This window comes from Lutibacter litoralis, from assembly GCF_014646675.1.
Taxonomy (GTDB): domain Bacteria; phylum Bacteroidota; class Bacteroidia; order Flavobacteriales; family Flavobacteriaceae; genus Lutibacter; species Lutibacter litoralis.
In genome coordinates this window covers 242,212-299,882 of the sequence record NZ_BMNS01000001.1, presented here as the reverse complement: position 1 = coordinate 299,882, position 57,671 = coordinate 242,212, and the positions used below count along the sequence as shown (strand labels likewise).

At 30.1% G+C, this 57,671-nt stretch carries 50 protein-coding genes (1 of these 50 running past the window's edge); 30 read left to right on the top strand and 20 right to left on the bottom strand.

Annotation, left to right across the window (positions count from 1 at the left end):
* The 11 genes from IEW75_RS15990 to IEW75_RS15695 all read right to left on the bottom strand — a co-directional run.
* A protein-coding gene (locus IEW75_RS15990) for a DUF6943 family protein (protein WP_373286315.1) crosses the window boundary here: on the bottom strand, positions 1 to 28 show its 5' portion. The gene continues 152 nt to the left of window position 1, outside the view; the window shows 28 of its 180 coding nt (coding positions 1-28); its start codon is at positions 26 to 28; the stop codon falls past the left edge of the window.
* Positions 6 to 239 carry a DUF6943 family protein gene (locus IEW75_RS15985; RefSeq protein WP_373286314.1) on the bottom strand — a complete coding sequence of 78 codons (234 nt, stop codon included), beginning with the start codon at positions 237 to 239 and terminating at the stop codon, positions 6 to 8. The genes IEW75_RS15990 and IEW75_RS15985 overlap by 23 nt, the downstream gene beginning before the upstream one ends.
* A gap of 1,222 nt (positions 240 to 1,461) precedes the next feature.
* On the bottom strand, positions 1,462 to 2,484 hold the full coding sequence (locus tag IEW75_RS01270; RefSeq protein ID WP_134248226.1) for a hypothetical protein: 1,023 nt from the start codon (positions 2,482 to 2,484) through the stop codon (positions 1,462 to 1,464).
* Positions 2,484 to 4,205: a restriction system-associated AAA family ATPase gene (locus IEW75_RS01265; protein WP_134248225.1), complete on the bottom strand. Its 1,722-nt coding sequence runs from the start codon at positions 4,203 to 4,205 to the stop codon at positions 2,484 to 2,486. Before IEW75_RS01265 ends, IEW75_RS01270 begins: the two co-directional genes overlap by 1 nt.
* Complete coding sequence (locus IEW75_RS01260; protein ID WP_134248224.1) at positions 4,205 to 5,581, bottom strand: restriction endonuclease subunit S; 1,377 nt, start codon at positions 5,579 to 5,581, stop codon at positions 4,205 to 4,207. Before IEW75_RS01260 ends, IEW75_RS01265 begins: the two co-directional genes overlap by 1 nt.
* On the bottom strand, positions 5,578 to 7,002 hold the full coding sequence (locus IEW75_RS01255; RefSeq protein WP_229714367.1) for an HsdM family class I SAM-dependent methyltransferase: 1,425 nt from the start codon (positions 7,000 to 7,002) through the stop codon (positions 5,578 to 5,580). The genes IEW75_RS01260 and IEW75_RS01255 overlap by 4 nt, the downstream gene beginning before the upstream one ends.
* 373 nt (positions 7,003 to 7,375) lie before the next feature.
* The gene (locus tag IEW75_RS01250) at positions 7,376 to 7,969 is read right to left on the bottom strand and encodes a DUF1643 domain-containing protein (protein ID WP_134248223.1); all 594 of its coding nucleotides are present in this window, start codon (positions 7,967 to 7,969) and stop codon (positions 7,376 to 7,378) included.
* A gap of 266 nt (positions 7,970 to 8,235) precedes the next feature.
* Positions 8,236 to 9,672, bottom strand: a complete 1,437-nt coding sequence (locus tag IEW75_RS01245; RefSeq protein WP_134248222.1) for a DNA primase family protein — start codon at positions 9,670 to 9,672, stop codon at positions 8,236 to 8,238.
* A gap of 85 nt (positions 9,673 to 9,757) precedes the next feature.
* A complete protein-coding gene (locus IEW75_RS01240) occupies positions 9,758 to 9,955 on the bottom strand; it encodes a hypothetical protein (protein WP_134248221.1) in 198 nt (65 codons plus the stop codon).
* Between the two features lie 282 nt (positions 9,956 to 10,237).
* On the bottom strand, positions 10,238 to 11,110 hold the full coding sequence (locus IEW75_RS01235) for a hypothetical protein (protein WP_134248220.1): 873 nt from the start codon (positions 11,108 to 11,110) through the stop codon (positions 10,238 to 10,240).
* Positions 11,111 to 11,523: 413 nt separating this feature from the next.
* A complete protein-coding gene (locus tag IEW75_RS15695; RefSeq protein ID WP_158283789.1) occupies positions 11,524 to 11,694 on the bottom strand; it encodes a hypothetical protein in 171 nt (56 codons plus the stop codon).
* Between the two features lie 198 nt (positions 11,695 to 11,892).
* Here IEW75_RS15695 and IEW75_RS01230 point away from each other — a divergent pair, with 198 nt between their 5' ends.
* The 19 genes from IEW75_RS01230 to IEW75_RS01140 all read left to right on the top strand — a co-directional run bounded on the left by IEW75_RS01230 (position 11,893) and on the right by IEW75_RS01140 (position 33,514).
* Entirely contained in the window at positions 11,893 to 12,615 is a 723-nt protein-coding gene (locus IEW75_RS01230) for a LytR/AlgR family response regulator transcription factor (protein ID WP_134248219.1), read from the top strand.
* 243 nt (positions 12,616 to 12,858) lie between these two features.
* Complete coding sequence (locus IEW75_RS01225) at positions 12,859 to 13,011, top strand: hypothetical protein (RefSeq protein ID WP_158283788.1); 153 nt, start codon at positions 12,859 to 12,861, stop codon at positions 13,009 to 13,011.
* A gap of 133 nt (positions 13,012 to 13,144) precedes the next feature.
* Entirely contained in the window at positions 13,145 to 15,187 is a 2,043-nt protein-coding gene (locus IEW75_RS01220; protein WP_134248218.1) for a tetratricopeptide repeat-containing sensor histidine kinase, read from the top strand.
* On the top strand, positions 15,171 to 15,848 hold the full coding sequence (locus IEW75_RS01215) for a response regulator (RefSeq protein WP_134248217.1): 678 nt from the start codon (positions 15,171 to 15,173) through the stop codon (positions 15,846 to 15,848). Before IEW75_RS01220 ends, IEW75_RS01215 begins: the two co-directional genes overlap by 17 nt.
* A gap of 351 nt (positions 15,849 to 16,199) precedes the next feature.
* Entirely contained in the window at positions 16,200 to 18,164 is a 1,965-nt protein-coding gene (locus IEW75_RS01210) for a protein-disulfide reductase DsbD family protein (protein WP_134248216.1), read from the top strand.
* Between the two features lie 4 nt (positions 18,165 to 18,168).
* Positions 18,169 to 19,182 (top strand): TlpA family protein disulfide reductase, encoded by a 1,014-nt coding sequence (locus IEW75_RS01205; RefSeq protein ID WP_134248215.1) that lies wholly within the window; start codon positions 18,169 to 18,171, stop codon positions 19,180 to 19,182.
* Positions 19,183 to 19,280: 98 nt separating this feature from the next.
* Positions 19,281 to 20,819: an aminotransferase class V-fold PLP-dependent enzyme gene (locus IEW75_RS01200; protein WP_134248214.1), complete on the top strand. Its 1,539-nt coding sequence runs from the start codon at positions 19,281 to 19,283 to the stop codon at positions 20,817 to 20,819.
* Between the two features lie 47 nt (positions 20,820 to 20,866).
* Positions 20,867 to 21,451 carry a HupE/UreJ family protein gene (locus tag IEW75_RS01195; protein WP_134248213.1) on the top strand — a complete coding sequence of 195 codons (585 nt, stop codon included), beginning with the start codon at positions 20,867 to 20,869 and terminating at the stop codon, positions 21,449 to 21,451.
* A 53-nt stretch (positions 21,452 to 21,504) separates the two neighbouring features.
* Entirely contained in the window at positions 21,505 to 21,924 is a 420-nt protein-coding gene (locus tag IEW75_RS01190; RefSeq protein ID WP_134248212.1) for a deoxycytidylate deaminase, read from the top strand.
* On the top strand, positions 21,924 to 23,549 hold the full coding sequence (locus IEW75_RS01185) for a S41 family peptidase (RefSeq protein ID WP_134248211.1): 1,626 nt from the start codon (positions 21,924 to 21,926) through the stop codon (positions 23,547 to 23,549). Before IEW75_RS01190 ends, IEW75_RS01185 begins: the two co-directional genes overlap by 1 nt.
* Before the next feature lie 55 nt (positions 23,550 to 23,604).
* Entirely contained in the window at positions 23,605 to 24,351 is a 747-nt protein-coding gene (locus tag IEW75_RS01180; RefSeq protein WP_134248210.1) for a UDP-2,3-diacylglucosamine diphosphatase, read from the top strand.
* A gap of 115 nt (positions 24,352 to 24,466) precedes the next feature.
* Positions 24,467 to 25,474, top strand: coding sequence for an AAA family ATPase (locus IEW75_RS01175; RefSeq protein ID WP_188703951.1), 1,008 nt, complete (start codon positions 24,467 to 24,469; stop codon positions 25,472 to 25,474).
* Positions 25,475 to 25,527: 53 nt separating this feature from the next.
* Complete coding sequence (locus IEW75_RS01170; RefSeq protein WP_134248209.1) at positions 25,528 to 26,400, top strand: DUF58 domain-containing protein; 873 nt, start codon at positions 25,528 to 25,530, stop codon at positions 26,398 to 26,400.
* Between the two features lie 14 nt (positions 26,401 to 26,414).
* Positions 26,415 to 28,010, top strand: coding sequence for a hypothetical protein (locus tag IEW75_RS01165; protein ID WP_134248208.1), 1,596 nt, complete (start codon positions 26,415 to 26,417; stop codon positions 28,008 to 28,010).
* 2 nt (positions 28,011 to 28,012) lie between these two features.
* Entirely contained in the window at positions 28,013 to 29,017 is a 1,005-nt protein-coding gene (locus IEW75_RS01160; RefSeq protein ID WP_134248207.1) for a vWA domain-containing protein, read from the top strand.
* Between the two features lie 30 nt (positions 29,018 to 29,047).
* Positions 29,048 to 30,097, top strand: coding sequence for a VWA domain-containing protein (locus tag IEW75_RS01155; protein WP_134248206.1), 1,050 nt, complete (start codon positions 29,048 to 29,050; stop codon positions 30,095 to 30,097).
* Positions 30,087 to 30,893: a tetratricopeptide repeat protein gene (locus tag IEW75_RS01150; RefSeq protein WP_134248205.1), complete on the top strand. Its 807-nt coding sequence runs from the start codon at positions 30,087 to 30,089 to the stop codon at positions 30,891 to 30,893. The genes IEW75_RS01155 and IEW75_RS01150 overlap by 11 nt, the downstream gene beginning before the upstream one ends.
* Positions 30,894 to 30,990: 97 nt before the next feature.
* Complete coding sequence (locus tag IEW75_RS01145) at positions 30,991 to 32,760, top strand: BatD family protein (RefSeq protein WP_134248204.1); 1,770 nt, start codon at positions 30,991 to 30,993, stop codon at positions 32,758 to 32,760.
* 1 nt (position 32,761) lies between these two features.
* Positions 32,762 to 33,514, top strand: a complete 753-nt coding sequence (locus tag IEW75_RS01140; RefSeq protein ID WP_134248203.1) for a tetratricopeptide repeat protein — start codon at positions 32,762 to 32,764, stop codon at positions 33,512 to 33,514.
* Positions 33,515 to 33,523: 9 nt separating this feature from the next.
* Here the strand turns inward: IEW75_RS01140 and glmS are convergent, their stop codons facing one another.
* Genes glmS through IEW75_RS01125 form a run of 3 tightly spaced genes read right to left on the bottom strand, consistent with a single transcriptional unit; the run spans position 33,524 to position 37,754 of the window.
* Positions 33,524 to 35,377, bottom strand: a complete 1,854-nt coding sequence (gene glmS, locus IEW75_RS01135; protein ID WP_134248202.1) for a glutamine--fructose-6-phosphate transaminase (isomerizing) — start codon at positions 35,375 to 35,377, stop codon at positions 33,524 to 33,526.
* Between the two features lie 14 nt (positions 35,378 to 35,391).
* Positions 35,392 to 36,918 (bottom strand): DUF4270 domain-containing protein, encoded by a 1,527-nt coding sequence (locus IEW75_RS01130; RefSeq protein ID WP_134248201.1) that lies wholly within the window; start codon positions 36,916 to 36,918, stop codon positions 35,392 to 35,394.
* A 29-nt stretch (positions 36,919 to 36,947) separates the two neighbouring features.
* Positions 36,948 to 37,754 (bottom strand): glycogen/starch synthase, encoded by an 807-nt coding sequence (locus IEW75_RS01125; RefSeq protein ID WP_134248200.1) that lies wholly within the window; start codon positions 37,752 to 37,754, stop codon positions 36,948 to 36,950.
* 108 nt (positions 37,755 to 37,862) lie between these two features.
* Between IEW75_RS01125 and panC the strand changes: the two genes are divergently transcribed.
* From panC to radA, 4 genes are read left to right on the top strand one after another with little or no spacing between them, the layout of a single operon-like run.
* A complete protein-coding gene (gene panC, locus IEW75_RS01120) occupies positions 37,863 to 38,702 on the top strand; it encodes a pantoate--beta-alanine ligase (protein WP_134248199.1) in 840 nt (279 codons plus the stop codon).
* 38 nt (positions 38,703 to 38,740) lie between these two features.
* On the top strand, positions 38,741 to 39,091 hold the full coding sequence (gene panD, locus IEW75_RS01115; RefSeq protein ID WP_134248198.1) for an aspartate 1-decarboxylase: 351 nt from the start codon (positions 38,741 to 38,743) through the stop codon (positions 39,089 to 39,091).
* Positions 39,092 to 39,093: 2 nt separating this feature from the next.
* Positions 39,094 to 40,071 (top strand): lysylphosphatidylglycerol synthase transmembrane domain-containing protein, encoded by a 978-nt coding sequence (locus IEW75_RS01110; RefSeq protein WP_134248197.1) that lies wholly within the window; start codon positions 39,094 to 39,096, stop codon positions 40,069 to 40,071.
* Between the two features lie 39 nt (positions 40,072 to 40,110).
* Positions 40,111 to 41,469: a DNA repair protein RadA gene (gene radA, locus IEW75_RS01105; protein ID WP_134248196.1), complete on the top strand. Its 1,359-nt coding sequence runs from the start codon at positions 40,111 to 40,113 to the stop codon at positions 41,467 to 41,469.
* Between the two features lie 88 nt (positions 41,470 to 41,557).
* On the opposite strand, the gene IEW75_RS01100 is transcribed toward radA, so the two are convergent.
* The gene (locus IEW75_RS01100) at positions 41,558 to 42,304 is read right to left on the bottom strand and encodes a uroporphyrinogen-III synthase (RefSeq protein WP_134248195.1); all 747 of its coding nucleotides are present in this window, start codon (positions 42,302 to 42,304) and stop codon (positions 41,558 to 41,560) included.
* Between the two features lie 17 nt (positions 42,305 to 42,321).
* Positions 42,322 to 42,984, bottom strand: coding sequence for a DUF4271 domain-containing protein (locus tag IEW75_RS01095; RefSeq protein WP_134248194.1), 663 nt, complete (start codon positions 42,982 to 42,984; stop codon positions 42,322 to 42,324).
* A 70-nt stretch (positions 42,985 to 43,054) separates the two neighbouring features.
* Here IEW75_RS01095 and IEW75_RS01090 point away from each other — a divergent pair, with 70 nt between their 5' ends.
* The 3 genes from IEW75_RS01090 to IEW75_RS01080 are packed head-to-tail and all read left to right on the top strand — an operon-like array spanning position 43,055 to position 45,592.
* A complete protein-coding gene (locus tag IEW75_RS01090) occupies positions 43,055 to 43,774 on the top strand; it encodes a polyprenol monophosphomannose synthase (RefSeq protein WP_134248193.1) in 720 nt (239 codons plus the stop codon).
* A gap of 17 nt (positions 43,775 to 43,791) precedes the next feature.
* On the top strand, positions 43,792 to 45,141 hold the full coding sequence (locus IEW75_RS01085; protein WP_134248192.1) for a dihydroorotase: 1,350 nt from the start codon (positions 43,792 to 43,794) through the stop codon (positions 45,139 to 45,141).
* The gene (locus IEW75_RS01080; protein ID WP_134248191.1) at positions 45,134 to 45,592 is read left to right on the top strand and encodes a DUF4296 domain-containing protein; all 459 of its coding nucleotides are present in this window, start codon (positions 45,134 to 45,136) and stop codon (positions 45,590 to 45,592) included. Before IEW75_RS01085 ends, IEW75_RS01080 begins: the two co-directional genes overlap by 8 nt.
* 215 nt (positions 45,593 to 45,807) lie before the next feature.
* On the opposite strand, the gene IEW75_RS01075 is transcribed toward IEW75_RS01080, so the two are convergent.
* Entirely contained in the window at positions 45,808 to 47,715 is a 1,908-nt protein-coding gene (locus IEW75_RS01075; protein ID WP_229714366.1) for a S9 family peptidase, read from the bottom strand.
* A 40-nt stretch (positions 47,716 to 47,755) separates the two neighbouring features.
* The gene (locus IEW75_RS01070; RefSeq protein WP_134248190.1) at positions 47,756 to 48,820 is read right to left on the bottom strand and encodes an endonuclease/exonuclease/phosphatase family protein; all 1,065 of its coding nucleotides are present in this window, start codon (positions 48,818 to 48,820) and stop codon (positions 47,756 to 47,758) included.
* 302 nt (positions 48,821 to 49,122) lie between these two features.
* Between IEW75_RS01070 and IEW75_RS01065 the strand changes: the two genes are divergently transcribed.
* From IEW75_RS01065 to trxA, 4 genes are all read left to right on the top strand, one after another.
* Entirely contained in the window at positions 49,123 to 51,876 is a 2,754-nt protein-coding gene (locus IEW75_RS01065) for a TonB-dependent receptor (protein WP_134248189.1), read from the top strand.
* A gap of 10 nt (positions 51,877 to 51,886) precedes the next feature.
* Positions 51,887 to 53,953, top strand: a complete 2,067-nt coding sequence (locus IEW75_RS01060) for a DUF5689 domain-containing protein (protein WP_134248188.1) — start codon at positions 51,887 to 51,889, stop codon at positions 53,951 to 53,953.
* A gap of 192 nt (positions 53,954 to 54,145) precedes the next feature.
* On the top strand, positions 54,146 to 54,472 hold the full coding sequence (locus IEW75_RS01055; RefSeq protein WP_134248187.1) for a hypothetical protein: 327 nt from the start codon (positions 54,146 to 54,148) through the stop codon (positions 54,470 to 54,472).
* Between the two features lie 340 nt (positions 54,473 to 54,812).
* Positions 54,813 to 55,172, top strand: a complete 360-nt coding sequence (gene trxA, locus IEW75_RS01050) for a thioredoxin (protein WP_134248186.1) — start codon at positions 54,813 to 54,815, stop codon at positions 55,170 to 55,172.
* An 80-nt stretch (positions 55,173 to 55,252) separates the two neighbouring features.
* Here trxA and IEW75_RS01045 read toward each other — a convergent pair whose 3' ends face one another.
* Together IEW75_RS01045 and IEW75_RS01040 are read right to left on the bottom strand one after the other, a co-directional pair.
* Positions 55,253 to 56,236 (bottom strand): PorP/SprF family type IX secretion system membrane protein, encoded by a 984-nt coding sequence (locus IEW75_RS01045; RefSeq protein WP_134248185.1) that lies wholly within the window; start codon positions 56,234 to 56,236, stop codon positions 55,253 to 55,255.
* Positions 56,237 to 56,248: 12 nt separating this feature from the next.
* A partial coding sequence (locus tag IEW75_RS01040; protein WP_188703949.1) for a T9SS type B sorting domain-containing protein occupies positions 56,249 to 57,671 on the bottom strand: 1,423 nt, incomplete at its 5' end.

Here is a 57,671-nt window from a genome sequence, read left to right as displayed (position 1 = left end):
TTGTATCATCTATTGTTATGAACGGTATTACACTTCCTTATAATGAAAATGCTAAAATAGCGTCCTATTTGAAGGTGAAAACATAGGTAATATAGCGCCTCTCGTTGTTCTTCTGTTTCTGTTGTTACAACGAAACAATTAGGTATAGGATCATTCAAAGCCTTACCGCTATTCAAACCTTTATTTTGAATGTAGAAATGTGGTTGGTTGTAGGTTCTTCCGTTCTTGTGTGATTTCATAGTGTAATTAAGCATACTGTTTACTTTTAAATGTTAATGGTTCATTTTAATTTTGAACCGAAATAGAAAAAAGGCTATGCTTGTTATGGGGCTTTTGTGCAAGGTTTTTTGAGGAAATACTACCTGTGCTTGAAGGATGTTTTGGAAGCATTTTGTATTAAGGTGGAGATTTTCTCCAAAACCCGCAGGGCTTGACCTTTTACAAAATGAAGCGGCTGGAGATGGAAGTAACTTATTTTTGCCGATGTTATATTTCTGTCAACAATTAAATGTTAGAATGCTTATCTAGGAGGAATAGTCACGACATAGGGTAATTGCAATCAACTCATATCCTCAGAATCCTCAACTTCCTTAATATCCGCAGTAGTATAAATTACACTTGACATATGAATACCAATGCTCCTTATTTAAAAGAGGGTAATCGCGAAGCAGAGCCGAGCCAGCACGAGCTGACCGAAACTGTTAGAAAAGAATAATATGTTGAGCTCCGAATAAATATTTTTTCTAACTACGTGGTACACGCTGGTGGCGCTGTTTTTGAAGCCGCAGGAAAGGCAAGTGCTGTAATTGAAAGAAGCTATAGAAGGATGGAGTGTAGTTGTACATCTTACAGTTATCTTAGTTTAATGGGGTGAGGATTTTGAGGAAACTAAGGAAGTTGAGGATATAGAATAACTGTTGATGTTAAAACTACTTTAGAATTGGCTGAAATAGCTGAATGAATGCGCTGCTCTTGTGAGGGGTTGCAATATGTTTTAAATAGGAGTGATAAGGAGTATTTAAATTATATGCAATAAGGCTGTTATCAAAAACTGTGACACCAAATAGGTTGAGGGAAAAAGCGGGCTCGGTCAAAATGAAATAGCGGTTTTCTCTTAATAAAAGGCCTTGCGTAGCATATCCTTAGAAGATCTTAAGAGTAAAGTAAGCTATGTGTCTCCGAATAGAGTAGCGTATGCAGTATAGCAAATGAGAGAGCTACAATGAGCACCAGCTGGAGCACAAATTGTAGTGGAACGAATGGTAAGTACAAATTAGACGTAGGAGAATTTTTAATTATGCTTTACGAAATTAAGTGGATCGACTGAGGAACTCCATATTACCCGAGATGTTAGAAATTAATTGTATTTATTCTATTGAAAACGGATTAAAAGAAAGTGTATTTCAGGTGCTAGTAATAACATTTTTACAAACTCATACTTATGCAATAAGGTAGTCTATTCTATAAATCATTATATACAGCCATCCAATCTGGACTCCTTCTTATTTCCTGAAGAAATGGAATTTTTAAGAATTTACGATCTTCAAACTTTTCAAACCCATATTCTTCAATCCTATCTTCTAAAATTTCTTCATAAGTCAACCCCCCTTTTCTTTGACTATTCTTAAATAACCTGTTTTTGATTATTCTTAATTCTGTTTTCGAAAAATCTCTAATCTCTTTATTGTATCTAGTTTTTATTCCAAATAACCAATTCCAAGTATCTACTTTGTTTGCATTATTATCGAAATCAATAACGATATCCTTAACTGTTAAAGCTCTGTAATCTAAAGTTTCACTATTAACAATTGTAGTTTTTATTTCAACTCCTTGATGGTTTGTATCAAAAGGATAAAAAGAAACCCTACCATCTTCAAATGGATTTTTGGTGCTCTTGTATTTTTTATTGCATTTACCACATAAGGGAACCAAATTTTTAAAATTTACAGAAGCAAAAGGAAAATCTGCCTTAGGTAAGTAATGGTCATTATCTTCTCTATAATGCGTTTCTGCAGATTCGATTGGGGTTAAACCACAGCAAGGACAATTGTTGAACCTATTTCTTATAATAAGCTTATTATAGTAATCTAGTTTATTTCCTGCTACTGTTGCCAAATCTAATAGATAATCATAGAACTTTACTAATAAAGGTTTCATAGAGGTTTCCACCACTGAATGAAGTTGATCTAAATTAATTGGTACAAGATCACCATTGCATAATTCTTCAAGTCTGTTATTGATAATATACGCTTCTCTTATATCTGCTCTTTGATCATCAGTTAATTCTTTGCAGTTTTCATAAATATCATCGATTGCAGTTTTCAGCCAGCCATAAGCATTGTATATTATTTCAAAATCTTCTTGCAATAATTCTTGGCAAGTATTGTTGTCAGATGCGTTACACCAAACCTGACATACAAGGTGTTCAAGTTGAGGATGTAAAGTGAAAATTGGATGATTTATAGGGGTGTAAGATCTAAGCATTATTTTGGAAATTTAATTCGATTTAAACGTGCTAAAACCATATCTTTTTCAATAGATTCTCCTAGTATTCTTAGTTTTGATTTTATTTCGTCTACTTTGTCTTTTGAATCAATATTTTTAAAATCTACATTCTCTAATACATCATTTGATAAATCGCCTATGGATTGGTTGTAGTTGAATAATCGATCTAGTATCAATTCAGTAGAAGTACCATATGTATTCAAGCCTAATTCACTTGCTTTTCTAGCTTGAACTTTTTTAGTTTCCTTATTTCTATCAAAGAATAAAACATTATGAGGCATACAGTCAGATATTATAAAAGGAGAATGTGACGTCAATAGAATATCTTTTAGATAATGAACATTAAAATGACCATTACGATAATTTCTATTATTACCAGCAGTAATGCTTTCATTTAAAATTTTGATAAACTTTGCTCTCCAACTTGGGTTAAAGTGAGTTTCGGGCTCGTCTAAAAGTAACAAAACTCTTTTGCTTTTCAGTAGTAAACATATACCGATAGTATGAAGAAACTGATGCTCCCCATCAGAAAAATTTCTCAGTAATAAATCTTTAATTTCACCTGTATCTTTAATCTTCTTTGTTATATAAAAATCTAAAAAATGAAAAATATTTTGCTCAGGACTTCCTGCAGGCAATTTCCCATCAGTGTAATATCCATTAGATTGATAAACGTCTTCTTTAATGTTTTCATTGACAAAATGAGAATTCAATTCATATAATAATTGGAAAAGTTGAAATAGCTCGAAAGAGTTATCATTAAAATGGTGTTTAAATGCCTCCTTTGTTTCAGGTGTTACATAAAAATCTAACCATAGTGTCTTGCCATTAGTATGCCAAGAAGTTGCACACTTCTTCAACTTATCAATTTGATTATGCTCAAGGATTTTTAAAATGTTTTCTTTTTTGTCTTTCTGAAAATTAAAATGTAGTAGATTAATGTTCATTCTAAAACTTTTCAAATCAAGAATCCCTGTATTATCTATATCTTTTAAAGGTTTTAATGTATCTTCACTTTCAAATAGTAAGCAAGCTAGCAAGACAGCCTGGCTCATATAATTGTCGATAAAAATTAAACCGTTCTCAGGTTCAGTAAAATCTCTTTGACCAACTTTAGTGGCTTGCATAAATTCATCTAAATGAACTAATCTACTTTTAATAAATGGTAAACTTAGAATTTCATTTTCACCAGAAGAATAACCAATGATGTGATCAGGTAAATAAGCTTTGCCTGGTGCACTTTTCCCGCTTCCAGGCAGTGGGTTGAGTTCTATCTCAACTTTATTTTTAGAATCATCAAACGGAAATTCTTGAATTTCCATTTTAGGCTCTTCATTAAGCCGTTTTGTAATAGCAACTTTATGAAAATTTTGGATGGAGTAATAGCTTCCATCGTGCTGACCTATTAAATATTCTAAAGTAAAAGCATCTGGAGAACATTCATTTCTTTTAAAATTATCAGGATTTTTTATACTATCAGGCAAATATTGTGCTACACAAATCTCTAAATGATAAAATATACTAGCCAATGCTTCTAACACATTAGACTTTCCACTACCATTGAGACCTGCAAAACAAAAAGGTCTAAAATCTTCCATTCCTTCTGTATCCGATAATGAATGAAAATTAATTTTGAAGCCTGCGTGTAGGCTTCTAAAACTATTTGGAATATTCCCTAATTCAAAATTTAACAATTTCATTATACTGTAAGTTTTATCCTTTGAGTCTCTTTATCATACACTTGCTTTATTTTTTTCTCATTCAATAATTCAAAAACAAACATTTTGGCTTTATCATAAAGTTCTTGTTCATAGAATTTCTTTGAGTTTAGTTCGTCTTTATCAAGTCGCTTTATCAAAAGTGTTATAGATTCCTTATTGCTATTATTTTTAAAAAATTCATAATCGTTTTCCATTAAAACTTCTAAATCTACAGCTCTATTAAATTCTAATTCCCCTTTGAAAGCTAGTTGGGATAAACTAAAAAATAGACTTTGAAAATTAGATAATATAGATTGTTTCTTTTCTTTTATTAACTCAATTTTATTAACTCTTTTTTCGAACTCGTTTTGTAAATCAATAGGAGGACTAATAATCGGTAATTCTATTATAGATTTTTTTGTTATGGACTGTACAGCTGCACCTCTAACTTTTGATTTAACAATCATTTTTCCATATTCCGTAGATAGATAATGAAATAAAAATTTAATATTTATATTTTTAGGTCGGATAACTAACAGGTTTAAGCCGAGAGAAACTTTTTTATTCAAATTAGGCATAATCCAAAAATCTCCAGCGCCACTTCCAATTTTATTAATAATAAATTCGCCTCCAAATATTTTAGATTTTTTAAAAAAATCGTACCCTTTTTTTGAAATATACTTTACTTTATTTGAAAAATCATTTGATCGCAGATTTGTAGTTCTAACCATTATTGCATAATCCTTATCATCTTTCATCAAAAGGTTTTTAGAAATTAATGCGTTACTACCGTTAGATCCAATATCTCCAATATATTCTATATTTTGTAATAATTTTTTAATCTGCCAACCTTTAGTATTCTTATCTGGATCCCCAAACATATCAAAGAATATTGCCTGTGATAAATTGTTATAAACCTCAATGGATTCATCTATTTTTTCAATTAAATTCTGGACTTTGTCCAAAACAGCCACAATCTTATCTTGTATATCTAAATCAACAAAAGGAATGTCAATTTCCTCAATATATTTAGCTGATATATTCTTTAGCCCAGCACCTTTAAAACCTCTTTCTAAAATATGAATATTGGTTAATAAATAGTAATAAACATATTTAATATTTAAATTAACTCTTGTTTTTACTGCAATATAGCAATGCGAGGTTGCTGAAAAAGGAGCGTCGACATAATGAATATTGGCACTACCCCCATTGCCAATAACTAAAGATTTTTCAAAATAAATAGGTTTATCCGTTTTTCTTGAAACTACCTTACTTGAAGTGAAAAATGCATATTTGCCATCATCAACACTTTCACTGGCTTTTAAATTTGACTTTTTTGTAAACACAAACAATTCATTAAATTTGACTGTTTTCATTCAATCAAATTTTTAAGTTCTTCCATTTCAACACTTATTTCTTCTTCTAAAAGAAAAAGGGCTTTCAAAATATCTTTTGGTGGGTCATAATTTTTCTCAACATATTCAAAATCTCGATAATAGTCATAACTTAAATCTAGATCGCTTTTTTGAATTTCGTCTAATGAAACATAAAAGTGTTTTTTACGATCTTCTTTTATAATGGAATTTTTTGATTCAAAAATTTTAACAGCTTCTGGTAATGGATTTTCTTTTAATTTTTTACGGTTATCATCAAGGCTATACCCGTCACCTTCCAATTCATAAAACCAAACTTTTTTAGTATGCCATTTTACCTTACTATTATTAGATTTTTTTGTAAAAACCAGAATAGATGTTTTTACTCCAGCATAAGGTTTGAAAACACCATTAGGCAGAGAAATAATTGCTTCTAAATTACAGTCTTTAAGTAGTATTTCTCTTGTCTTCTTGTACGCATTATTCTTACCAAATAAAACTCCTTCAGGAACAATAACAGCAGCTTTTCCGTTAATTTTTAGTAATTGAACAATTCTTTCTAGAAACAATAATTCTGACTGTATATTTTGCTTTAATCGTTTTCCTTCGTTATTAAATTTCGGCTCGTAAACTCTATTTAATAGCAAACTTGTTTGTAAACTATCTATTTTTCCTGTAAATGGTGGGTTAGCAAGAATTTTAGAGTATTTAACATCCTTTTCTAAATCATCAAACTTCTGAGATATTGTATCTAGGCGTTTAATATGAGGTTCCTTGATATTATGCATAATCAAATTCATCATACCCAAACGAATCATAGTAGCATCAATATCGTAACCAAAAAATGTGTTTTTTGTTAGTTTTTCTTCTTCCTTAGAACCTATTTCTATTAAGTTTCCAGAAGTACGTTTTTCAAATCCATTTTCATCTATTTGTGGTTTTTCATCTGAATTATTTTTGATAATATATTGATAGGCTCCAACTAAAAATCCAGATGTACCAGCTGTAACATCGCAAATTGTATCTTCAAGAGTAGGTTTTAAAAGCTCGCACATAAATTGAATTATATGTCTAGGCGTTCTAAATTGACCATTTTTGCCTGCTTCTCCTGTTTGATTTAAGATTAATTCATAGAAATCTCCTAAAGTATCTTGAAAATGTTGTCCTTGTTCTCTTTCTTTATCCGCTTCCTTATATATATCATTGATTAAATCAATCGCAGCATCGAGAAGTGATTCTTTTGTGATTTCAAAATTGGCTCCTTCCATTGCTTTTAAGAAAGAGTCATTTCCATTTTTCTGAGTTTTTAAATGCTCAAAAACACCTTTCATATGTATTGGTCGATCAATGCCATCTAGTTTTGTGTAAAAACTCCATTTATAGAAATCCTCATCAATTAAACCAACATCTTCAGCTCTTCGCATAAAAAGCAAGTATTATATTTGTTCTAAAGCTGTAAGTGGATTCGCCATTCCTCCTGACCAAAACAAGTCCCAGAGTTTATTAATTTTTGATTTTATATCAGATGATAACATATTTATTTAACCTTTTTTTTAATTCAAACATTTATACGGATCTAAAAATGCTCTTATGTTAATCTTGTTCGTAATTGAGACGAAAACTATCGCTCCCTATTAATACAGGAATACTAGAATAATGCAATTTTAATAGATGAACCCAAATTTAATAAATTTAATGAGTTAGCTGCCGATTTATTTAGGGCATTTATTATTATTCAAAATATCTCATCAAGTTATTCTTTAACCGTTAATAAATAAATATGAATTATTGATCTAATTAATTAGAAAGTAGATGTTGAGTAATGACACTCACCCATTCCTGTTGCTTGCTATAAATTTGAGGCAACGGATGATAATAGGCCCAATTGGTATTAGCTTTTAAAATACCGTAGGGATTTGAAGCGTTACAAGATTTCATTGCTTTTAAAGCCAAAGGTTTTAAATGATCATTTACACCCCAGCCAAATATGACCGGCACATTATTTATCCAAAGTTGGTTAAAATCTTCTTGGCGATTTTCATCAAAAATAGAGTGTGAAATACCCTTATTCTCTAGATCTATTATTTTATTGTAGAATATGTTACTTTTAGCTTCGCGTAGGTCTGAGAGGTTTAAAATGCGCGCATATTGAAGGTTAGAGTTGAGCATTACTTTCATAATCTGATCTTGTGTACGATCAGGGATAGCGGAGGATTCTTTGGTATTGTTATCTATACCATCTACCGGTCTGGAAGAGCCAGGATTCATCATAATCACCATTAAGTCGGGTGTTCGAATGTCTGTATCAACTGTTTTAATATCTAAATATTTACGGAACTTAAATCCTAGCTCTTCATAATAGAAGCCTGTTACTTTGAATTGTTTTTTCATTGGTTTAATTTATGTCTTTAAAGTTAAATTCATTTTTCATATTTAGATTATACCTAAAAAAAGTGTTATTTGTGACATTTGTGCTGCTTCATTGAAAACTTTAATTAAAAGATGATTAAAAAAGATAATACATAAATAATAAGTTTATAAATCAGTGACACTTTTTACACTATTAACACTTTAAATTATAAAAGTTTACTGAAATTAAAAACACCCAACAATATTAGTGAAGGGTATTTGTTAATATTTACAAACTTAAATGCTTTTTATGGTGACACATTTACAGCTTGTCCATAGTTTTTTCTTATAAAATAAAATCCCATATTCTTAAGAGATTTACAGAACTCTTTATTGTTCAAAGGTTTATATCCATCATCTTTACAAAAATCTTTATATGTGTGATATAAATCTTTAACTCTGTATTTACAATCAGTTGATTTTTCATATTCGAATTCTTCCATAAATACCCTAACAGTATCAGATTCAGTTTCGTAATTTTTTACTTGTTCAACAATACTAATACTATGTGTAAATCCCTTTTGATTAATAACTCTTGCTAATCCTTTCATTACCCAATTAAAAACACCAGAAAGTTCGTGGTTGATTATTTTTGTATGTAACTCTTTATCCTGATCTTCTTCCTTAATTACAATATTAAAAGGAATTATAATAAACCTTCTAAAAAAAGCTTTGGTCGATTCTACATCTTTTGGTAAGCTATTTGTGTTGAAAGCAAGTTTAGCATAATTTTTAATTTGATGTGCTCTTCCGTATGGATGTCTTGCTTCTACTGGCTCATTTGAAGTTAATTGTTTGAATATTGCAATGTTCATCTTCCTATCAATTTCACTCGAAAAATTTAAAAGTTTATTTTCAATTTGAGCTCTTGAATAACCTGAACTATCCGTAAGGCTTCCTAAAGAGAAATTACAAATATTTTCAGGCCCCAATAATGCATTGATAATTTCAAAGAACACTGATTTACCATTACTTCCACCACCTGTTAGTATTAGCGCCTTCTCTAATTTTATTCCGCTCCCATTTTTTATAAAAATTGAGCCAATAAATTCAGCTAAAACTAACTGTAAAGATTTATCGGGCAATACTTCATCTAAATATTTTTGAAACTTACTAGCTTCTGCATTTGGATCAAAAACAAAGGATAATTGATATGTTAGAAAATGGTCTTGATTAAAATTTAACATATTAATTTTCTGCCCTTCAACCTCAATAGTCCCATTTAATACATTTATTCTTATCGGTTTTTCGTCTGAAAAATTAGGTGTGACAATTGTAGTCTTTAACTGCCTAAAAAGCTCGTCTCTAAAAGAATAATGTTTTGCTTTAAACTTTGGAACTTTGAATTTTGTTGAAATTACGTATAATATTTTTTTTATAGTGTCGTATTCTACCTTCTCCCAAAACGCACCATTATAAATGAATATCTCCTCATTTTTAGCAATTAATTCGTATCCTTCATCCTTAAGCTTTTTTAAAAATTGATCTACAGTTATTATAACGTACTGATCTTTTGTTACTTTGGTCTGTTTAACCCCATTTGAGTTAACTATACCTAAAAAATCTACCGCAATTGACTGTGTTTTGATGGTATTAAAAATTGTTTTTTGAGCCACGGGTAAGTTAACTTCAACCGTTATTTGCTCCAAACAATTTAAAATTACTTGTTTCTTATTATTATCCATATTGTACTACTTTAATATTAAAATTTTCTTTTTTTATTAAACACGTTTCTAATCTTCTATTCATTTGGTTTTTCTCTTTAAAAATTTATTTATATTTAGGTGCATAGAGCTTTTTCTTTAGTAGTTCTTTGCAATAGTTTTTAATTTTCTCATCTTTTGTCATTTGTACAGGAGCAGATAATTTATTTCTTTCTTGTTTTTTGAGCTCAACCATAGCTTCCAACTCTTCTAGAGTTAGACTGCCTATAAGTGCAGATGCTATTTTGTTGTCGAGCTGTAACATATTAGCTAACTAATTTTTTATAATTGGTAAAATAGTTAACGTGTTTGCGAAATTTTTTAACGAAACAATATCTCTATTAATAAAGGAAGAGAAGTTGTTTATAGTCCTGAAAATTGGGGTTGTCATATTGATGACAGCAAGTATATTGATCGGTATCATAATCATATTTATTATTAATTATGATGTAAAACTAGTTGTTATTACCGCATTAATGCTCTGAAAAACAGTTGTGTGAAGGTTGTGAAATTTATTTGTGCAAGTTGTGAAGACTGTGCAAGTTATTTATTGTTTTTGTGAAAGTTGTGAAAGTTTTTGCTCAATTTCTTCTTTGTATTTTATTGCTGCTGGATACTTAGAAAAGTTGCTACCATCTATAGATAGATTTGGAATTATATTCATTACCTCTTTAGCAATTACCTCTCTAGTTTTTTTAATTTCATTAGAGATGAAGCCAAGGCGTTTACATTTGTCGTACCATATCACGATCGCCCCTTTCAAACCATCATTTAAGAATCGTCCATTAACATCTAAAAGAGGGTATTTAATTTCTTTTAAAACATTAAGGCATTTATTCTGGAGCTCTAAACTTTTGAATAGGGAAGATTCCTTTGCTTTAGAACTTGATACTATTACACTTTTAACAGGCTTACTTTTCTCATCATATATATGCTCAACTTTAGATAAAGCTAAGGCTATCTCTATGATATTTTCTGAGTTGATTATTACTCGTGAATCTTTATACATTTCATCACCACGAAAATAGACTCCCTTTTTTGTGACTTTATCTAAAGTCCAAGGATTACCGGGTGTAATTGGAGTTTCATAGTCAAACCTTTCATTAAGTCCTTCTTTATTAGTTACAAATGTATCAGATTCTAAAATAGTGTTAATCCAAAGTAACTGATTTAAACACCCATTAACAAAAGACTTTATAGAAAGTAATGTATCTATTTTTTCACAGTATTTGTATTCAGAAATAAATCCAATGTGTGATTGATTGTAACTATTTGCTTCAACTTTATCTAATGAAGCAATAAGCCGATTGATGTATGTCTGATCTGGGAGATAATTATTTTTAATATTATATTTGAACTTATCTTTTACCGCTTCCCGAAAGTTAATATTTGACCGTATTTTCATTTCAAAAAACCCCATACAACAATATTAATGTTTATATTTGTAGTATACAATACCGAATACGGTTTTGTTAAAAAAACGAATATTAACCTCTCTGAGGTACTGTATTTACTACACCGAAAAAGTAGGGCTTGATTCAAAATTCAGTTCTTTCGGGAGTGTGGGTTCGATTCCCACTCGGGGTACTAAATTACAAATTTAGGGAAAGTGACAAAAACTTAAAAACACTGATTAACCAGCGTTTAAATCAAAAAAAGCTTTTCTTACTTTCCCGATTTTTAGTTTTATAGAAATGATTACTTAAAAACTCCTATAAACAATTGTTTATAGGAGTTTTTAATTTCATAGCTTTTAGTAAATAACATTAAATTTAGAAAATAGTTTTGGGGTTTAAACTAAAATGTTAATTACTGCTTTGGGGATTTTCAGATTTATTCTATTCCTAAACGTTCAAATAAATTCTTAATGTCATTAGGGTAATTATTTTGGTGATGATCTTTTAAGTTTTCATGTACATTATTTATAAAATCTTCAACATTAGTATTGTACTTTTTTTCTATCATAACCTTCTTTAATTTTGTACGCTTATCTTTTTTTTTCATTTTTCAAAACCTATTTTAGAAATTTGATTAATTTAAAAAATGGATGTACACAACATGAATAATTCACTGATGTAAAAATAAAACTATAAAACTAATTTTAGCGTTATTTTTCCATACAAAAAGGAGGGTTAAACCATACACTTTTGTATGTAAAATTTTAGTATTTTTGGTAACATTAAATTTGAAAAATTTTAAAAGGTGACTATTTTTATTATTGATAAAAACATAAATACAATTAAAAGCATTAATAAAGTTTTGAAAGATTTTTCAGAGTTTAATTGTATTGGAACTTCTTCTAATATAGAAAAGGCAACGAATGTTATTTTAAAGCAAAACCCGGACCTTATTTTCTTAAATATTGATGCAGAATGTGAAAAACCTTTTGAATTTGTGCAAGAATTAAAAGTATTTAAAAATTCGATACCATTATTTGTTGCAATATCATCTTCAAAAGAAAATGCGTATGCTGCTATAAAAAGTGGATTTATTGATATTTTAATAAACCCGTTAACAGAATTAGAAATTAGAAAAACCGTTTTAAAATTACAAAACAACTTTGCAACACAATTTAGAAATAATATTTGCTTAAAATCTTATAAAGATTATCAATATCTTAAAACAGATGAAATCTTGTTTTTAAAAGCCGATAATAATACTACAGATTTTTATATGGGCGACGGTACAGTTGTAAATGCCTATAAAACCCTTAAAACTTTTGAAGACATACTGCCAAATAATTTTTATAGAATTCATAAAAGCTATATTATAAATAAAAACTTTATTTCAAGAATTCAATATGGAAAATCTACTTGTACTATAAAAAAAAATGTTCAAGATGTTCCTTTTACTAAAACTTATATTAAAGCAATAGATAGTATAAATGCATCTTTATTAGCATATTCCTATGTTTCTTTAAAATAACCATTTCCAATTAAATTGTTTACTTTTGTAAGTAACTGATATTCTTTTTTAGGATAATTTACATTCATTCTGCTTGTAAAATATCTACTCACCAACAAACGGTTGGTTTTTGCTAACAAACGGTTAGCTCTTGCTAATAATTGGTTTTTACCTTCTTATTTTTTTTATGTTTAGCACTACTTTTACACCGTAGTATTTAATAAAACACATAAAAATATATAACCTAATTTAAAAACACTTATTATGAAATCAATTAAATTTATTTTCGCATTATTATTAGTTTCAACTTTATCTATTGCTTGTACGTCAGACAGTGCAGAAGAAGAACAATTATACGCTCAAGAACAAGCTACAGGTGATGACGGTACAGCAGATGTAATGAGAACTAGAGATTAAATTTTATTGATAATCGTAACAAAATTGTTGAGTAATAATAAATTTTAAAAGCCTTAAACTTTAGTTTAAGGCTTTTTTAGTAGCTTTGTTTTAAACAACCCCAGTTATAATTAAAACAAAAATCTACATAGTATTGATTAAATTTTTAGTATTGGTATTATTACTGCCAATACTTTTTTCTTGTGAACAATCTTTAAACACCTTGAAAAGTAAGGAAACCCCTGAGGTAGATAGTATTGCTTCTTGGATTGCACAATCCAAACAACCAAAATTTAATCTGGCTCAAAAAAAAGTGGCGCTAGAAGATGCTTATATAACTGCACAAAATATAGCGTCAGATTCTATTAAAAATAATTTTTTGGCAGAAATAGCCATAGAAGCTGAGGTTATAGATTTTGATTCTTTATTTATAAAAGTAAATAAAGCGTCTTTGGTTTTAGCTACGAAGCGAGATGATTTTTATAAAATAGGTGATAGTCATTGGAATTATGGGAATTATTATACCGATTTAGAGGTAGTTGACAGCGCTTATTACCATTACCATAAAGCTTATGAAAATTTTAAACTGGTAAAACACGATTATTATGCTGCTAAAATGCTTTATAATATGGCATTTATACAAGGACGTTTAAAAGATTATACGGGGAGTGAAGTGTTAATTTTTGGGGCTATTTCAAAGTTTGAAAAAGAAAAAAGACCAGAAAGATTGTATGAATGCTATAATTATCTTGGTTTAATTTATATTGAGATTGAAGAGTTTGACCGTGCTATTTTTTATCATAACAAGGCATTAGATTATTTAACTAAAATTAAAGATAAAAAAAACTATAAAGAGGGTAGTTTAAGTAATATAGGTTTAACCTATCAAAAGCTGAATAATTACGAAAAAGCTATTGAAAATTTTAAAAAAGCCTTAAATATTAGAGATTTAAAAAACCAGGATCCTATTTTTTACGCTCGTTTGATAGATAATATTGCCTATACTAAATTTTTAAGAGGAGATACTTTAAATATTGCTGAAGATCTATATAAGTCATTAAAGATAAGAGATAGTTTGAATAACATTTCAGGAGTGGTAATTTGTAAAAGGCATTTGTCGGAGTTTTATGCTGTAAAAAAAGATACAATTTTGGCTGTAAAATATGCAAATGAAGCTTTTGAATTGGCAGATCAACTTGATAATAACAGAGATAAGCTAGAAACGTTATTATTGCTGTCCAAAGTAGATCGGCAAAAATCTAACAAGTATTTAAATGAATATGTTCGCATAAGTGATAGTCTGCAAGTAGAGGATAGAAAAATAAGAAATAAATTTACTAGAATTCGTTTTGAAACAGACGAATATATAGAAGAGACAGAGAAGCTTTCTCAGCAAAATATACTAATTTTATTAGGTGGTTTTATAACAATCTTATTTATTTCATTTGCTTACTTTTTGAGAGTCCAAGGAGCTAAAAACAAAGAGTTGCTATTCGAAAAAGAACAGCAAAAAAATAATCAAGAAATTTTATCTTTAATGATAAAACAACAAACCAAATTAGAAGAAGGGCGATTAAAAGAACGTCATAGAATTTCGGAAGATTTGCACGATGGTGTTTTAGGAAAAATTTTTGGAACTAGGTTGGGCTTAGGTTTCTTAAATATTAACGGAGATAAAGAAACTATAGAAAAACATAAGTATTATGTTGATGAACTTCAAATAATTGAAAAGGAAATTAGAACTATTTCACACGAATTAAAAAATGAAATATTGTCATCTAAAGACGATTTTTCGAAAATTATTAAAGATTTAATTGAAAAAAGAAGTAACTTAGAAAGTTTTAAATATCAATATTATTGCGACGAAGCTATTTATTGGGATAATATAAATGATGATATAAAAATTAATTTATACCGCATATTACAAGAAGCATTGCAAAATATAATTAAATATGCAGATGCTTCTTATGTAGAAATAAAAATTAGTTTAAATAACAATAACATAGAATTGCTTGTAAAAGACAATGGAAAAGGTTTTAATATTAAGGAAAAAAGAAAAGGAATTGGGTTAAAAAACATGCAATCTAGGGTTGAAAAAATAGAGGGAACTTTAAAAATTGACTCTTTGAAAAATGAGGGAACAACTATATTTGTAACATGTCCAATACAAACAGAAAAAAATGAACACAAAATATAAAGTTTTAATAATAGACGATCATCCAATTATTGCAGATGCATATAAAAGCGCTTTTGAATTTATTAGTTTAGAAAATTCAAAAGTTAATTTTGAAATTTCTATAGCTACAAATTGTGACGAAGCAATTGAAAAAATAAAAGAAGGTGCAAAAAAGAATGGAATAGATATCATTTTTTTAGACATATCTCTTCCGCCATCAGTAGATGGAGAATATTTATCAGGTGAAGATTTAGGAATAGCAATTAAAAAAATGCTGCCAAAATGCAAAATTGTTGTAGCAACTACATTTAACGACAATTACAGAATACAGGCCATACTTAAAAATGTAAATCCAGATGGTTTTTTAATAAAAAACGATGTTAATAAAGACGAGCTAGTATTTGCTATAAAAACCCTTTTAGATGGATCTCCATATTATAGCAAATCTGTATTAGAATTATTTAGAAAACAAGCCTCAATTGACTATAAAATTGATAAAATTGACAGGCAATTATTGTACGAAATGTCGATAGGAACTAAAATGAAAGATCTTCCTGGTATCATTCCAATGTCTATGCCAGGTTTAGAGAGAAGAAAAAAGCAATTAAAAAAGATGTTTGAAGTTAAAGATAACGATGATCGAGAATTAATATTAAAAGCAAAAGAAAAAGGGTTCATTTAAATGAGCCCTTTTCGCTATAAAAATGTCTTTGGGGTTGAATTTATTCCTATAGTCAAACCAAATGTAACATAATTACGATATTTCAAAAGTTATTTCAAATTTATTTTTAAAAATAGACTAAAGTATATGGTTTCAACATATTAATAATATGGTAAATACATATTTTTAATACGATTATTATACTTCTAGAAAAGAAAATTAGATATTACTTTTTCAAAAACTTGAATTTAATTAAAACATCCATTAAGAAAAATTTAACATATAAAATTAAGGGAAAACAGTTTTATAAACGACATAGTAAGTAATATTGATTATTTTTGGAACCCAAAATAAGCGAAATCAACATATAACATGAAAAAAATACTTTCACTCCTTTCTTTTTTATTGATTTTTACTGCTAGTTATGCTCAAATTTACGATCCAGTTCAATGGTCAACTTCAGTTGAAAAAATTTCGGATACAGAATATGATTTAATTGTTAAAGCAACAATTGAAGCTAAATGGCATTTATACTCTCAAAATGTACCTGAAGATGGACCAATACCAACATCTTTTAATTTTGAGAAAACCGACAAATTCGAATTAGTTGGAGAAACTATTGAAGAAGAAGGTCATACGGTTATGGATCCAGTTTTCAATATGGAAATTAAATACTTTGAAAACAGAGCTACCTTTAAACAACGGATAAAAGTACTTTCAAAAGATTCACAAAAAATTGTTGGAGAACTAGAATTTATGGTATGCGACGATACCAATTGTTTACCGCCAACTTTTGTAGACTTAGAATTCGACATTCCTGGAGAAAAAGTAGCCGTAGCTGTTGCTGATTCTAAAGAAACTGTTACTCCAATTAAAAAGAAAGATACATCAACAAATAAAAGTTTATTAACCATTTTTATTATTGCATTCTTTTCTGGGTTTGCAGCATTGCTAACACCTTGTGTTTTTCCAATGATACCAATGACGGTAAGTTTCTTTACAAAACAGAGTAAAAGTAAAGCTGCTGGAATTAAAAATGCTATAATTTATGGAGCTTCTATAGTAATTATATATGTTTTATTAGGAATTATTGTGAGTGCGGTTTTTGGAGCAGATGCTTTAAATGCACTTTCAACAAATGTTTGGTTTAATATTATTTTCTTTTTACTATTATTAGTTTTTGCAGTTTCATTTTTAGGAGCTTTTGAAATTACATTACCTAGTTCTTGGGGAACAAAAGTAGATGCACAAGCCGATAGAGGCGGAATTATTGGGATCTTTTTTATGGCTTTAGCCTTAGCAATTGTATCATTCTCTTGTACAGGTCCAATTGTAGGTACATTATTAGTTGAAGCCGCAGCAGGAGGAAGTCAAATAGGCCCAATAGTTGGTATGTTAGGTTTCTCTTTAGCTTTGGCAATACCGTTTGCGTTGTTTGCAGCATTTCCAGGTTGGTTAAATTCATTACCAAAATCTGGTGGTTGGTTAAATACCGTAAAAGTTGTTTTAGGATTTTTAGAATTAGCCTTAGCCTTTAAATTCTTGTCGAATGCAGATTTAGTATTACAACTACATTGGTTAGAGCGTGAAGTATTTTTAGCTATTTGGATTGCTATTTTTGGAGCCTTGGCATTTTACTTATTCGGAAAAATACAATTACCTCACGATTCACCACTAACACATATTTCTGTTGGAAGATTAAGTTTAGGTTTAGTGGTACTATCATTCACCATTTATATGATTCCTGGGTTATGGGGTGCACCGTTAAATTTAATTAGCGCATTTCCGCCAGCACAGCATTACAGCGAATCACCTTACGGAGTTGGATTTACAAAACTTGGCGGAGGTACTTCAACAAATAATCACGAAGAGTTGCCAGAAGGCGCACATGTAATGGCACCACATAATATTATTGCTTTTAACGATTATGAATTAGGTTTAGCATATGCAAAAAAAGTAAACAAACCAGTAATGATTGATTTTACTGGACACGCTTGTGTAAATTGTAGAAAAATGGAGCAAAATGTGTGGGCAAAAGACAAAATATTACCAATTTTAAAGAATGATATTGTTTTAATATCTTTATACGTTGACGATAAAAGAAAATTGGAAGACGGTGAAGAAATTGAGTCAAAATTACGTCCAGGAAAAAAATTAAAATATATTGGACAAAAATGGAGTGAATTTCAAACAATAAGATACCAAGCAAACGCGCAACCTTTTTATGTTTTAATGGATCATAATGAAGAAAATTTAATAGATCCAGCAGGTTATACTCCAGATGTAGATGAATACCACGATTGGTTAAAACAAGGAATCTCAAAATTTAAAAAATAAAAGAATGAAAAAAATAACAATAGTAGTAAGTGCAGTTTTATTGATGCTATCATGTAAACCAGAAGCACCAAAAGATTATGTAACTTTATCAGGAACAATTACCAATCCAAATTCAGATTCTTTAATTGTTGCACAAAGACAAATATTAAAAACCATAAAAGTAAATGAAAATGGAACGTTTTCTGACACTTTAAAGATAGTAGCTGGAACTTACATTTTATTTGATGGAACAGAACAAACAAGAGTTTATTTAAAGAATGGATTCGATTTAAACCTTACAGCAAATACGAATGAATTTGATGAAACAATAACCTATACAGGTAATGGGTCAGAGGAAAATAATTATTTAGCCCAAGTTGCCTTATTGCAAGAATCAGTGTTGGAAGATGAAGCTATGTTTGAATTAGAAAAACCAAAGTTTGACGCAAAAGTTGAAGATATAAATTCTAAATTTCTAAATTTATTAGCCGATTCAAAAATTGCAGATACCGCTTTTGTTGCAGCTCAAACAAAACAAATTAGCAGTCTAACTGATTATATAGCAGGTTCATATGAAGAAAAACAATATATGCTAACTGTTTTGGCTAAAGGAAAACCTTCTCCAAAATTTGAGGGTTATGAAAACTTTAAAGGAGGGAGCACTTCTTTAGGCGATTTAAAAGGTAAATATGTTTATGTAGATGTTTGGGCAACTTGGTGTGGACCTTGTAAAAGAGAAATTCCATTTTTAAAAGAAGTAGAAAAATCATACCACGATAAAAACATTGAATTTGTAAGCATTTCTATAGATAAGGCTAAAGATCACGAAGCTTGGAAAACCATGGTTGCTGAGAAAGAATTAGGAGGTGTTCAATTATTTGCAGATAATGATTGGAATTCAGATTTTGTGAAGGAGTACCAAATTAAAGGAATTCCTAGATTTATTTTAATAGATCCACAAGGGAATATAGTTTCTCCGGATGCACCAAGACCATCATCAGAAGATCTTATAGCACTATTTGATGAATTAAAAATATAATACTTTTTAACCTTCTACTAAGTTATTGATTTATACTAATTTTAATTAATTAGCATGTTCCTCTATATTAGGAATAGCAAACAAAAATAGTTTATGCAATGAGTTTTTTATCTAACATATTTTCTAAGAATAAAGAGAAACTTAATACAATTGAAGGTGAAGAAAAACCTTCAGAATTAGAAATTTATTTTCAACAGTTTAGAGAAAATATAGTTGGAATAGAGCAATCTTTCCAATCTCCTTACGGAGAAAAAGAAATTATTTATACAGATTGGACAGCTAGTGGAAGATTGTACAGACCTATTGAAGAAAAATTATTGAATCAATTTGGACCTTTTGTTGCCAATACACATACCGAAACTTCTATCACAGGATCGGCAATGACCATGGCCTACCATAAAGCTAGAAACATTATTAAAAACCACGTAAATGCAAATGCAGACGATGTTTTAATAACCGATGGAACTGGAATGACAGGGGTTGTAAATAAATTTCAACGTATTTTAGGATTAAAAGTGTCAGAAAATTTAAAGGAATATACAAATGTACCAGATCTGTTAAAACCTATTGTTTTTATTACACATATGGAACATCACTCTAACCAAACATCTTGGTTAGAAACTATTGCAGATGTTGAAATAATACCTTGTCAGGAGTCTGGTTTAATATGTTTTGATAGTTTTAAAAAAATATTAGAACAGTATAAAGAAAGACCCATAAAAATTGCTTCAATTACAGCTTGTTCAAATGTTACAGGTATTAGAACAGATTATCATAAAATAGCAAAAATAATTCACCAAAATGGTGGTTTATGTTTTGTAGATTTTGCGTGTTCGGCACCATATGTAGCTATAGATATGCATCCAGCAGATGAAGAAATGTATTTAGATGCAATTTTCTTTTCACCACACAAATTTTTAGGAGGACCTGGAACTTCAGGCGTGCTTATATTTAATAAGAAATTATACAAAAACTTAGTACCAGACAATCCAGGAGGAGGAACCGTAAATTATACAAACCCTTGGGGAGATCACGATTATGTAGATGATATTGAAACAAGAGAAGATGGAGGTACGCCGGGTTTTTTACAAACTATAAAAATTGCACTTTCGATTCAGTTAAAAGAACAAATGGGAATTGATAAAATACTGGCAAGAGAACATGAAATTAATGAAGTGGTTTTTGAAAAAATCTCTAAAATACCAAACCTTAAAATTTTAGCACCACAACACCAAGACAGATTGGGTATTTTTTCTTTTTATATAGAAAAAGTGCATTTTAATTTAATTGTAAAATTGTTAAACGATCGTTTTGGAGTACAAACTCGTGGAGGATGTTCTTGTGCAGGAACCTATGGTCACTTTTTATTACACGTAGATCAAAACACTTCAAAAGGAATTGAAAAGAAAATTTTAGACGGTTGTATGGTAGAACGCCCAGGATGGATTCGCATGTCAATTCATCCAACAATTACAAACAAAGAAGTGTTATATGTTTGTGAGAGTATAAAACAAGTTGCAGAAAATTATAAAGTTTGGGGAGAAGATTATGAATACAATGCTGGTAAAAATGAATTTGTTCATAAAATGGCAACCCCTATTGAAAATAAGATTGTAAATAATTGGTTTAACTCATAATTTAAGGAAGCAATTTTTTCTATATTTGAATCCATAAATTTTTTTAAATGGATTCACTTACATTTTTTCTCAAAGAAGGCTTGTTTCATGTACTAGATTGGAATGCTTACGATCATATTTTATTTTTAGTAGCATTGGCTGTTGTGTATGATTTTAAAAATTGGAAAAAATTAATTTGGTTAATTTCACTTTTTACAATTGGACATACCTTATCATTAATTTTAGCAGCCTATAAAATTGTATCGGTAGATCCAAAATGGATAGAATTCCTAATTCCTGTAACCATAATTATTACTGCAGTAGTTAATATTTTGTATGTTAAAAACACTACAAAACAAGTAAAAACAAACACTAATTTAGTTTTTGCACTCTTTTTTGGATTAATACATGGCTTGGGTTTTTCAGGGTATTTTAAAATGTTAATTGGAACCTCAGAAAGTAAGTTTCTTCCTTTATTAGAATTTGCTTTGGGAGTTGAAATCGCTCAAATAATTGTGGTGTTAATAATTCTTATTTTAGGATTTATTTTTCAAACCTTGTTTAGATTTTCAAAAAGAGATTATATATTAATTATTTCGTCCATAGTTATTGGTGTAGTTTTGCCAATATTAAAAGCAACTATTTTTTGGTAAAATTTTAACTTGAAGTTAATAGTATTCTTTTTACTTTCGTAACAATCATAAAAATGAATAAAAAACAATTAAAATATGATACCGCCTACATGAGAATGGCATTGGAGTGGGCAAAACTATCCTATTGTGAAAGAAAGCAAGTAGGTGCATTAATTGTAAAAGATAGAATGATAATTTCTGATGGTTTTAATGGAACACCAACAGGCTTTGAAAATTGCTGTGAAGAGGAAGGGAACACAAAATGGTATGTGTTGCATGCAGAAGCAAATGCTATTTTAAAAGTTGCAGGTTCTACACAATCTTGTAAAAATGCTACGTTATATATTACATTATCGCCATGTAAAGAATGTAGCAAATTAATACATCAATCTGGTATTAAAAGAGTGGTATATGCAAATGAATATAAAGATACTTCTGGCGTACAATTTTTAGAAAAAGCAGGAGTTGAGATAACGTATCTTAAAGATTTATAATGATAAATAAGAAAGCAAGTTTACCAATATTTTTAGGATTGGCAGTAGCCATTGGAATCTTAATAGGAAGCTCTATTAACTTTAAAAATAAAGCTGTTATTTTTAGTTCAAATACAACAGAAGCTAAAATAAAACGCTTAATTAATTACATACAATACGATTATGTAGACAAAGTTGATACGGATAGCCTCTTAGACGATGCCATTACTAATATGCTTGTTAAATTAGATCCACATTCTGTGTATATTCCAAAAGAAGAATTAAAACAGGTAACTGAAAATTTACAAGGAAAATTTGTAGGTATTGGAGTTTCTTTTTTAATGCACCAAGACACTGTTACCGTAACAGGTGTTATTGAAGGTGGTCCAAGTTTTAAAGCAGGAGTTAAAGCAGGTGATAGAATTATTATTGCAGATAAGGATACACTTTTTGGAGAACAATTGGTTAAAAAAGCAGGCGTTAGTGAAAAAGAAAAAGGAACTTTATTAGCTAGTAGAAAAATCTCTGAAGCTGTAATGAAATCGCTTAAGGGTGAAGCGGAAACTAATGTTTTACTTACAGTTTACAGACGCTCAACAGATGAAGTACTCGACATACAAATTGCAAGAGACGAAGTTCCTATTAAAAGCGTACCTGGTTATTATATGATAAATAATACCTTAGGATATATCAATGTTGAGCGGTTCGCCAGAACTACTTATTTAGAGTTTAAATTGGCATTAAATGAGTTAACCATCAAAGGTATGAACTCTTTAGTGCTGGATTTAAGAGGAAATGGCGGTGGTTATATGGATATTGCAAACAGTATGATTGATGAATTTTTGGAAGATGGAAAACTCATTGTCTTTACCAAAAATAAAAATGGAGAAGTAGATAAATCATATGCAACTAAAAAAGGCGATTTTGAAGATGGAAATGTATATGTTTTAATTGATCAAAATTCTGCTTCTGCAAGTGAAATTGTTGCAGGTGCCTTACAAGATAATGATAAAGGAACTATTGTTGGTAGACGATCATTTGGAAAAGGATTGGTACAGCAAGAAATGGATTTAGGAGACGGTTCAGCTGTTAGACTTACAACTTCTAGATACTATACGCCAACAGGAAGATCCATTCAAAAACCTTATGCGGAACATAACACAAAACTATACAATAGCGATTATTTAAACAGAGTGCATAATGGAGAATTAATTTCAAAAGATAGTATTAAAGTGATTGATACGCTAAAATACACGACGCCTAAAGGAAAAATTGTGTATGGCGGTGGAGGTATAATACCAGATGTTTTTGTACCTATTGACACATCCCGAACTTACAATAGAATGATTTACAGAGGGTTAAATAGCTTTGTTTTTAAATATATAGATTCACATAGAGAAGAGTTGAATGCATGGGAATTAGAAGACTTTGTTGCTAAATTTGATGAAGATGAAAAGATTTTTAATTTGTATTTAGAAGAGTTAGATTTAAAAGTTCCAATGGGACCGAAGTCTAGAGAAGATTTAAAATTATACTTTAAAGCTTTTTTTGCACGCGATTTATTTGACCAAACAGGTTATTTTATGGTAACTCAAAAGAAAGATAATATGATTTTAAAAGTTATTGAGTTAGAAAACAGTAAATAGTTTTTATTTCAAATTAAAACTTAATTGTAACTTTATACTTTAATTCATCTTTATTTTGACAACCAATAAAAAAATATATTTTGCATCCGATCAACATTTTGGAGCTCCAACAGCTAAATTAAGTAAAATCCGAGAGCAAAAATTTGTAAGTTGGTTAGAAGCTATAAAAACCGATGCAGAAGTCATTTTTTTATTAGGAGACCTTTTCGACTTTTGGTTTGAATATAAAAAAGTTGTTCCAAAAGGATTTATACGTGTTTTAGGGAAACTTGCCGAATTAAGAGATAGTGGCATTCAAATTTATTTTTTCGTAGGCAATCACGACCTTTGGATGCAAGATTATTTCGAAACCGAATTAAATATTCCAACATTCCACAAACCACAAGAATTTACTTTTAATAATAAACTGTTTTTAATTGGACACGGAGATGGTTTGGGTCCAGGAGATAAAGGTTATAAGCGCATGAAAAAAGTGTTTACAAATCCATTCTCAAAATGGTTATATAAATGGTTACATCCAGATATTGGCGTTACGTTAGCTCAATATTTATCTGTAAAAAATAAATTGATTTCAGGGGAAGAAGATGTAAAATTTTTGGGTGAAGAAAACGAATGGTTGGTGCATTATTGTAAAAGAAAATTAATCAAAAAAAAGTTTGATTATTTTGTTTTTGGGCATCGTCACTTGCCAATGGAAATTCAACTTACAAAAAAATCTAAATATATTAATACAGGCGATTGGATTTCCCATTTTACCTATGCGGTTTTTAATGGGGAAGAAATGGTGTTAAAATCTTATTAAACCTGAGGTTCTGTATTATTTTTTAACCAATTTTTAACAACATTTAAAAAAATAATTGTGCTATTTGCATTGTGATATAAACCATGTTAAATTCACGCCTTTAAAAACTACAAAAATGATTGAAGAAAATAACGTTTCTATTGATATTAAAGCTATCAATGAAAAAATTGAAAAAGAAAGTGCCTTTGTCGATTTGTTAATAATGGAGATGAACAAAGTTATTGTTGGTCAAAAGCATATGATAGAACGATTGTTAATTGGCTTGTTAGGAAATGGACACATTTTATTAGAAGGTGTTCCAGGTTTGGCAAAAACCTTAGCAATTAACACACTAGCAAAAGCTGTACAAGGAGATTTTAGTAGAATTCAATTTACACCAGATTTATTGCCAGCCGATGTTGTTGGAACTATGATTTACAGTGTAAAAGATAACGATTTTACCATAAAGAAGGGGCCAATTTTCGCAAACTTTGTATTGGCAGATGAAATTAACCGTGCACCGGCAAAAGTGCAATCGGCATTGTTAGAAGCTATGCAAGAGCGCCAGATTACTATTGGTGATACTACTTTTAAATTAGACGAACCATTTTTAGTAATGGCAACTCAAAACCCGGTAGAACAAGAAGGAACTTATCCTTTGCCAGAAGCGCAAGTTGATAGATTTATGCTAAAAACAGTAATTGACTATCCAAAAATAGATGAAGAGCAATTAATAATGCGTGCAAACTTAAAAGGTAGTTTTGGAACAATAAATGCAGTAGCTTCTGTAGACCAAATTAATAGAGCAAGAGAGGCTGTAAAAGAAGTATATATGGACGAAAAAATTGAGAAATATATACTAGATATCATTTTTGCAACACGATATCCAGAAAAATATAATTTACCGGATCTACAAGGGTTAATAAGTTTTGGAGCTTCACCACGTGGAAGTATCAACCTGGCAATGGCAGCAAAATGTTATGCATTTATTAGAAGAAGAGGTTATGTAATTCCAGAAGATGTACGCGCCGTTGTGCACGATGTTTTACGTCATAGAATTGGAATAACTTATGAAGCAGAAGCAGAAAATATAACTTCAGAAGATATCATTAATCAAATTGTAAATATAGTAGAAGTACCCTAAAAGCCTTTGGGCATTAGTCATTAGCTAATAGCCAAAAGCCAAAAGCTAAAAAAATGGATACTAAAGAAATACTTAAAAAAGTTCGAAAAATAGAGATTAAGACACGCCGTTTGTCTAATCATATATTTTCAGGTGAATATCACAGTTCGTTTAAAGGGCGTGGTATGACTTTTTCTGAAGTGCGTCAATACCAATACGGAGATGATGTTAGAGCCATAGATTGGAATGTTACTGCACGTTATAATGAGCCTTATGTAAAGGTTTTTGAAGAAGAACGTGAGCTTACAATGGTATTGATGGTTGATATTAGCGGTTCAGAATTTTTTGGTACATCACAACAATTTAAAAAAGATACACTTACTGAAATAGCTGCAACATTGGCTTTTTCAGCAATTCAAAATAACGATAAAGTAGGTTTATTACTGTTTTCTGATCAAATGGAATTGTTTATTCCTCCTAAAAAGGGAAAAAGCCACGTACTTAGAATCATCAGAGAATTAATAGAATTTAAACCAAAAAGTACGAGAACTAACATCAACGAAGCCTTAAAATTTTTATCGAGTGTAATAAAAAAGAAAGCCATTGTTTTTGTGCTTTCAGATTTTATGGATACACATTACGAGCGCACATTAAAAATTGTTGGTAGAAAACACGATGTAACAGGTATTAGAATATACGATCAAAACGAAGTTTCTATGCCAAACCTTGGAATGGTCCCAATGCTAGATGCTGAAACAGGAAAAACATTGTTAGTAAATACAGCTTCAAAAAGTGTGAGAAAAGGTTACGAACAGTATTATAAAAAATCGGTAGAATATTTTGAAAAAACATTTACACATAGTGGAGCAGGTACCATAAGTTCCCGAATTGATGAAAGTTATGTGAAAAAATTATTAGGTTATTTTAAACATAAAGGTGCAAGATAGAAGTGAATTATAACATGAAGAAACAACTATTTTATATATTATTTTTTATTGGTTTTATTGGAATTGCGCAGGAAAAACCTGTTTCAATTTCGGTAGATACTACAACTATTAGAATTGGTGAGCAAATACAATATAAAATTTCTGTAAATGAAACCAAGAATGTAATATTCCCTGAATTTAAATTAGATAGTTTAGGTAAGGTTGAAGTTGTTGAAGCCTTAACAATAGATACTTTAAAAAATAAACTAGAAAAAAAATACCTTTTAACGAGTTTCGATAGCGGGCAATATGTAATTCCACAACAAAAAGTACTAATCAATAATAAACAATTTTTAACAGATTCTTTATTAGTAAACGTTGCAACGGTAAAAGTAGATACTACCAAACAAAAAATGCACCTTATAAAATCAATTAAAAGAGAGCCGAAAACTTTTGATGATTATAAGCATTTATGGTGGTGGGCTATTCCAATATTGTTATTATTTGCATTGATATTGTATTTCATTTTTAGAAAGAAAATAGAAAAAGCAATTCCAAAGGTATACGTCGCTCCAATTCAAGAAGCGATGCAACGACTTAAAGAGCTCGATGAAAAACAGCTATTGCAACAAAATAAAGTTAAAATTTATTATTCTGAACTAACAGATATTGTTAGAACGTATATAGAAAAAGATATAAAAATTCCAGCGTTGGAATCTACTACTAATGAGTTGATTGAAACTATAATAGATTTTAACGAATCCAGTAAATTAGGAATTTCAAAAGAAACTATTAAACAATTAGAAGAGGTATTAAAAAGTGCCGATTTGGTAAAATTCGCAAAATATAAACCTATTATTGAAGAGATAAAAAGTGATAGAAATACCATTGAAGAAATATTAAAAAATACACAGAGTGCAGTTCATATAACCAACTTTAAAAAAGAAGATGCTAATACAGATATTGAAGAGTCTATTTTTGTAGAAACTCCTGTAAAAAAGAAATCATCTTTTAAAAAGTATCTAATTATTATTTTGGCAGCTATAGTTATCGCAATTAGTGCTTTAGGATATTTTGGGTATAGATATGTGAAAAAGAATATTTTAGGAAAAACTACTTCCGAAATGATAGAAGAATCGTGGTATAAAGCATCTTATGGCAATCCAAAAATTACTTTAGAAACTCCAGAAATATTAACGGTGCAATCTGTACAACTTCCAGATAATGGAGTATCTTCAATTGGAGATTTTTCAATTTACACGTATGGAAGTCCAATTAGTAATTTTTATATAGCAGTTTCAACTACTCATTTTATTAGTGAATTGGAGCAAATGGATTTAGATCTAGGTATTAACGGAGCACTTAATGGAATGGAAAAACAATTAAGCACCAGATTTACCAACATTAAAAAAGAAACTATTAAAATTGATGGAATCAAGGGAAAAAAAGCATCAGTAGAATATAAACGATTAAATGAAGGAACCCAATTACATGAAGATTACAAATTAACAATGTTGTTTTTTGCCGATACAAAAGGAATGCGGCAAGTATATGTTTCTTCTTTATGGAGCGATGATTCAGCTGAAAGTGTAGTGAATAGAATTATTAAATCAGTATCCTTAAAACAATAAGTATGTTTCAGAATTTTGAATTTTTACATCCGCAGTTTTTATGGTTATTAGTTTTAATACCAATACTTGCAATTTGGCTTTTTTTAGTTCGTAAAAAAGAAAGTGCCACATTAACAGTTTCAAGTTTAAAAGGTTTTGAAGTAAAACCCTCAACGCTATCAAAATTAAAACCGTTTTTACATGTTTTAAGATTGGTAGCACTAACATTATTAATAATTGCTTTAGCACGCCCAAGAAATGTTTCAGTTAGTAAAAGAACTAAAACAAACAAAGGAATAGACATTGTTATGGCAATTGATGTTTCTGCAAGTATGTTAGCACGCGATTTAAAACCAAACAGATTAGAAGCACTAAAAAAAGTGGCGACGGAGTTTGTAAATCAACGACCTAATGATAGAATTGGAATTGTAGTCTATGCAGGTGAAAGTTTTACACAAACGCCAATTACAAGCGATAAAAGGATTGTTAGAAACACCATTTCAGATATAAAATGGGGACAATTAGATGGCGGAACAGCTATTGGAATGGGATTGGGTTCTGCGGTAAATAGATTAAAGGAAAGTAAAGCAAAAAGTAAGGTTATAATTTTATTAACAGACGGTGTAAATAATACAGGTTTTGTAGATCCTAAAACTGCCACAGAATTAGCTGTTGGTTTAGGAATAAAAGTGTACACCATTGGTTTAGGAACCAACGGAACAGCCTCTTTTCCGTATGCAAAAGATCCAAGAACAGGAAAATTATTATTTAGAAATTCTCCAGTAGAAATAGATGAAGAATTATTGCAATATATAGCAAAAGAAACAGAAGGTCAGTATTTTAGAGCAACAGATAATACAAAGTTAAAAGCTATTTATGAAGAAATAAATAAGCTTGAAAAAACAGAAATCGAAGAATTTAAATATTACAATTATCAAGAAAAATATAGATTATTAGCGCTTTTAGCAGGACTCTTAATCTTAATTGAAGTGCTGCTAAAAAACACCCTATTTAAAAGTTTTATTTAATTGAGAACCAAAAACTAACAACTAATAAAAATGTATCAAATAGAAGAACCAACATATTTTATTTACTTAGCAATTATTCCAGTAGTATTTGTAATGTTTTTGTTGGTGCTTTGGTGGAAAAAAAGAACCCAAAAACACTTTGCAGACAAAAACCTTATTGAAAAACTAAGTCCCGAAAAATCAAGTTTTAAATCGTTTTTAAAAATTACTGTAATTTGTTTAGGCTTGGCTTTTCTTGTATTGTCTTTAACAAACCCAAAAATGGGAACTAAGTTAGAAACAGTTAAAAGAGAAGGTGTAGATATTGTTTTTGCGTTAGATGTTTCTAAAAGTATGTTGGCAGAAGATATTGCACCAAGCCGTTTAGATAAGGCAAAACAAATTATTACCAGAGTAATAGAAAATTTAGGAAGCGATAGAATCGGTATTATTATTTATGCTGGTAATTCGTATCCTTTACTGCCGATTACAACAGACCATGCAGCGGCAAAAATGTTTCTTCAAAATGCAAATCCAGATATGGTTTCAAGTCAGGGAACAGCAATAAATGATGCTATAGAAAGGGGAATTACCTATTTTGATAATGATGAACAGACCAACCGATTTTTATTTATAGTTTCAGATGGTGAAGACCACGAAGAAAATACGGTTTCTTTAGCAAAAGATGCAACAAAACAAGGTATTAAAATATATACAGTTGGAGTTGGAACAGAAAGAGGAGCTCCAATTCCTATTAGAAATAATGGTTCGGTTATTAGCTATAAAAAAGACAATAAAGGTGAAGTTGTAATTACCAAAATGGTTGAATCTGTTTTAAGAGATATTGCAGATGAAGGAAATGGCAAATACATTAACGGAAACAAAACACAAGAAACTATAAATACTATTGAAGATATTTTATTGAAAGCTGAAAAAAGTGAATTTGAAACAAAGAAATTTGCAGATTTTAAAGACCAATTTCAGTGGTTTTTAGGTATTGGACTTTTGTTTCTAATAATAGATGTATTATTGCTGGAGAAAAAAACAACATGGGTTCAAAAATTAAATTTATTTAATCAAACTGAAAAGAATGAAAAATAGATTCGTACTTATATTTTTATGTTTTACAAGCTTGGTTTTTTCGCAACAGAAAAATTCCGAACAGCTAGAGCGTGAAGCACGAGAAGATGTTAGAGAAGGAAACAAATTATACAATCAATTAAAATTTGATGAGGCCGAAGTTGCTTATAAAAAAGCACTTTCTAAAAATCCAAATTATCCAAAAGCTTCTTATAATTTAGGAAATGCAATTTATCAGCAAAATAGAAATAAAGAAGCTGTTGCTCAATTCGAATTGGTTGAAAAAACAGCAACAGATAAAATAAGTAAAGCTGAAACCTATCATAATATGGGAAATGCTTTTATGAATGAAAAGCAATACGATAAAGCTGTTGCAGCGTATAAGAATTCAATGAGAAACAACTCTAAAGACGATGAAACGCGTTATAATTTAGCGCTAGCTCAAGAATTGTTAAAAGACCAGCAGAATAAAGACAACCAAGATAATAAGGACAACAAGGATAACAAAGATAACCAGGATAATAAAGACGACAAAAACAAAGATAAAGAAGGGGGAGGCGATGAAAAGAAAGACGATAATAAAGATCAAAAGGATAAAGGAGAAGATAAAGAGGACGATAAAGGAGACCCAAAAAACAATGATGAAAAGAAAGATGAAGAAAAGAAACAAGATCAAAAACCACGTCAAAATCAATTATCACCTGAGCAAATGAAACAGTTGTTAGAAGCTATGAACAACGAAGAAAATAAAACTCAGAAAAAATTAAATGCTGAAAAAGCAAAAGGGAAAAAAGTTAAACAAGAAAAAGACTGGTAATTAAAATGAAACACCCATCACTAAAACTTTATTTTCAGATAGGTTTTAGAAGCTAGGATGTTCCATCTGACCATAAGATGACAATAAATATTAACAGATGAAATTATTGAAGTTTTACATAGTAACTATTTTATTATTTACCTCGCAAGTGTTTTTTGCTCAAGTTGAGCTTAAAACAACTGTAAGTAAAGACAAATTAGGTGTAAATCAGAGATTTAGAATTGTTTTTACAGTAAATAAACAAGGAGCGGATAATTTTAAAGCACCGCCATTTACTAATTTTAAAGTGGTTGGTGGCCCAAGTTCATCGGTAAATCAATCTTGGATAAACGGAAAAGCTAGCTATGCCCAATCTTATATTTACATTCTTGAACCCAAAAAAGAAGGTGAATTTTTAATTGCTCCTGCTGAAATAGAATATAACGATCAAATTATAAAATCCAATGCCGTTAAAATTACTGTTTTAGATGCAGTAGAAATTCCTAAAGATCCTAATAATCCAGAATATATTGCACAACAAAATATTCATTTAGTTGCTGAAGTTTCAAATTTAAATCCTTATGTTGGTGAAGGAATTTATGTTGTTTATAAACTTTTTGTGAGTGAAAATATTAGTGTTAACGATTGGCGCGTAAGTGAATCTCCTCAATACAGTGGCTTTTGGAATCAGGATATTGAAGTAAAAGATATCACCGTTAAAAAAGGAAAATACAACGGAGAAGATTACAGATACATTGTTTTAAAACGGGCGGTATTAATTCCACAAAGAGATGGAAAATTAAAAGTAGAGCCAATAAAAATGGATTTTTCGGTTGGTATTCCAACAGGTAGAGGTGATTTTTTTGGTAATATGATTACAAAAAATATTAATTATGCTACGGCATCTGCTATAAGAACTGTAAACGTAAAGCAATTACCAGAAAAAAATAAACCTATAGATTTTGCTGGCGCAGTAGGAGATTTTGACTTTCAAATTAAAGCAAATAAAAATGTACTAAAAGCAAATGATGCTGCGCAATTAACAGTAAAGGTTTCAGGAAAAGGAAATTTAAAATTATTTGAAATTCCTAAAATAGTTACACCTGTAGAATTAGAAGTATATACTCCAGAACATAAAGAACAAGTAACAACATCTTTAACAGGTTTACGAGGAACTATTTCAGATATTTACACGGTTGTGCCACAATATAAAGGAAAATATAAAATACCAGAGGTTGCATTTTCTTATTTTAATCCTACAGAAGAAAAATATATAACAATTACGGCTCCGGCAACAATTGTAGATGTAACCGAAGGTAAAGAACTGCCGTCAGTAGCCAATAATAAAGAGGTTACAACACCAAAACAGAATGTGGTTGTTACTGGTAATAATTTTAGATTTATTGCCTTAGATGCAAATTTACAGCCTAAAATTAAATCAGAGTTTTTAAATTCAAAATTATTTTACTTACTACTTTTGCTACCATTTTTAGCAATTCCAATAGCAATTATCATCGGAAAAAAACGCGCACAACGTGCAAGTGATGTTTTTGGAAATAAAATTAGAAAAGCAGATAGATTGGCAAAAAAATATTTATCTGAAGCTAAAAAACAACTTGGAAATCAAGAAGCATTTTATGTTGCTCTTGAAAAAGCATTGCATAATTTTCTAAAAGCCAAATTACAAGTAGAAACTTCTGAAATCTCTAAAGAAAGAATTTCAGAAATATTAACTGAAAAAAGCGTTGATGCTGCAATAATTAAACAGTTTGTAGAAGTGTTAAACGATTGCTATTTTGCACGTTATACCCCAACAACAAATGTTATGATGGAGCAAGAATTTGAGAAAGCAAAAGAAGTAATAACCAATATAGATAAGCAATTATAATATGAAAAAAATAGTTTGCATAATAATATTGATGTTCAGCCTAGTTGCTTATTCACAAGAAGTAAACAAACTATTTGCTGAAGGAAACACTTTTTATAAAGAAGAAAATTATACCAGAGCCGTTGGTGTTTATTTAGCCATTGAAGAACAAGGAATGGAAAGCGACGATTTGTATTTTAACATTGCAAATTGTTATTATAAAATGAATAAAGTTGCACCTGCAATTTATTATTATGAAAAAGCTTTAAAAGTAAATCCTGCAAATGCAGATGCGAAAGCAAATTTGGCATTTGCAAAAAGAATGACCATTGATGTTATTGAAGAATTACCAAAAACCTTTTTACAACGATTCTCTGCCAATATAATTCAAAAATTACCTTTTGATACTTGGGCAATTATGGCAGTAATAGCTTCATTTTTAGCCTCTTTATTGTTTTTGTTGTATTATTTTTCAACTTCATCAACAAAGAAATTATTTTATTTTAACACCAGTATTTTTGCTGTTTTTATTATGATTGTAACCGTGTTTTTTGCGTATAATAATTTTAAAACGGTTCAAAAAGATAGAGTGGCTATTATCTTTTCTCCAAAAGTTGAAATAATGAATGCGCCGTCTGCCAGCAGTGATGAAATTTTTGAATTGCACGAAGGCACTAAAGTAATAGTTTTAGATAAACTAGATAACTGGAAAAAAATTAAAATAGCCGATGGTAAAACTGGCTGGATTTACGCCGATGCTTTAAAAGAAATTTAGTTATTAATTTTATTCTACCGTTACAGACTTAGCTAAATTACGAGGCTGATCTACATTACAACCGCGCATTACAGCAATATAATAAGACAATAATTGTAAAGGAATTGTGGTTAATAACGGAGTAAATGCTTCTTCGGTTTCTGGAATTTCAATAACATGATCTGCAATTTCTTTTACAACAGTATCTCCTTTGGTAACAATAGCAATAATTTTTCCTTTTCTGGATTTAATTTCTTGAATATTGCTTACAACTTTTTCGTAATGTCCTTTTTTGGTTGCAATTACAATTACAGGCATAGAAGCATCAATTAAAGCGATAGGACCGTGTTTCATTTCAGCTGCTGGATAGCCTTCAGCGTGTATATAAGAGATTTCTTTTAGTTTTAAAGCACCTTCTAAGGCAACTGGAAAATTAAACCCTCTCCCTAAATACAAACAATTTGGCGCATCTTTATAAATTGCGGCTATTTTTTCAATTTCAGTATTAATTTTTAATACTTCTGTTACTTTTGAAGGTATTAATTTTAATTCTTGTAAATAGTTATTAAACTTAGAATTAGACAGCTCTCCTTTTAAATTACCTAACTTTAGAGCTATTAAAGAAAGCACAGTTATTTGTGTGGTAAATGCTTTGGTAGAAGCTACACCAATTTCTGGACCTGCGTGTGTATATGCTCCAGAATTTGTTTCCCTAGCAATGGAAGAACCTACAACATTACAAATTCCAAAAACAAAAGCACCATTTGCTTTTGCTAATTTAATTGCAGCCAAAGTATCTGCAGTTTCTCCAGATTGAGAAATAGCGATTACAATATCGTCTTTACTTATTATTGGATTTCTATATCTAAATTCTGATGCGTATTCAACCTCAACAGGAATTCTGGCAAATTCTTCAATAAGATATTCTCCAACTAACCCAGCGTGCCAAGAGGTTCCGCAAGCAACAATAATAATACGCTTTGCGTTTAAAAATTTAGTAATGTTGTTATCAACACTACCCATTTTAATAATGCCTTTATCTGCTAAAAGGCGTCCTCTATAAGTATCTGAAATTGCATTTGGTTGCTCATGAATTTCTTTTAACATAAAGTGATCATAACCACCTTTTTCTATTTGTTCTAAATTAAGTTTTAACTCTTGAATGTAAGGTTCAACAAAAGAATCGTCGTTAATTTTTCGAACTCTAATTTTTTTTCCGAGCTTAATTATCGCTAATTCTTCATCATCTAAATAAATGGCATCTTTTGTATATTCAATAAATGGAGAAGCATCAGATGCTATAAAAAATTCTGTATTGTTTTCCCCAATACCAATCGCTAAAGGGCTTCCTAATTTTGCAACTATAATTTCGTCGGCTTTGCTTATATCGTACACAGCAATTGCATAAGCTCCAACTACATTTGTAAGTGCCAACTGTACAGCTTTACCTAATTTACAGTTGTTTTTTAGTTGAACTTCTTCAATTAAATTTACTAAAACTTCGGTATCAGTTTCACTTTTAAATGTGTAACCTCTTTTTATAAGTTCTTTTTTAATAGTATCATAATTTTCAATAATACCATTGTGTACAATTGCTAAATTTCCTGAATTTGAAATATGCGGATGTGAATTTTCAGTACTAGGAATACCATGAGTAGCCCAACGTGTATGACCTAATGCTAAATTTCCTGTGGAGTTATTATTTTCAATAATTTTTTTTAATTCGGCTACTTTACCTTTGGTTTTAAAAAGCTTTAGTTTGTCTTCTGTTGAAGTTAAAACAATTCCAGCACTATCATAACCTCTGTATTCTAATCTCTGTAAACCGTTAATAACTATTGGATATGCTTCTCTAAAACCCAAGTATCCAGTAATTCCACACATAAAAAGCGAAAATTTTAATTATTTAATTCTGTATAAGTTACTTCAAGTTTAACCCTTTTATCTCCAGCACTTTCATTGTATAAAACAACTCCTTTCGGATTCCAACTATAGTTTTTTAACTCAACATCTGTAATGCTTGTTGGTGCATCAGAAGAATTATAAACTTTAATTCCAAGTTTTACTAAGTCAAGAGGTTCATCAGATTTTAATAATTCAGAAATATAATCGGTGATTTTAAATGTATACTTATAAGGGTTTCCATCATCATCTCTTTCTAAAGTTCCTCCAACTGTTAAAATTCCTTCAGAAACCATATCTAAAAGTTGCTCTTTTTCATCGTAATTATAAACAAAAAGTTGCTCAGGAATTATGTTTGAAGAAGCATTTTGATCTACGTAAAGTGTTAAATTAGCATCTGTTATTAGCCAATTGTTAGCTCTAAGATCAGTTAAATTTTCATTTGAAAATAGCTCAACAGTTGCTATTGAACCACCAGCACCTTGAACATATATTCTATCGTCTCCCGAGAGTTTAGAATTTGTATAATCTCTTTCTAATATATTGGATTTAATAGATCCGAAAGCAAAATTATAAACATGTTTTGTTCTAACATTTTCTTCTCCTTTTGTACCATTACCGTTCAAATCTTGTACATCTGTTTCATCTTCAGTTTTAGAATAATAAATCACCATTTTTGCAGTTGCCATATTTAATGACAATAGCTGTGCTTTTTCACTCATTAATTCCGCAGCCTCGATATATAAACCTCTAAAATAACGACTAAAATTATCGCTATTTAAAAATTCTGAATTTGAAGGATTTTCAACAAAAAGTTGGTGTATTAAGGTTTCATTTAAAGGAAGTTTAATTGAAGGACCTAAATTATCATTTTTAATAGTATCAATATCATAAACCGTTAAACCATCATTCAAATATCTTTTAATATATGTTACTGTATCATTCGGATTTATTTTAAAATCTCCTGAAAACAATGGAATATCTCCTTTTTGAAATTCTTTATCGGAATAGTAAATAGCTTGTTTTGAAGGATCGTTAGGGTCTAGTGTATTTAAAAACGTTTTTAATTCAAAAATATTTAATTGAAAAGGAACGTCTTTATTTCCAAATACAGAATCTATAGAGAATTTAGGTTTTCCGTCTGTATAATCTTCTATTCTTGTAGCTTGATAAGGTATATGGATAAGTACCGAATCTATAGCGGTATTGTCTCCATAACCTGAAACATAAGATTCACCAAATGTTGGTAAATTTAGTTGCGTTACAATAGATGCTTTTAATTTTCCAAATTCTTCATCGGCATAAACTCCTAATAAATATTGTGGTAATATATTTGCAGGTACGCGTTCAATATTTTCATTTTCTGTTTTAACTTCTGAGGTAAATTTATTGGTATTAAAGGTGTCATTATCAATAAGGCTTACTCCAACACTTTCAATTTCTTTTTCACATGAGATAAGTGAAAAAATCACCAAAGAAAATACTGCTAAGTATTTAAATGTACTTACAACTTTTGTTGTCATATTATAAATTACTATTTGTTAGGTTTAAACTATAGAACGTTGTTACTATAAAATTCTGTATACTTATTTTCAAACTCTTCTGGTGGAAAGTAATCTAATACAGGTTTATTGCTTGTTTTTAAAGATTCTAATAGCTCATTTGGGAGTTCTTCGCTACCTTTAATAAGAGCATCGGAATTTTCAATTGCATTAATTAAAATATTTGTATAGTTTGGGTTTGTGATAGTCTTAAGTTTGGAAGCGTCTATACCGTCAAATTTAATTTTTTCATTAAAATTGTCATTTAAAGAACCTTCAAATCCATTATTATAAAGAGATGTTACAATTTTACTGTCTGTAAATAAAGGATCATTTTTATAGTATTCTTTAATATACAATGGTAAAAGTGAAGCCATCCATCCGTGAACATGTATAATATCTGGAGCCCAATTTAATTTTTTTACAGTTTCAACAACACCTTTTGCAAAAAATATGGCGCGCTCGTCATTGTCTTTAAACAGCTCATTATCTTCGTCTGTAAACAAGGCCTTACGTTTAAAATATTCATCGTTATCTATAAAATAAACTTGCATTCTTTCTTTTGGAATAGAAGCAACTTTTATAATTAAAGGCATATCCATGTCATTAATCACTAAATTCATTCCAGATAAGCGGATAACTTCGTGTAATTGATGTCTTCTTTCATTAATTAATCCATAGCGAGGCATAAAAATACGTGTCTGGCCTCCCTGTCCATGAATCATTTTTGCTACTTCAAATGAAGTTATAGATAGTTCGTTTTCAGGTAAATAAGGTACAACTTCCGATGAAACAACCAATACTCTCTTATCTTTCATATTCCAACCTTTTATTTTAAAGATTATGCAAAATTACGAAAATTTATGTAGATTTTGACTTGAAAAATGTAAGTTTGCACGCTTTTAACGTTTATTAACAAATAGACTATGTTAGTTTTTGCTAAAATAAAATCGGTACAAGAAAAGATTAAGTCGTTAAAAAAGGGAACTACTATTGGTTTTGTACCAACTATGGGTGCGCTTCATAAAGGCCATTTATCTCTTATAGAAAGGGCTAAAAAAGAAAATGATATTGTTGTAGTAAGTGTTTTTGTTAACCCAACTCAGTTTGATAAACAAGAAGATTTAATAAATTATCCTAAAACAATAGACAAAGATCTTTCCCTTTTAAAAGGCGTGTTTTGCGATATCGTTTTTGCTCCTTCAGCGAATGAAATCTATGCAAATAATATTACGTCACAAGCCTTTAATTTTGATGGTTTAGAGCATCAAATGGAAGGGAAATTTAGAGAAGGTCATTTTAATGGTGTTGGAACCATTGTAAAACGTTTGTTTGAAATTGTAAAACCAAAAAAAGCTTATTTTGGTGAAAAAGATTTTCAGCAGCTACAAATAATTAGGAATATGGTAAAAAACCATAAAATGCCTGTGAAAATTGTAGGCTGTGATATTTATAGAGAAGAAGATGGATTGGCAATGAGTTCTAGAAATGCCAGACTGACAGAATCGCATAGAGATGCAGCACCATTTATCTACAAAACACTAAAAGAAGCTAAAATGAAGTTTGGCACAAAAAGAGCTTTAGAAGTCATAGATTGGGTTGAAAATGAATTTAAAAAACAACCTCTTTTGGAACTAGAATATTTTGACATTGCAGATGAAGAAACTCTTCAAACAATAAAAAACAAGAATCCTAATCAAAAATGTAGAGCTTTTATAGCTGTTTTTGCAGGAGAAATACGACTTATTGATAATATAAGTTTATAAATATAAATACATTAACACAAAATTATTAATTTTGCACTATGCAAATAGAAGTAGTAAAATCAAAAATTCATCGAGTTAAGGTTACTGGAGCCGATTTACAATATATTGGCAGTATTACCATTGATGAAGATTTAATGGATGCATCTAATATTATTCAAGGAGAAAAAGTTCAAATTGTAAATATTAACAATGGAGAACGTCTTGAAACGTATGCAATTCCAGGCCCAAGAAAAAGTGGAGAAATTACATTAAATGGACCAGCCGCTAGAAAAGTAGCTAAAGGAGACATCATTATTATAATTTCTTATGGGATATTAGATTTTGAAAAAGCAAAATCTTTTAAACCAACACTAATTTTCCCAAATGAAAACGATAATTCGTTAACATAAATTTGAATAAAAAAATTAAAAAAACACTCTTTTTAATACTCCCAATACTTTTGGGAGTATTTTTAATTTGGTACTCTTTATCAAAATTATCACCTTCAGATGTAGCGTCTATTGAAACTTCTTTTAAAACAGCCAATTATTGGTGGGTTTTAGTGTCTTTAATTTTTGGAATATTAAGTCATTTATCACGAGCTTATCGTTGGCAATTTTTATTAGAGCCTTTAGGTTATAAGCCAAGGTTTGCAAATAGTGTGATGTCGGTTTTAATAGCTTATTTATTAAATTTAGTTATCCCAAGATCTGGTGAGTTTGCGAGAGCAGCGAGTATAAAAAAGTATGAAAATATCCCTTTTGAAAAAGCTTTTGGAACTATTGTAGCAGAAAGAGTTGCAGATGTAATTATACTATTAGCTATTATTGGTTTGGCATTTTTTTATCAAACAGAGTTAATCGGAAGCTATATTTTTAAGGAAGATGCTTCTGGGAGTATTTATTCTAAAATTTTTGTTTTTGTTGTATTACCATTAGTTGGTTTTTTTACCTATCGTTTTTTAAAAAAATCTAGAAATGTTTTTATTGTAAAAGTTATAACCTTCATAAAAGGCTTAATTGATGGAGCTAAAAGTATTTTTACAATGAAAAAGAAATGGAAATTTATTGCACATACAATTTTTATTTGGGCAATGTATGTACTCATGTTTTATGCCGTAACTTTTGCCTTGCCAGAAACTACAAATTTATCTTTTGCAGCAATAATTGTTGGTTTTGTTGTAGGTGGTCTAAGCATGGCATTAACAAATGGTGGTTTAGGAACCTACCCGCTTTTAGTTGCTGGAGCCTTGGTATTATATAAAGTAGATCATAACCCTGCACTGGCCTTTGGTTGGATAATGTGGACGGCCCAAACGCTAATGGTTATTTTATTTGGAAGCTTGTCGTTAATATTAATTCCAATATATAATAAATATCAAAAAAAATAGGTATTTCTTTATATATTTACTTTTTCAATTTTAATAAAAATGGCTAAAGTAAAAACTTCTTTTTTCTGTCAGAATTGTGGCACACAATACGCAAAATGGTTAGGACAATGCAAAGCTTGTAATGAGTGGAATACAATTGTTGAGGAAGTTATTCAAAAGGAAGAAAAAAGAAATTGGAAACAAGCTTCTGCTGTTAAAAAAACAAACAAAGCCTTAAAAATAAATGACATTGTTTTAGATGAAGAAGATCGAATTTCAACACGAAACAAAGAGTTAGATAGAGTTTTAGGTGGTGGTTTGGTAAAAGGCTCTATGACGCTTTTAGGTGGAGAACCGGGTATTGGAAAATCTACTTTGTTATTACAAATTGCCTTGGTAATTCCCAAAAAAGTACTGTATGTTTCGGGTGAAGAAAGTCAGAGCCAAATTAAAATGCGTGCAGAACGACTTCAAACAAAGAATACAAATTGCCTTATTTTAACCGAAACTAACACACAGCATATATTTAAAGTTATAGAAGAAGTGCAACCAGAGGTTCTTGTTATAGATTCTATTCAAACATTACACACTGAGTATATTGAAGCTTCTCCGGGTTCTATTTCGCAAATTAGAGAAACTACCGCCGAACTTATAAAATTTGCAAAAGAAACTGCTACACCGGTTTTATTAATTGGTCATATAACTAAAGATGGAAATATTGCAGGACCAAAAATATTGGAACATATGGTAGATGTTGTGTTGCAATTTGAAGGCGACAGAAACCATACATATAGAATTTTACGTGCCAATAAAAACCGCTTTGGTTCAACAGCGGAACTTGGTATCTATGAAATGCAAAATATCGGTTTAAGAGAAGTTGAAAATCCTTCAGAAATATTAATCTCACAAAAAGAAGACGATTTAAGTGGTACTGCGATTGCGGCTACCTTAGAAGGTATGCGACCTCTAATGATTGAAGTTCAGGCTTTGGTTAGCACAGCAGTTTATGGAACGCCACAGCGATCCGCAACAGGTTATGATCTTAAAAGATTAAATATGTTATTGGCTGTTTTAGAAAAACGTGCTGGTTTTAGATTGGGCGCAAAAGATGTTTTTTTGAATATTGCAGGTGGCATAAAAGTAGATGATCCTGCAATTGATTTGGCAGTTATAAGTGCCATTTTATCCTCAAACGAAGATGAAGCAATTCCACAAGATTTTTGTTTTGCTGCAGAAATAGGCTTAGCAGGTGAAATACGTGCAATAAATAGAATAGAACAACGTATTTTAGAGGCTGAGAAATTAGGATTTAATAAGATATTTGTCTCAAAATTCAATAAAATAAGCTCAAAGCCTTATGCAATAAGAATTGTACAAGTTGCTAAAGTTGAAGATATTTATGCTAACTTATTTGCATAAAAAAAACATCCTAAATCTTCATCTGAAGAAAAAAATAGGATGCTTTTTAGTTCGGTTTTAAGGGAAACTCCCTTACGAAGTCTTTAAGTTATTTTTTATTCGCCTTTAAAATATATTTTTCTAAAGCCATAGTCATTGAAGGGGTTTCAGGTGTTGGCGCTTCAATAGTACATTTTAAACCTGCTTGTGTGGCAGCTTTTACAGTTGAATTTCCAAATACAGCAATACGTGTATTATTTTGTTTGAAATTAGGGAAATTTTGAAATAATGAATCTATTCCAGAAGGTGAAAAGAATACCAAAATGTCGTAAAATACATTCTCTAAATTAGATAAATCGCTCACAACTGTTTTAAATAACGTAGCTCTAGTCCAATTAACTCCAAGTTCATTTAAAGTTTCTGGAACAATATCTTTTAATTTATCAGATGAAGGGAGTAGAAACTTTTCATCTTTATATTTTTTAATAATAGTTGATAATTCAGGGAATGTACGTTTTCCAACGTAAATTTTACGTTTACGATACACAACATATTTTTGTAAATAATAAGCAACAGCTTCAGATTGGCAAAAATATTTCATTGAATCCGGAACGGTAAATCGCATTTCTTCTGCCACTCTAAAAAAATGGTCAACAGCATTTCTGCTGGTTAAAATAATTGCGGTATAGTTTCTTAAATCAATTTTTTGCGTGCGCACTTCTTTTGCAGAAACGCTTTCGACATGAATAAATGGCACAAAATCAATTTTAACTTTTTGCTTGTCAATTAAATCTGAATAAGGAGAATTTTCTGTCTTTGGAGCTGGCTGAGAAACCAAAATTGTTTTCACTTTCATAAACTTCAATTTTGTGCTTAAATTGTTAATTTTAAAATAATCACCAAGGGTGCGATTTCAAGGACGCAAAGGTACAAAATAAAATAAAACAAGTTGTTAAATACCAGCTTTTTATTATTTATTATTAAAACAACATACCTTATTAATACTAAAATAACAAAAACAATCAGGGTGATTTTAAATAATATATTTTCAAAATATTTTGAATAGGCTGTTAAGACTAAAAGAGGTAATACCCATAAAATCAGATTGTTAAAATAATTCATTTTTTCGAATGAAATTTTTTTATAAAGTTTTTCTAAATTAAAAATAACTGAAAAAATATTCCCAATTAAAAAACGAATCAAGAAGTAAAACCCTATCCCAAAGGCAATTTTTAGGAATAAATCTATGCCATTGGTTCCAACATCCACATTAAAAATAAATGTTATAAAGTAAAATAATAGCGAAAGACTTATTAATTCTACAACAAAAGATAGTACTTGATAAAGATTAAAAAAGGTTCTTTTTTCTTTATTAAAATAGCTAACCAATTTGTTTTTTTTAAAGAAAAAAATACTTGTATGCAATAGCCTATTTCCAAATAATCTTTTTTGAACAGCCAATACAACAAGGATTATTAAAAATGCCATGGTAATCCAATCATTATCTTGACGTATTATATTTTCTGCTGTAATCATTAAGTAACTTAGTTAGTTTATGACAAAATTAGTGATTAATTGTTTTATCTTTGCTGCAAAATTGATCTATATGTCAAATACTCTGGTAATAATACCAACGTTTAATGAAAAGGAAAATGTTGAAGCGATAATTAGAGCTGTATTTAAGCAGGAAATGCAATTTGATATTCTGGTTGTAGATGATAATTCACCAGATGGAACAGGTGATATTGTGATAAATTTACAAAAAGAGTTTCAAAATTTATTTTTAGAAGTAAGAACTGAAAAGCAAGGGTTAGGAACTGCCTATATTCACGGTTTTAAATGGGCGTTAGATAGAAAATACGATTATATTATTGAAATGGATGCCGATTTTTCTCATAACCCAAAAGATTTAATAAAATTGTACAATGCTTGTGCAAAGGAAGGAGCGGATTTTTCTATAGGATCTCGATATTTAAATAATAAAATTAATGTTGTAAATTGGGATATTAAACGTCTTGTTTTATCTTATTTTGCATCAAAATATGTTAAAATTATAACGCAAATCCCTATTTACGATACCACCGCAGGTTTTGTTTGCTATAGACGAAAGGTATTAGAGACTTTAGAGTTAGATAAAATAAAATTTGTTGGATATGCGTTTCAAATTGAAATGAAATTTAAAGCTTGGAAAAGAAAATTTAAGCATAAAGAAGTTTCAGTTATATTTACCGATAGAAAAAGAGGAACGTCAAAAATGAGTGGATCTATAATTTCCGAAGCGATTTTTGGTGTAATTAAAATGAGAATTACTGGGATTTCTAAATAAATTTAAGAAAAAGAACAATGAGTTTAACACTTATAAAAAATGCCCAAATTGTAAATGAAGGTACAATTATGGAAGGTGATGTTTTAATAGATGGCGAATACATAATTGATATTGATATTTCCATTAGTTCAAAATCTTCCGACACCTTGGTTATAGATGCAGAAGGTAAATTTTTAATTCCTGGGGCAATAGACGATCAGGTTCATTTTAGAGAACCAGGATTAACACACAAGGCAACTATTGAAACGGAGAGTAGAGCAGCTGTTGCTGGTGGAATCACTTCTTTTATTGAAATGCCAAATACTGTACCACAAGCTACAACTCAAAAATTGTTGGAAGAAAAGTTTGAAATTGCTTCAAAATCATCCTATGCAAATTATTCATTTATGTTTGGTGGTACCAATCATAATTTAGAAGAGTTATTAAAAACAGACCCCTCAAATGTTGCAGGGATAAAACTATTTTTAGGCTCATCTACAGGAGATATGTTGGTGGATAATGAAGAAGTCTTAGAAAAAATATTTTCTTCAACAAAAATGTTAATTGCTGTACATTGTGAGGATGAAGAAACAATTAAAAACAATTTAGAAACCTATTTAAAAGAATACGGAGAAGATATTCCAATAGCATTACATCCAAAAATTAGAAGCGAAGAAGCTTGTTATTTATCTTCTTCAAAAGCTATTGAATTAGCCAAAAAAACAGGAGCACGTTTGCATGTTTTTCATCTTTCAACAGCTAAAGAAACGGAGCTGTTTACAAATAAAATACCATTAGAGAAAAAACAAATTACAGCAGAGGTTTGTGTGCACCATTTAACTTTTGATGAAAGTGATTACAAATTAAAAGGGACTCTTATAAAATGGAATCCAGCTGTTAAAACTGAAAAAGATAAGGAAGGTTTGTGGAAAGCATTGTTAAATGATAAAATTGATGTTATTGCTACAGACCATGCGCCACATACACTAGAAGAGAAGCAACAAGTGTATACCAAAGCGCCAAGTGGAGGGCCATTAGTACAACATGCACTTCCAGCGATGCTAAAAGCATATAGACAGGGTAAAATATCTATTGAAAAAATTATAGAGAAAATGTGCCATAATCCTGCAAAAATTTTCAAAATTGAAAAAAGAGGATTTATAAAAAAAGGATATTATGCTGATTTGGTCCTTGTAGATATAGCATCCCCTTGGACTGTGAAAAAAGATAATATTTTATACAAATGTGGTTGGTCTCCTTTTGAAGGAACTACTTTTTACTCTAAAATTACACATACTTTTGTAAATGGTAACCTTATTTACAATAATGGAAAGTTTAACGACACAATAAAAGGTAAAAGATTACTGTTTAATAGAACACATGAATAAATATTTATACATACTTTTTATTAGTTTTTTTATGTTTAGTTGCACGAGTAATACGATATTAAAAAAACCTGATAATTTGATTCCTGAAGATCAAATGGTTGATTTATTAACAGATTTATTGTTAGCTGTTAATGCTGAAACTACAAAAAACTTAGATTTAAAGCGCAAAGTAGATTACCACCCTTTAGTTTTTAAAAAATACAATATTGATAGTACCCAATTTAAGGAAAGTAATTTTTATTATACCTCTAGAGTAGATGATTACGATGTTATTTTATCGAAAGTTGAAGAGCGTTTAAAAACCTTAAATAAAAAGTTTGAAACCTTAAAAAGAGAGGAAGATTCTATTGCGCAAGCAATAAAAAATTTAGAGAAAAAATCTATAGATTCAATTAATAAAATAAAGCGAAGACGGGTAGAACCTATTAAAGAAAACTTGAAAAGAAAATAAAGTTTTCTGAATTTTCATAAATTTATAAATGTTTATTTTCCGCAATACTATTTTAAAGAACTTTTAGAGCTCCTAATCATGCTAAAAACTACTTAAAATAAGAAATTGTATTCCGATTCTAATGAAAACTGGGTATTGAAGTTAAATTGAGGCTGTCTAAAAATTTAATATTTTTAGACAGCCTCAAGTGTATTTTATCAAATTCGGATTTTTAATTATAAGGTTTCATCTAACCATTTATAAAATTCGGTATGCCAAATAAAGCTATTTTGCCCATTTAATACCCAATGGTTTTCTTCTGGAAAGAATAACAATTTACTTTTTATTCCTTTTAATTGTGCGGCTTGAAATGCTTCTAAACCTTGCCCAATAGGAACTCTAAAATCTTTAGCCCCTTGAATTATTAAAATAGGTGTATCCCATTTATCAACAAAATTAGCAGGGTTAAATTCATTAAAAGTTTTTTGAGCAGCTGCATTATTTTTATCCCAATAATTACCACCTAAATCCCAGTTTACAAAAAACAACTCTTCGGTAGTGCCATACATGCTTCTTAAATTGTACATCCCATCATGTGCAATAAAACTTTTAAATCTTCCTTCGTGAATTCCGGCTAAATAAAATGCAGAATACCCACCATAACTGGCTCCAACACAACCTAATCTATCTGTATCTACATAGTTTTCTTTAGAAATATCATCAATGGCAGCTAAATAATCTTTCATATTTTGTCCGCCATAATCTTTACTAATTTGCTCGTTCCATTCAATACCAAAACCAGACATTCCTCTTCTGCTTGGTGCAACAATTATATAACCATTTGCAGCCATTAATTGGTAATTCCATCTAAAAGAATACGACTGACTTAATGGGCCTTGCGGACCGCCTTTGCAATATAAAATTGTTGGATATTTTTTTGAAGGATCAAAATTTGGTGGATAAATAACCCACGTTAACATGTCTTTACCATCGGATGTTTTTACCATTCTTTTTTCAACCTTACTTAAGGTTATGGAATTGTAAGTAGCATCGTTTGCGTGTGTAAGTTGTTTTAACGTACCATTTTTTAAATTGTAAGTATATAATTCGTTTGCATGATTCATGTCTTTACGATTTACAACCAACATATTTTTAGATTGTCCTACAATTCCACTTACATCAAATTGTCCGTTGGTAAGTTGTTTTGGCTGACTTATTTTGTTTGAAGATTTAGGAACATTAATTTCAAAAAGTTGAACAGTTCCAAAATTAGGTGCAACAAAATAAATTTTTTCACCTTTCGTGTCCCAAGCAAAACTATGTACAGTTTCATCCCAATTTTCAGTAATATTTACTTTTTCACCATCAATTAAAATAATAATATCATTCTTGTCAGCTTCGTAACCGTCTCTTTTCATTTGTAACCAAGCCAATTGATTTTTAGATGAAAAAGCAGGATTTGTATCGTATCCTTTATTACCTTCAGTTAAATTAATAGTGTTTTTTGAAGCTAAATTGTAACTATAAATATCTGTATTTGTACTTACAGAATACGCTGTTCCGCTTAACTTTTTTGTTACGTAGAGTATGTTTTGGCTATCTGGGCTCCAAAGGTAATCTTCCGATCCTCCAAAAGGTTTTTGCGGACAATCAAAAGGTTCGTTAGACATAATGTCTATTGCTTCAGCATATTTTGAGTTCGCTTTGTAAAACACGTGACTGTAGGCGCCGTCTTCCCAAGTATCCCAATGACGGTAATTTAATTCGTCATAAATCTGCACATTTGAGTTTTTAATTTCAGGATAAAAATCTTTTCCAGATATATTTTTAAGTTTTACATCTTCAGTAAAAATTGTATAAGTTCCATTTGGTGAAATATGCTTGTTTGGAAGTAGGTTTTTATAGGTTTCTATAGCAAAAGGTATTCCGCCTTCAATAGGAATTTTATATACGGTTGTAACTTTAGTATCCGTTGCAACGTTGTATTTTGAAGTGCTATAAATTACATCCTTGCCATCTTTTGAAATTCCTTTTGCTGAAACTTTGTTTAATTCCAACAGCATTTTAGGAGTCATAACTTCTTGAGCCGAAACGCTTCCAAAAGTTATGGAAATTAATAAACTTACTACTATTTTTTGTATCATTCTTAGGTTTGATTTATGGTTTGCTTAGCAAATTTAATATTTAATTTTTTAGTTGAGGCGCACTTACTTCTTTAATCAAATACATATAAACGGGATAATGATCGCTATACCCATTTATAAAATTATTTCCAGCAAAACTTCTATGCGGATAGCCTTTGTATTTCCCTGTTTGTGTAGTTAAATATTGTGGGTTAAACACGTTTGTTTTATACATTTTATAGGTTGAATAATCTTTTTTGGTTGTTAAAAGAGGAGAGGTAAACATAATTTGATCGAATAAATTAATGTTATCTCTGTAAACCAAGGTATTTTGTCCACGTCTAAACATGTCTTCCATTGGATTGTAAATATCTCCTTCTTTAACGTTAGCTTTTTTAGATTTGGTTTTAAGCACCTTTTTTAAACTTGTATTATGCGGATCATCATTTAAATCTCCCATAATAATAATCTTAGGATTTGGATCTGTAAGTTTAATTTTTTCAACAATTTTTGTGTTTAAATAAGCTGCTTTTTCTCTTTTAGACCTGCTGTTAGCTTCACCACCTCTTCTAGAGGGCCAATGATTTACAATAACATGAATCAGTTCGTCATCTAAATAACCAGAAACTAATAATTGGTCTCTAGTATAAATACGCATTCCATTTTCATTCCATAATTTTAATTCAAAAACTTCGTGATGCGTTGGTCTAAAATAATTTGGTTGGTATAATAAGGCAACATCAATTCCTCTTAAATCGGGAGAATCGTAATGAATAATATCGTATTGTTTATTTTTTAAATTATCGGTTTGCAGTAAATCTTCCAGTACTTTTCTGTTTTCTACTTCTGCAACACCAATTATAGCTGCGGAGTTTTTTGTCTCGTTAGACCCAATTTCTGACAGAACTTTAGACATATTTGCTAATTTTTTTTGATATACCTCTTCACGTCCTTCTTTTATTCCCATAATAGGACTGGCTTCGTCGTTTTTCAGCGTGTCGTTTACGGTATCAAATAAATTTTCTAAATTATAAAATGCAATGGTTCTAATTTGAAAATTCTCTTGCGCAAAAAGTGTATTTGAGATTAATAAGAGAGGTAATAATAGTTTTAATATATATTTCATTTGATTGTATTTATAGATTTATAATTTGAAAATTGACGCTCATTTTTCAAGTTTTAAGAATGCTAATTTACTAACAATTTTTAAGCCAAGATATTAAAGATATTATAAAATGCAGCGTATTTTTTTAATTTGATATTATTAAAAAGTAATTTATGATTTGATTGTTGATATTGGGTAGATAAATAAAAAAAATATTTTTAAAAAGCTTTTTTTTAGGTGTTTAGGCTAATTGTTTGTTAGTATTTTAGAAGTATTTATTTTTCATTTTCAATATTTTTTTGTTAATTGTAAAAAAATTGTAAATGAAAAAGCTACTATTCCTAGGTTTTTTGTGCTTTTTGTATGGCTATAATCTAAATGCACAAACTACCGCATCTATTCGAGGAAAAATTATTGATATCACATCAAAAAAACCATTAAAAGGCATTTCTATAGCCTTAGAAAATACCTTATTCTTTACTGAAACCGATATAAATGGTGATTTTAATATTGAGAAAATTCCAAATGAATCTTATGTGCTTCGCTTAAATTTTCAGGGATATCAATCTCAAAAAATCCCAATAATTATTGAAGATTCTACTACAATTAATTTAGGTGTTATTTATTTGTCAAAAGCAATAATAGAAGTTGCAGATGATAGTTTAATATTGTTAACCGATGATGATTTATTAGATGATGGTGAGCGGAGTTCGGATTATACGGCTGGTTTATTTCAATCTTCAAAAGATGCATTTTTAAGAGCTGCTTCCTTTAATTTTAGTCAGGCCTGGTTTAAAGTTCGTGGCTATGACTCTAGTTATGGTTCCATTTTAATTAATGGTATTGAAATGAATAAATTATACGATGGCGGACCGCGATGGAGTAATTGGGGAGGTTTAAATGATGTTTTTAGGAATCAAGAATTTTCGAATGGAATACAAGCTTCAGAAAATAATTTTGGAGGTCTTTTAGGATCTACAAATTTTAAAACACGTGCCTCGGAATATAGGCCTGGAGGAAAAATTTCTTTCGCCTCGGCAAATAAAAGTTATACCGGTCGTGTTATGGCAATGTATGCAACAGGGTTTAATAAAAATAACTGGGCATTTGCTGTTTCTGCATCCAGAAGATTTGCCCAAGAAGGTTATTTGGAGGGTACTTCATACAACGCTTGGGCTGCCTTTATAGCTGCAGAAAAGAAATTAAATAGCAATCATAGTATAAACATTACAGCTATCGCTTCGTTAAACCGAAGAGGGAAATCTTCACCAAATACACAAGAAGTGTACGATTTAAAAGGCTCGCAATACAATGCTTACTGGGGAAAACAAGAGGGAGATAAGAGAAACGCTCGAATTAAAGAGATCTTTGAACCTATTGTAATGTTCAGTCATTTTTACGAAAAAGAAAAAACCACTTTAAAAACAACCTTAGCGTATCAATTTGGGCATATTGGAAATAGCAGATTGGGATATTTTAACGCACCAAATCCAGATCCAACGTATTGGAAATACTTGCCGAGTAGTTTTTTACGATTTGATGATAATTTAGATTATACAAATGCGTATTTAGCCGAACAAGAATTTTTAAATAACGGGCAATTAAATTGGCAAGAAATATATCAGAAAAATACGGATAATGGTAATTCGTTATATTATTTATATGAAGACAGGGTGGATGACAATCAACTTACTATAAGTACGGTTTTAGCAAAAAATATTGGGAGTAATTTAAATTTACATGCAGGAGTTTCATTTAAAAATTTGACCTCAAGTAATTATGGAAATATGATAGACTTATTAGGGGGAAATGGATTTGTAGATTTAGATCAATATGCTGAAGGCGAAGCCAGACAAAATGATTTAAACAACCCAAATAGGTTGATCGAGGTTAACGATAAATTCCAATACAATTACACTATAAACGCTTCAGTTGCAAGTACCTTTGCGCAACTACAATTTTCTAAAAACAAGCTAGATTATTTCGCTGCTTTAAATTTTAAAAGCACGAATTATCAAAGAGATGGATTGTTTAAAAACGGAACTTATGAAAATAGTTCTTTTGGAAAAAGTGAAAAACAATCTTTTGTAGATGCGAGTTTAAAAGGAGGATTCACCTATAAGATTACAGGTCGACATTTGGTAAATGTAAATGCAGCATACATTTCAAATGCACCAACAATTAGAACGGCATTTTCAAACTCTAGGGTTAACAATAATATAACTCCTAATCTCACTAGCGAAAAAGTGACTACAGGTGATGTAAATTACATTTTTAGAGGTTTAAAAATACAAGCTAGAGCGACAGCTTTTTATACAAATTTTACAGATGCTATAGAAACATCTTTCTTTTTTGCTGAGGGATTATTGGGGGATCAAGCAGATTTTGTAAACGAAATTATTACTGGAGTTTCTAAAAAGAATATTGGAGCAGAATTAAGTTTTGAATATCAGGTTGTTCCATCTGTAAAATTAATTGCAGTTGGCTCATTTGGTCAATTTACGTATAATAATAACCCACAATTGTATTTACAATCGGAAAGTTTTGTTAATGAAACTAGCGATTTTGGAACAGCTTTTTTAAAAAATTACCGTGTTTCTGGAACGCCGCAAGAAGCTTATTCTTTAGGTTTTGAATACCGGGATCCAAACTATTGGTGGTTTCAGTTAAATGGAAATTTGTTACGTAATAATTACTTAGATATTTCTCCATTATTAAGAACCGATAATTTTTATACAGATGCAGACGGAGTTCCTTTTTTAGATGATGAAACTGGTGTTGAAGTAACTCAAAATCAAGTTGATAATTTATTAGAACAAGAAAAATTTGAAGATGCTTTTCTGCTAAATGCTGTTGGAGGAAAGTCTTGGAAAATTAACGATTATTATGCCGGTTTTTTTATTGGGGTAAATAATGTTTTGGGCGAAGTTTTTAAAACTGGAGGCTTTGAACAATCCAGAAAATCAAATTATCCCGAATTAAAACGAGATAAACAATTAGAAAAACCAATTTTTGCCCCAAAATACTGGTACGGAAACAAAGCTTCGTACTACTTAAATTTTTATGTAAGATTTTAAAAACAACGCTATGAAGATATTAAAAAAATTAAAATTTAGCGCATTTATGTTGCTTGTAACAAGTTTGTATTTGGGTTGTGTAAAAGACGACGGATTTTCAACTCCAAAAGTGGATTGTGTTGAGATTGATATAACTTCAACCAACACTATTGCTCAAATAAAAGATATGTACACTTTTGGTGGTGCAACAAAAATTGAAACCGATGTTATTATTGAAGGTTATGTGGTTTCTAACGACAAATCTGGTAATATTTACAAATCACTTTCTATTCAAGATAAACCTGAAAATCCGACTGCTGCCATAAAAATTGCTATTGATCAATCGGATATTTATACAACCTATAATGTAGGGAGAAAAGTGTATGTAAAATTAAAAGGTTTGGCTGTTGGATATAGTTTTGGAAGTATTCAAATAGGGAAAGCTGCTGCAACAGAATTAGGAAGAATTCCGGCTTTGGAAGTTAAAAATCATATAATTCGTTCTTGTGAGGTTGTTGAAATTACACCAAAAGTTGTAACTATTAATGAGTTGAATGAAAATATGTTAGAAATGTTAATTCAAATAGATAATGTACAATTTAAAACTTCAGAACTTGGAAACGCTTATGGAAATATTAAAAATTCAACAACTGAAAATAGAATTTTAGAAAGTTTTAATAGTAATTGTAATTTAACAGGAGAAGTGTTACTTAGAAACAGTGGTTATTCGGATTTTAAAAACCAGTTATTACCAGAAGGAAAAGGAAGTGTAATCGCAATTTTCAGTAATTATTATGAAGACTTTCAATTGTATATTAGAGGTGTAGAAGATGTAAAATTTACAGAAGCCAGATGTGATTATTCACAGGTAGTAACGCCAAATAGTTCAATATTAGAAATTACAGAAATGTATAATAACAGTCTAGTTGAGTTTGGAGTTGAAAATAATTATGTTGTTGAAGGCTACGTTGTTTCTAGTGACGAATCTGGAAATTTTAAAAACAGGTTAATTATTCAAGATGCAATAGAAAATCCTGCTGCTGGAATCCAATTATTGATTGATAAAGATTTAATTTTTGAAGAATATAATAGAGGAGATAAAGTTTTTGTAATATTAAACAAGCTTTATATGAACAAAATGGATGAAGTTTTAACAATTGGATATCCAAAAGGAAGTGGGATTGCAAAAATTGAAACCTCAAAAGTTGGCAGTTTTATTTTTAATAGTGGAGAAAATTTCACCATAACTCCAACTAAAATCTCTATTGCTGAGGTTAAAAATTCAGAATTTAAAAACACATTAGTAACTGTAACGGATGTGCAATTAACTTCAAGTGAATTGGGAAAAGCTTTTGCTTTTTTTACAGGAGATAATGATGGAATTAGAACTTTAGAATCATGCAACGAGCCAATTAAATTAGGAGTGTTTACAAGTGGAGAAGCTACTTTTGCAAATGAAAAGTTCCCTGAAGGAAGCGGAAACATTACAGGTGTTTTATCTTCAAATTTAGAAATAAGACAATTGGAAGATGTTGTATTTGCTGATGCTTATAAAGAATGTCCAATTATTATTCCTAAAATAATGATTACAGAAGTGGCAGACCCAAAAAATAGTGTTTCTTCTAGGTTTGTTGAATTGTACAATGCAGGTGAAACAGAAATTGATTTATCAGGTTGGAGATTGAATAAATATGTAAATGGAGCAACTACCGCATCAAGTTCTTCAGTAGTGTTTTCTGGAATTATAATTCCTGTAGGTGGTTTTATAATAGTTGCAAATACGGGATTTGTAGATATGTTTTCTATAACTCCAAATATAGAATCTACTTATATATCAGGAAATGGTGATGATGTTTATGAATTGGTTGACAATTCAGGAAACAGAATAGATATTTTTGGAGTAATTGGTGAAGATGGGAATGGAACAAATTGGGAATATTTAGACGGACAAGCAATACGAAATTTGGATATAAACGAGCCAAATAAAATATTTACAATTAGTGAATGGAAATGCTATTCAGATGCAAACAATAATTTGATAACCAACCCAAATACGCCGAAAAATGCTCCAAATGGATTTTCTCCAAATTTAAGATAGTGTAAAAAATAGGTAATAAAGCGCTAAAAATAAATAAATAATTCAACGAAACACTTAATAAAATCATAAATCCTTAATTTTAAAAAAAATCATTCAATTTGTATTAAATCTTATCAACTTTAAAAACAGGTGTAAATTTGTCATAAATTTGAATAGTTAAATAAATGAAAATAATTTTTAAAATTAAATAAAATGAACAAGTTTAGATTATTGGCAATTGCATTAGTATTTGGAACAACAAGTTTGTTTGCAAGTACAATTATTACACCGGATGTTTCTAAAGATGAAATAAGAAAACAAATTGTAGAATTAGTTGAAAATTCAGAATCTTTAGTTGAAAACCAAGTTTTAGTACAGGTGACTTTTACATTTAGTTCAGAAGGGGAAATAGTTGTTTTAAAAGTAAATTCAAGAGACAAGCAAGTTTTAAATTTTATTCGTGAAACTTTAAATAATAAAACGCTAGAAAATCCAGGAAGAGCTAATAGACATTATACTTTGGCAATCAACATAAAGTAATATTTTAGTATAAATTTTACATATAGGCTGGTATAAAACAAAATTTAAGTTAGCCTTCTTTCAACTCCGCTCAATAAATTGGTTATTGAGCGGAGTTGAAATTTTTGATTCTAATTACAGCCTATGTATTTGTTACTTGTGGGTTTTAAATTTTTTCCAATTTACATATATTAAAATTGTATTTAAAATGGCAACTAGAGCAGTAGGAGTAATAGTTGAAATTACGTTTATATCTATAGTTGTAACTTTTGTTACTCTAGTTTTGTAAGATTTTGTGTCACTTTGTCGTCGAATATAATGGTATAGTAATTGCTATATAAGAAATATTAAAATAAATAAAATGACAGAATTATTAACAAAAGAAACTTTTTTAGAGAAAGTTTTTAATTTCGAAAAAAATAAAGAGTGGAAATTTGAAGGAGATATTCCTTGCGTAATTGATTTTTATGCAGACTGGTGTGGCCCTTGCAAAGCGGTTGCTCCTGTTCTTGAAGAGTTAGGTGAAGATTATAAAGGAAAAGTAAATATATATAAAGTTGATACAGAAGCAGAGCAAGAATTAGCTGCTGCTTTTGGAATTAGAAGTATTCCTTCTATTTTATTTGTTCCAAAAAATGCTGAACCTCAAATGGCACAAGGTGCTTTACCAAAACACCAATTTGAGCAAATTATTAAAGATGTTTTAGAAGTTTCAAAGTAAACCTCAAGAAACCCCAAAAAAAGAGCCACTCACTCAGTGGCTCTTTAATTAATAAAACGTTACGATTAAATTTCCGAAAATTAATCTCCGTTAGTTTCATTTTTCATTTGAATAATCTCCTCAGAGTTTTTTCCTTTCATCCAATAAAATGGAGGTTTTCTTTTAGATTTATTGGCTTCACTTCCTCCTAAGTTTAAGATGATACTAAATTCGTGGGAACCATTGTTGTAATTTGAAAGTTCAGAAGTGATGGCATCATAAGTATATCCTATCTTTAAATTATCTGTCAGCCTCATTTGAAAAAGCCCTGAAACAGACTCATCTATTCTATGTGAGAGTCCAAATTCTAACTTGTCATTCCATAAAATACTTGTAGAAATATCTGTTGATAACGGACTTCCGTTTACCGCTCTAAACATTACCGAAGGTTTTAGTTTAAAGGTTTCATTTAAATCAAACACATAACCTGAAGAAATATAAAAAACCATTTCATCTGAGGCACTTGAAACAACATTGCTGCTTTTTGCATATCGTTTTGTTTTTAAAATGTTTATAGTAGACACACTTGCATAAAACTTATCGGTATAATAAAAAGCACCTGCTCCAATATTTGGATTGAACTGGTTGATGTTTTCACTAAATAAATTATCGTTTTCAATTCCTAATTCCAATAAGTCTACGTTTAAAAAACTTCCACCGGCTTTCAGTCCAAATGCCAAAGTAGCGTCTTCACTTGCTGCTATAGAGTAGGAGAAATCTGCAAATACGTGGGTTTCATTTAATACATATACCTTGTCATTTACAATTGACAATCCCAAACCCACATTTTTACCGGTTTGCCCGTGTAACGAAAGTGTTTGTGTTTCTGGACTACCAGCCTCACCAGCCCATTGACTGCGTATATTAGCCGTAGCGGTAAACAACCCGTGACTACCGGAGTAGGCAGGGTTGATTAAGCTAAAATTATTGTAATACTGCGTGTATAAAGGATCTTGTTGTGCAAAACCTTGAATGCTTATTGCTAAAACTAGTGCAAATACCGTGTTTTTAAATATATTTTTCATTTGATCTTTTTCTTAATAATTGATGTATATCCAACCTTTTACTATTTTACTTCCTCCTTCTATGCTTAGTACATAGAAGTACGGAGCTGCAGGAAGTTTTCTGTTCTTACTGGAAGAGATTCCATCCCAATAGTTTTGATATGCTTTAGATTCATACACCATATTCCCATAACGGTTATAGATTTGAATACTGTTGTTAGGATATTTATGAAGTCCTGCAATGATAAACTCATCATTAACACCATCTCCGTTTGGAGAGAAACCTTTTGGTATTTCTAACTCGGCTTGATCACAGATATCTCCAATACCGTTACGGTCTAAATCTGCTTGGTTAGGGTTTGAAACTAATGGACAGTTATCTACTGCATTGTCAACTCCATCACCATCTACATCGGCATCACAAACATCTGCAATTCCGTCGCTATCCAAATCATCAGAAGTAAAGGTTACAATAGCTATTTCTGAGGCGCTGTTTCCAGAGGTGTCTGTAACTGTTAATGTTACAGTATGCTCATCTAAAGTTGGGCAACTAAACGCTGTTTGATCTATACTGATAGAGGCAATACCACAGGCATCAAAACTTCCGTCATCGATATCTTCTGCTGAAATTGTTCCAGTTCCGGTTTCATCCAATTCCACAGAAATGTTTTGAGTAATTACAATTGGAGCTGTTGTGTCTTCAACAGTAACTGTAGTTGTACACATACTTGTATTACCACTAGTATCGGTTACTGTAAGTGTAACGGTATTATCACCTATTGAAGTACAATCAAAAGAAGTAACATCTATACTTATAGATTCAATACTACAATTGTCCGAAGAGCCATTGTTTATATCCTCCACAGTAATACTTGCAGTTCCGGTTTCATCTAATTGAATTGTAAATGGAGCTGAACAACTTGCTATAGGAGCTACAGTATCAACCACAGTTACAACTGCAATAGCATTAGCTCTGTTTCCATTAACATCCGTTACGGTAAGTGTAACTGTATTTTCACCAACAGCTGTACAATCAAAAGTTGTTGTATCCAAAGATAAACTTTCAATACTACAATTATCAAAAGAACTGTTATCAATATCTTCAACAGAAATAGAAGTCGTTCCATTTTCGTCTAATTCAATTGTAATATCTTGAGTAATTACAGTTGGTGCAATTGCATCTTCTACTGTTACAACTGCAGTAGCGTTAGCACTATTTCCATTAACATCCGTTACGGTAAGAGTAACTGTATTTTCACCGACAGCAGTACAATCAAAAGATGTTGTATCTAAAACTAAGGTTTCAATTTCACAATTATCTGAAGAACCATTATCAATATCAGCAGGTTCAATAGTCGCTGTTCCGTTAGCATCAAGTAGAACAGTAATGTTTTGAACAATTACAACAGGAGCAATGCTTTCTTCTACAGTTACAACTGCAGTAGCATTAGCGCTG

What these genes read in the sequence shown, in the direction of transcription:
- IEW75_RS15985 (WP_373286314.1), bottom strand. Translation starts at nt 239, where the DNA reads ATGAAATCACACAAGAACGGAAGAACCTACAACCAACCACATTTCTAC.
- IEW75_RS01270 (WP_134248226.1), bottom strand. Translation starts at nt 2,484, where the DNA reads ATGCTTAGATCTTACACCCCTATAAATCATCCAATTTTCACTTTACAT.
- IEW75_RS01265 (WP_134248225.1), bottom strand. Translation starts at nt 4,205, where the DNA reads ATGAAATTGTTAAATTTTGAATTAGGGAATATTCCAAATAGTTTTAGA.
- IEW75_RS01260 (WP_134248224.1), bottom strand. Translation starts at nt 5,581, where the DNA reads ATGAAAACAGTCAAATTTAATGAATTGTTTGTGTTTACAAAAAAGTCA.
- IEW75_RS01255 (WP_229714367.1), bottom strand. Translation starts at nt 7,002, where the DNA reads ATGCGAAGAGCTGAAGATGTTGGTTTAATTGATGAGGATTTCTATAAA.
- IEW75_RS01250 (WP_134248223.1), bottom strand. Translation starts at nt 7,969, where the DNA reads ATGAAAAAACAATTCAAAGTAACAGGCTTCTATTATGAAGAGCTAGGA.
- IEW75_RS01245 (WP_134248222.1), bottom strand. Translation starts at nt 9,672, where the DNA reads ATGGATAATAATAAGAAACAAGTAATTTTAAATTGTTTGGAGCAAATA.
- IEW75_RS01240 (WP_134248221.1), bottom strand. Translation starts at nt 9,955, where the DNA reads ATGTTACAGCTCGACAACAAAATAGCATCTGCACTTATAGGCAGTCTA.
- IEW75_RS01235 (WP_134248220.1), bottom strand. Translation starts at nt 11,110, where the DNA reads ATGGGGTTTTTTGAAATGAAAATACGGTCAAATATTAACTTTCGGGAA.
- IEW75_RS15695 (WP_158283789.1), bottom strand. Translation starts at nt 11,694, where the DNA reads ATGAAAAAAAAAGATAAGCGTACAAAATTAAAGAAGGTTATGATAGAA.
- IEW75_RS01225 (WP_158283788.1), top strand. Translation starts at nt 12,859, where the DNA reads ATGAAATCAATTAAATTTATTTTCGCATTATTATTAGTTTCAACTTTA.
- IEW75_RS01215 (WP_134248217.1), top strand. Translation starts at nt 15,171, where the DNA reads ATGAACACAAAATATAAAGTTTTAATAATAGACGATCATCCAATTATT.
- IEW75_RS01210 (WP_134248216.1), top strand. Translation starts at nt 16,200, where the DNA reads ATGAAAAAAATACTTTCACTCCTTTCTTTTTTATTGATTTTTACTGCT.
- IEW75_RS01205 (WP_134248215.1), top strand. Translation starts at nt 18,169, where the DNA reads ATGAAAAAAATAACAATAGTAGTAAGTGCAGTTTTATTGATGCTATCA.
- IEW75_RS01200 (WP_134248214.1), top strand. Translation starts at nt 19,281, where the DNA reads ATGAGTTTTTTATCTAACATATTTTCTAAGAATAAAGAGAAACTTAAT.
- IEW75_RS01195 (WP_134248213.1), top strand. Translation starts at nt 20,867, where the DNA reads ATGGATTCACTTACATTTTTTCTCAAAGAAGGCTTGTTTCATGTACTA.
- IEW75_RS01190 (WP_134248212.1), top strand. Translation starts at nt 21,505, where the DNA reads ATGAATAAAAAACAATTAAAATATGATACCGCCTACATGAGAATGGCA.
- IEW75_RS01185 (WP_134248211.1), top strand. Translation starts at nt 21,924, where the DNA reads ATGATAAATAAGAAAGCAAGTTTACCAATATTTTTAGGATTGGCAGTA.
- IEW75_RS01175 (WP_188703951.1), top strand. Translation starts at nt 24,467, where the DNA reads ATGATTGAAGAAAATAACGTTTCTATTGATATTAAAGCTATCAATGAA.
- IEW75_RS01170 (WP_134248209.1), top strand. Translation starts at nt 25,528, where the DNA reads ATGGATACTAAAGAAATACTTAAAAAAGTTCGAAAAATAGAGATTAAG.
- IEW75_RS01165 (WP_134248208.1), top strand. Translation starts at nt 26,415, where the DNA reads ATGAAGAAACAACTATTTTATATATTATTTTTTATTGGTTTTATTGGA.
- IEW75_RS01160 (WP_134248207.1), top strand. Translation starts at nt 28,013, where the DNA reads ATGTTTCAGAATTTTGAATTTTTACATCCGCAGTTTTTATGGTTATTA.
- IEW75_RS01155 (WP_134248206.1), top strand. Translation starts at nt 29,048, where the DNA reads ATGTATCAAATAGAAGAACCAACATATTTTATTTACTTAGCAATTATT.
- IEW75_RS01150 (WP_134248205.1), top strand. Translation starts at nt 30,087, where the DNA reads ATGAAAAATAGATTCGTACTTATATTTTTATGTTTTACAAGCTTGGTT.
- IEW75_RS01145 (WP_134248204.1), top strand. Translation starts at nt 30,991, where the DNA reads ATGAAATTATTGAAGTTTTACATAGTAACTATTTTATTATTTACCTCG.
- IEW75_RS01140 (WP_134248203.1), top strand. Translation starts at nt 32,762, where the DNA reads ATGAAAAAAATAGTTTGCATAATAATATTGATGTTCAGCCTAGTTGCT.
- glmS (WP_134248202.1), bottom strand. Translation starts at nt 35,377, where the DNA reads ATGTGTGGAATTACTGGATACTTGGGTTTTAGAGAAGCATATCCAATA.
- IEW75_RS01130 (WP_134248201.1), bottom strand. Translation starts at nt 36,918, where the DNA reads ATGACAACAAAAGTTGTAAGTACATTTAAATACTTAGCAGTATTTTCT.
- IEW75_RS01125 (WP_134248200.1), bottom strand. Translation starts at nt 37,754, where the DNA reads ATGAAAGATAAGAGAGTATTGGTTGTTTCATCGGAAGTTGTACCTTAT.
- panC (WP_134248199.1), top strand. Translation starts at nt 37,863, where the DNA reads ATGTTAGTTTTTGCTAAAATAAAATCGGTACAAGAAAAGATTAAGTCG.
- panD (WP_134248198.1), top strand. Translation starts at nt 38,741, where the DNA reads ATGCAAATAGAAGTAGTAAAATCAAAAATTCATCGAGTTAAGGTTACT.
- radA (WP_134248196.1), top strand. Translation starts at nt 40,111, where the DNA reads ATGGCTAAAGTAAAAACTTCTTTTTTCTGTCAGAATTGTGGCACACAA.
- IEW75_RS01100 (WP_134248195.1), bottom strand. Translation starts at nt 42,304, where the DNA reads ATGAAAGTGAAAACAATTTTGGTTTCTCAGCCAGCTCCAAAGACAGAA.
- IEW75_RS01095 (WP_134248194.1), bottom strand. Translation starts at nt 42,984, where the DNA reads ATGATTACAGCAGAAAATATAATACGTCAAGATAATGATTGGATTACC.
- IEW75_RS01090 (WP_134248193.1), top strand. Translation starts at nt 43,055, where the DNA reads ATGTCAAATACTCTGGTAATAATACCAACGTTTAATGAAAAGGAAAAT.
- IEW75_RS01085 (WP_134248192.1), top strand. Translation starts at nt 43,792, where the DNA reads ATGAGTTTAACACTTATAAAAAATGCCCAAATTGTAAATGAAGGTACA.
- IEW75_RS01080 (WP_134248191.1), top strand. Translation starts at nt 45,134, where the DNA reads ATGAATAAATATTTATACATACTTTTTATTAGTTTTTTTATGTTTAGT.
- IEW75_RS01075 (WP_229714366.1), bottom strand. Translation starts at nt 47,715, where the DNA reads ATGATACAAAAAATAGTAGTAAGTTTATTAATTTCCATAACTTTTGGA.
- IEW75_RS01070 (WP_134248190.1), bottom strand. Translation starts at nt 48,820, where the DNA reads ATGAAATATATATTAAAACTATTATTACCTCTCTTATTAATCTCAAAT.
- IEW75_RS01065 (WP_134248189.1), top strand. Translation starts at nt 49,123, where the DNA reads ATGAAAAAGCTACTATTCCTAGGTTTTTTGTGCTTTTTGTATGGCTAT.
- IEW75_RS01060 (WP_134248188.1), top strand. Translation starts at nt 51,887, where the DNA reads ATGAAGATATTAAAAAAATTAAAATTTAGCGCATTTATGTTGCTTGTA.
- IEW75_RS01055 (WP_134248187.1), top strand. Translation starts at nt 54,146, where the DNA reads ATGAACAAGTTTAGATTATTGGCAATTGCATTAGTATTTGGAACAACA.
- trxA (WP_134248186.1), top strand. Translation starts at nt 54,813, where the DNA reads ATGACAGAATTATTAACAAAAGAAACTTTTTTAGAGAAAGTTTTTAAT.
- IEW75_RS01045 (WP_134248185.1), bottom strand. Translation starts at nt 56,236, where the DNA reads ATGAAAAATATATTTAAAAACACGGTATTTGCACTAGTTTTAGCAATA.